This is a genomic window from Pseudomonas sp. KD5, assembly GCF_012932895.1.
GTDB lineage: Bacteria > Pseudomonadota > Gammaproteobacteria > Pseudomonadales > Pseudomonadaceae > Aquipseudomonas.
Genome location: NZ_JDWJ01000002.1, coordinates 401,493 through 459,163, shown reverse-complemented (window position 1 = coordinate 459,163; position 57,671 = coordinate 401,493). Strand labels below are relative to the sequence as shown.

General features: G+C 60.7%; 42 protein-coding genes (2 of these 42 cut by a window edge). 33 read left to right on the top strand and 9 right to left on the bottom strand.

Features of this window, described 5'->3' with window-relative positions; all coding sequences use genetic code 11:
- The 3 genes from AF70_RS05740 to AF70_RS05730 form a co-directional block, all read right to left on the bottom strand.
- Nucleotides 1–1,714: the 5' portion of an efflux RND transporter permease subunit gene (locus tag AF70_RS05740; RefSeq protein WP_028940543.1), read on the bottom strand. It extends 1,466 nt beyond the left edge of the window; the window shows 1,714 of its 3,180 coding nt (coding positions 1–1,714); its start codon is at nt 1,712–1,714; its stop codon lies beyond the left edge, outside the window.
- 15 nt (nt 1,715–1,729) lie between these two features.
- Nucleotides 1,730–2,983: a multidrug efflux RND transporter periplasmic adaptor subunit MexE gene (gene mexE / locus AF70_RS05735; RefSeq protein ID WP_019579045.1), complete on the bottom strand. Its 1,254-nt coding sequence runs from the start codon at nt 2,981–2,983 to the stop codon at nt 1,730–1,732.
- A gap of 319 nt (nt 2,984–3,302) precedes the next feature.
- Nucleotides 3,303–4,220 carry a LysR family transcriptional regulator gene (locus AF70_RS05730; protein WP_019649901.1) on the bottom strand — a complete coding sequence of 306 codons (918 nt, stop codon included), beginning with the start codon at nt 4,218–4,220 and terminating at the stop codon, nt 3,303–3,305.
- A 268-nt stretch (nt 4,221–4,488) separates the two neighbouring features.
- Here AF70_RS05730 and AF70_RS05725 point away from each other — a divergent pair, with 268 nt between their 5' ends.
- The 4 genes from AF70_RS05725 to pgm all read left to right on the top strand — a co-directional run bounded on the left by AF70_RS05725 (nt 4,489) and on the right by pgm (nt 10,814).
- Nucleotides 4,489–5,511, top strand: coding sequence for a zinc-dependent alcohol dehydrogenase family protein (locus tag AF70_RS05725; RefSeq protein WP_019579026.1), 1,023 nt, complete (start codon nt 4,489–4,491; stop codon nt 5,509–5,511).
- A 587-nt stretch (nt 5,512–6,098) separates the two neighbouring features.
- Entirely contained in the window at nt 6,099–7,589 is a 1,491-nt protein-coding gene (locus AF70_RS05720; protein WP_028940544.1) for a hypothetical protein, read from the top strand.
- A gap of 67 nt (nt 7,590–7,656) precedes the next feature.
- Nucleotides 7,657–9,057 carry a PLP-dependent aminotransferase family protein gene (locus AF70_RS05715; protein ID WP_028940545.1) on the top strand — a complete coding sequence of 467 codons (1,401 nt, stop codon included), beginning with the start codon at nt 7,657–7,659 and terminating at the stop codon, nt 9,055–9,057.
- A 110-nt stretch (nt 9,058–9,167) separates the two neighbouring features.
- Complete coding sequence (pgm, locus tag AF70_RS05710; protein WP_019579023.1) at nt 9,168–10,814, top strand: phosphoglucomutase (alpha-D-glucose-1,6-bisphosphate-dependent); 1,647 nt, start codon at nt 9,168–9,170, stop codon at nt 10,812–10,814.
- 245 nt (nt 10,815–11,059) lie between these two features.
- On the opposite strand, the gene AF70_RS05705 is transcribed toward pgm, so the two are convergent.
- Complete coding sequence (locus tag AF70_RS05705) at nt 11,060–11,755, bottom strand: pirin family protein (protein WP_019579022.1); 696 nt, start codon at nt 11,753–11,755, stop codon at nt 11,060–11,062.
- A gap of 280 nt (nt 11,756–12,035) precedes the next feature.
- On the opposite strand from AF70_RS05705, the gene AF70_RS05700 reads away from it, so the two are divergent.
- The 3 genes from AF70_RS05700 (at nt 12,036) to AF70_RS05690 (ending at nt 17,256) form a co-directional block, all read left to right on the top strand.
- Entirely contained in the window at nt 12,036–14,510 is a 2,475-nt protein-coding gene (locus AF70_RS05700; protein WP_028940546.1) for a UvrD-helicase domain-containing protein, read from the top strand.
- A 176-nt stretch (nt 14,511–14,686) separates the two neighbouring features.
- Entirely contained in the window at nt 14,687–16,063 is a 1,377-nt protein-coding gene (locus tag AF70_RS05695; protein ID WP_019579020.1) for a pyridoxal-phosphate dependent enzyme, read from the top strand.
- Nucleotides 16,060–17,256, top strand: coding sequence for a cystathionine gamma-synthase (locus tag AF70_RS05690; protein WP_028940547.1), 1,197 nt, complete (start codon nt 16,060–16,062; stop codon nt 17,254–17,256). The genes AF70_RS05695 and AF70_RS05690 overlap by 4 nt, the downstream gene beginning before the upstream one ends.
- Nucleotides 17,257–17,473: 217 nt before the next feature.
- On the opposite strand, the gene AF70_RS05685 is transcribed toward AF70_RS05690, so the two are convergent.
- Nucleotides 17,474–17,749 (bottom strand): DUF1652 domain-containing protein, encoded by a 276-nt coding sequence (locus tag AF70_RS05685; RefSeq protein ID WP_018926009.1) that lies wholly within the window; start codon nt 17,747–17,749, stop codon nt 17,474–17,476.
- Nucleotides 17,750–18,024: 275 nt separating this feature from the next.
- Between AF70_RS05685 and AF70_RS05680 the strand changes: the two genes are divergently transcribed.
- Genes AF70_RS05680 through AF70_RS05665 form a run of 4 tightly spaced genes read left to right on the top strand, consistent with a single transcriptional unit; the run spans nt 18,025 to nt 21,817 of the window.
- On the top strand, nt 18,025–18,840 hold the full coding sequence (locus tag AF70_RS05680; RefSeq protein ID WP_019579018.1) for an AraC family transcriptional regulator: 816 nt from the start codon (nt 18,025–18,027) through the stop codon (nt 18,838–18,840).
- A gap of 51 nt (nt 18,841–18,891) precedes the next feature.
- Nucleotides 18,892–20,298 carry an FAD-binding oxidoreductase gene (locus AF70_RS05675; RefSeq protein WP_019579017.1) on the top strand — a complete coding sequence of 469 codons (1,407 nt, stop codon included), beginning with the start codon at nt 18,892–18,894 and terminating at the stop codon, nt 20,296–20,298.
- Between the two features lie 32 nt (nt 20,299–20,330).
- Nucleotides 20,331–20,672: a cupin domain-containing protein gene (locus tag AF70_RS05670; protein WP_019579016.1), complete on the top strand. Its 342-nt coding sequence runs from the start codon at nt 20,331–20,333 to the stop codon at nt 20,670–20,672.
- Between the two features lie 59 nt (nt 20,673–20,731).
- A complete protein-coding gene (locus AF70_RS05665) occupies nt 20,732–21,817 on the top strand; it encodes a polyamine ABC transporter substrate-binding protein (RefSeq protein WP_019579015.1) in 1,086 nt (361 codons plus the stop codon).
- Nucleotides 21,818–21,890: 73 nt separating this feature from the next.
- On the opposite strand, the gene AF70_RS05660 is transcribed toward AF70_RS05665, so the two are convergent.
- Nucleotides 21,891–22,922 carry an NAD(P)-dependent alcohol dehydrogenase gene (locus tag AF70_RS05660; RefSeq protein WP_028940548.1) on the bottom strand — a complete coding sequence of 344 codons (1,032 nt, stop codon included), beginning with the start codon at nt 22,920–22,922 and terminating at the stop codon, nt 21,891–21,893.
- A 513-nt stretch (nt 22,923–23,435) separates the two neighbouring features.
- Here AF70_RS05660 and AF70_RS05655 point away from each other — a divergent pair.
- From AF70_RS05655 to AF70_RS05610, 10 genes are all read left to right on the top strand, one after another.
- On the top strand, nt 23,436–24,884 hold the full coding sequence (locus AF70_RS05655; protein ID WP_018926004.1) for a serralysin family metalloprotease: 1,449 nt from the start codon (nt 23,436–23,438) through the stop codon (nt 24,882–24,884).
- Nucleotides 24,885–24,949: 65 nt separating this feature from the next.
- Nucleotides 24,950–25,372, top strand: a complete 423-nt coding sequence (locus tag AF70_RS05650) for an AprI/Inh family metalloprotease inhibitor (protein ID WP_019579013.1) — start codon at nt 24,950–24,952, stop codon at nt 25,370–25,372.
- Between the two features lie 212 nt (nt 25,373–25,584).
- A complete protein-coding gene (locus AF70_RS05645) occupies nt 25,585–27,372 on the top strand; it encodes a type I secretion system permease/ATPase (protein ID WP_028940549.1) in 1,788 nt (595 codons plus the stop codon).
- Entirely contained in the window at nt 27,369–28,718 is a 1,350-nt protein-coding gene (locus tag AF70_RS05640) for an HlyD family type I secretion periplasmic adaptor subunit (RefSeq protein ID WP_028940550.1), read from the top strand. The genes AF70_RS05645 and AF70_RS05640 overlap by 4 nt, the downstream gene beginning before the upstream one ends.
- Before the next feature lie 2 nt (nt 28,719–28,720).
- The gene (locus tag AF70_RS05635) at nt 28,721–30,091 is read left to right on the top strand and encodes a TolC family outer membrane protein (protein WP_026331659.1); all 1,371 of its coding nucleotides are present in this window, start codon (nt 28,721–28,723) and stop codon (nt 30,089–30,091) included.
- Nucleotides 30,092–30,312: 221 nt separating this feature from the next.
- Complete coding sequence (locus AF70_RS05630) at nt 30,313–33,270, top strand: autotransporter serine protease (RefSeq protein WP_028940551.1); 2,958 nt, start codon at nt 30,313–30,315, stop codon at nt 33,268–33,270.
- A 247-nt stretch (nt 33,271–33,517) separates the two neighbouring features.
- Nucleotides 33,518–36,565 carry an autotransporter serine protease gene (locus AF70_RS05625; protein ID WP_028940552.1) on the top strand — a complete coding sequence of 1,016 codons (3,048 nt, stop codon included), beginning with the start codon at nt 33,518–33,520 and terminating at the stop codon, nt 36,563–36,565.
- A 23-nt stretch (nt 36,566–36,588) separates the two neighbouring features.
- Nucleotides 36,589–38,277 (top strand): polyurethanase, encoded by a 1,689-nt coding sequence (locus AF70_RS05620; RefSeq protein ID WP_028940553.1) that lies wholly within the window; start codon nt 36,589–36,591, stop codon nt 38,275–38,277.
- A 104-nt stretch (nt 38,278–38,381) separates the two neighbouring features.
- On the top strand, nt 38,382–40,235 hold the full coding sequence (locus AF70_RS05615; RefSeq protein ID WP_028940554.1) for a polyurethanase: 1,854 nt from the start codon (nt 38,382–38,384) through the stop codon (nt 40,233–40,235).
- A gap of 258 nt (nt 40,236–40,493) precedes the next feature.
- On the top strand, nt 40,494–40,859 hold the full coding sequence (locus tag AF70_RS05610; RefSeq protein WP_028940555.1) for a hypothetical protein: 366 nt from the start codon (nt 40,494–40,496) through the stop codon (nt 40,857–40,859).
- 258 nt (nt 40,860–41,117) lie between these two features.
- Here AF70_RS05610 and AF70_RS05605 read toward each other — a convergent pair whose 3' ends face one another.
- A complete protein-coding gene (locus tag AF70_RS05605) occupies nt 41,118–42,044 on the bottom strand; it encodes a glyoxylate/hydroxypyruvate reductase A (protein ID WP_028940556.1) in 927 nt (308 codons plus the stop codon).
- Nucleotides 42,045–42,316: 272 nt separating this feature from the next.
- Here AF70_RS05605 and gabT point away from each other — a divergent pair, with 272 nt between their 5' ends.
- The 6 genes from gabT to AF70_RS05575 all read left to right on the top strand — a co-directional run bounded on the left by gabT (nt 42,317) and on the right by AF70_RS05575 (nt 48,659).
- A complete protein-coding gene (gene gabT / locus AF70_RS05600; protein WP_028940557.1) occupies nt 42,317–43,609 on the top strand; it encodes a 4-aminobutyrate--2-oxoglutarate transaminase in 1,293 nt (430 codons plus the stop codon).
- 96 nt (nt 43,610–43,705) lie between these two features.
- Nucleotides 43,706–44,362 (top strand): 2-haloalkanoic acid dehalogenase, encoded by a 657-nt coding sequence (locus AF70_RS05595; protein WP_028940558.1) that lies wholly within the window; start codon nt 43,706–43,708, stop codon nt 44,360–44,362.
- 45 nt (nt 44,363–44,407) lie between these two features.
- Entirely contained in the window at nt 44,408–44,896 is a 489-nt protein-coding gene (locus tag AF70_RS05590) for an Lrp/AsnC family transcriptional regulator (protein ID WP_003174918.1), read from the top strand.
- A 323-nt stretch (nt 44,897–45,219) separates the two neighbouring features.
- On the top strand, nt 45,220–45,993 hold the full coding sequence (locus AF70_RS05585) for a DUF4198 domain-containing protein (RefSeq protein WP_231380576.1): 774 nt from the start codon (nt 45,220–45,222) through the stop codon (nt 45,991–45,993).
- Nucleotides 45,994–46,032: 39 nt separating this feature from the next.
- Complete coding sequence (locus tag AF70_RS05580) at nt 46,033–47,238, top strand: DUF1624 domain-containing protein (RefSeq protein WP_028940559.1); 1,206 nt, start codon at nt 46,033–46,035, stop codon at nt 47,236–47,238.
- A 77-nt stretch (nt 47,239–47,315) separates the two neighbouring features.
- Entirely contained in the window at nt 47,316–48,659 is a 1,344-nt protein-coding gene (locus AF70_RS05575) for an OprD family porin (protein WP_028940560.1), read from the top strand.
- 95 nt (nt 48,660–48,754) lie between these two features.
- Here AF70_RS05575 and AF70_RS05570 read toward each other — a convergent pair whose 3' ends face one another.
- Together AF70_RS05570 and AF70_RS05565 are read right to left on the bottom strand one after the other, a co-directional pair.
- Nucleotides 48,755–49,468, bottom strand: coding sequence for a cupin domain-containing protein (locus AF70_RS05570; protein WP_028940561.1), 714 nt, complete (start codon nt 49,466–49,468; stop codon nt 48,755–48,757).
- A 69-nt stretch (nt 49,469–49,537) separates the two neighbouring features.
- Entirely contained in the window at nt 49,538–50,395 is an 858-nt protein-coding gene (locus AF70_RS05565) for a GNAT family N-acetyltransferase (RefSeq protein ID WP_028940562.1), read from the bottom strand.
- A 241-nt stretch (nt 50,396–50,636) separates the two neighbouring features.
- On the opposite strand from AF70_RS05565, the gene AF70_RS05560 reads away from it, so the two are divergent.
- From AF70_RS05560 to AF70_RS05535, 6 genes are all read left to right on the top strand, one after another.
- Nucleotides 50,637–52,109 carry an aldehyde dehydrogenase gene (locus AF70_RS05560; RefSeq protein ID WP_028940563.1) on the top strand — a complete coding sequence of 491 codons (1,473 nt, stop codon included), beginning with the start codon at nt 50,637–50,639 and terminating at the stop codon, nt 52,107–52,109.
- 521 nt (nt 52,110–52,630) lie between these two features.
- Entirely contained in the window at nt 52,631–53,299 is a 669-nt protein-coding gene (locus AF70_RS05555; protein ID WP_028940564.1) for a haloacid dehalogenase type II, read from the top strand.
- Between the two features lie 42 nt (nt 53,300–53,341).
- Nucleotides 53,342–54,616: an FAD-binding oxidoreductase gene (locus tag AF70_RS05550; RefSeq protein WP_028940565.1), complete on the top strand. Its 1,275-nt coding sequence runs from the start codon at nt 53,342–53,344 to the stop codon at nt 54,614–54,616.
- Nucleotides 54,617–54,710: 94 nt separating this feature from the next.
- Nucleotides 54,711–56,348 carry an ABC transporter substrate-binding protein gene (locus AF70_RS05545; protein WP_028940566.1) on the top strand — a complete coding sequence of 546 codons (1,638 nt, stop codon included), beginning with the start codon at nt 54,711–54,713 and terminating at the stop codon, nt 56,346–56,348.
- Between the two features lie 47 nt (nt 56,349–56,395).
- Nucleotides 56,396–57,352, top strand: a complete 957-nt coding sequence (locus AF70_RS05540; protein WP_018925984.1) for an ABC transporter permease — start codon at nt 56,396–56,398, stop codon at nt 57,350–57,352.
- Nucleotides 57,349–57,671, top strand: partial view of an ABC transporter permease gene (locus AF70_RS05535; RefSeq protein WP_019578991.1) — the start only. 553 nt of this gene lie beyond the right edge of the window; 323 of the gene's 876 nt are visible here — the first part of the coding sequence; it begins with the start codon at nt 57,349–57,351; the stop codon falls past the right edge of the window. Before AF70_RS05540 ends, AF70_RS05535 begins: the two co-directional genes overlap by 4 nt.

Below are 57,671 nucleotides of genomic sequence, written 5' to 3'. Positions count from 1 at the left end.
AACCGGTCGGCGTGTTGGAGAAACCGAAGAAGGTCAGCACCATCAAGCCTGCGTACAGCAGCAGGGCGATACCGCTGCTGCGGATAACCCGGCCCACGGTGCCGACATAGCCATGGCTGGCCTTGTCAAAGAAGCGGTTGAACGGACGGAACAGCCAGCCACCGAAGATCTTGTCCAGCACCTTGGAGAAACGGTCCTTCGGCGCGTCATGACTTTTGAGCAACACGGCGGCCAGTGCTGGCGACAAGGTCAGCGAGTTGAAAGCCGAGATCACGGTCGAAATCGCAATCGTCAGGGCGAATTGTTTGTAGAACTGACCGGTCAAGCCGGAGATGAACGCGGCCGGGATAAACACCGCACACAGCACCAGCGCCGTCGCGATGATCGGACCGGTCACTTCACGCATCGCACGCTTGGTGGCTTCTACCGGAGTGAGTCCGAGCCCGATGTTTCGCTCGACGTTCTCCACCACCACAATCGCATCGTCGACCACGATACCGATGGCCAATACCAGTCCGAACAGCGACAGGGCGTTCAACGAGAAGCCGAACAGGTGCATCACGGCAAACGTACCGATCAGCGAAACCGGCACCGCCACCAACGGGATGATCGAAGCGCGCCAGGTTTGCAGGAACAGGATCACCACCAGCACAACCAGGATCAGCGCTTCGAAGAGGGTGTGAACCACCGCCTCGATGGAGCCGCGCACGAAGATCGTCGGGTCATAGACGATGCTGAAGTCCATGCCTTCCGGGAAGTTCTTCTTCAGCTCGGCCATTTTCGCCCGAACGTCGTTGGAGATCTGGATCGCGTTGGAGCCTGGGCGCTGGAAGATCGGGATCGCCACCGCCGGCTGGTTGTTCAGCAAGGAGCGCAGGGCGTATTGGCTGGAGCCGAGTTCGACGCGAGCGATGTCTTTGAGGCGAGTGATTTCACCATTTTCGCCAGAGCGAATGATGATGTTCTCGAACTCTTCCTCGGACACCAGACGGCCTTGAGTGTTGACCGACAACTGGAATGCCGTGGCATTCGGCGCAGGCGGAGCACCCAGGGCACCGGCCGCCACTTGACGGTTCTGTTCACGAATCGCGGTGACCACATCGGTGGCGGTCAGGTTGCGCGAAGCGGTCTTGTTCGGATCGAGCCACACCCGCAGCGAGTAATCGCCCATACCGAACAGCTGCACATCACCGACACCGCCCAGACGCGCCAGCTCATCCTTGATGTTGAGCAAGGCGTAGTTGGACAGGTAGAGCATGTCGTAGCGTTTGTCCGGCGAGGTCAAGTGCACAACCATGGTTAGGTCGGGCGACGCCTTGTCGACGGTGATACCGATGCGCGTCACTTCCTCGGGAAGTTTCGGCTCGGAACGCGTCACGCGGTTCTGCACCTGCACCTGCGCGTTGTCCAGGTCGGTGCCCAGGGCGAAGGTGATGGTCAGGGTGATCTTGCCGTCAGCGGTGGATTGCGAGGACATGTACAGCATGTTCTCGACGCCGGTGATGGCTTGCTCCAGAGGAGCAGCCACAGTTTCACCGATGACTTTAGGGTTGGCGCCCGGGAAGTTGGCACGGACCACCACGGTGGGTGGCACCACTTCCGGGTATTCGCTGATCGGCAACTGGAACAACGAGATGGCGCCGGCGATCAGGATCAGCAGCGACAGTACCGCTGCGAAGATCGGCCGTGAAATGAAGAATTGGGAGAAATTCATCGGAGTAATTGCCCCTTAACCGCGTGGAGTCGCAGCAGCCAGCTTCACAACCGTTCCCGGCGCGACCTTGGCAGGTGCGACTTGGGGCAGGTTGCTGGCTTCCAGCGCTTGTCGTTGTTGAGCGAGAGCCGCGAGGGTTTCCTTGCTGGCCATCGGGATCACTTCAGGGCTGACCGGCGAACCAGGGCGAACCCGTTGCAAACCCTTGACGATGATGGTGTCGTCTTTGTTCAGGCCGCTGCGCACGATGCGCAAACCTTCGATTTTCGGACCCAGCTCGACGGGGCGATAAGCCGTTTTGTTGTCGGCATCCATCACCAGCACGAACTTTTTACCCAGGTCGGTACCGACCGCTTCGTCGTTGATCAACACCGCGGAGTAGGTGCCGCTGCCCACCAGTTTCAGGCGTGCATAAAGACCCGGGGTGTAGCTGCCGTCGCTGTTGTCGAACACCGCACGACCGCGGATGGTGCCGGTCTTCGGGTTGACCTGGTTGTCGACGAAGTTCATCTGGCCCTGGTGCGGGTTACCGTCTTCATTGGACAGGCCCATGTAAACCGGGGTGGTGGCGCCGCGTTGACCCTGGCGGGCGAGCTGGTTGTACTTGAGGAATACACGCTCGTCGGCGTCGAAGTAGGCGTAGACCTTGTCGGTGGACACCACGCTGGTCAGGGCGGTGGTGTCGGCGGTCACCAGGTTGCCGGCGGTGATTTCCGCACGGCTGACACGACCGCTGATTGGGGACGTCACGCGGGTGAAGCTCAGGTTCAGTTTGGCCAGGTCCAGTTGCGCCTGGAGTGCACCGACGGCGGCGCGAGCCTCTTGAGCGGCACTGGTGCGCGAGTCGGCGAGTTCGGCGGAAATCGCGTTGCTGGTGCGCAGGCGTTCACCGCGCTGGGCTTCGTTTTCACTGCGGGTAGCCGTGGCGCGAGCTTGCGCCACCAGGGCCTCGAGGCGGCGGACCTCAGCCTGGAACGGACGCGGGTCGATCTGGAACAACAGATCGCCTTTCTTGACCAATGCGCCTTCGGTGAAGGTTACGTCATCGATCTGGCCGGAGACCCGTGGACGAATCTCTACCGTTTCCGGCGCTTCCAGGCGCCCGGTGAATTCGTCCCACTCGTTGACCGGTTGCTCCAGTACCTTGGCCACGCTGACTTTGGCCGCGGGCATGGTGGCGGCAGCGTCCGGAGTCTTGCCGCAGGCGCTCATCACCATCACGGCCAACAGGGCCAAGGGGAAGCGCAAATGTTTGAGTGACTGTTCCATGGATGCATCCGCCAATGTATTGAGATGGGCGGATAATGCTTGGCGGGGCGGTATCAAACGAATCGAACGAGGCAAAGGTAACTATCATTCGGAATGATATAAGCCAGAAGCAAGCCCTCTAGCATGCACCTTTCGTTAGCGGGCTATCAAATGAAATGATGACAATTGTGTGTTGCGTGGAGTGCAAAGGTCTGGCTTGAAGCTGTGTCGCGACCATCGCGAGCAGGCTCGCTCCACAGGAGATTTCATTAACACCACGAATCCCTGTGGGAGCGGGCTTGCCCGCGAAGAGGTCATCAGCCTCGATACAAAATCCGGATCAAGCCAGGCTATCCGGATCCCCAAAGAACATCTGAATCCGCGACCGTAACCACCGCTCACCCGGATCATTATCCTGCGACCCGCGCCAGGCCATGTGCAATTCAAAGCTGCGCACCGGCAACGGCGGATCTTCCGCCCGAACACCACCGGCGGCGGTCAACGCTTCGGCGGTGTAGTCCGGGACGGTGGCCACGATGTCGGTGCCGCTGATCAGTGTGCTCAGCCCGTTGAACTGCGGCACCGCCAACACCACGTGCCGTTTGCGCCCCAGCTTCTCCAGCTCTTCATCTATAAAGCCGCTCAGGTCGCCCGCGAACGACACCAGCGCGTGGGGGCGGGCGCAGAAGTCATCCAGGCTCAACGGCCCCGGCACGGTGTCGGCCCGCAACAGTTTCGGCATGCTGCGGCGCAATACCTTGCGCTTGGCATTGGCCGGCAGGTCGGCGGTGTAGCTGACGCCAATGGAAATTTCGCCCGAGGCCAACAGGTTCGGCATCAATATGTAGTTGGCCCGACGCACCACCAGCACGATGCCTGGTGCCTCGGCGCGCAGCCGCTTGAGCAGCATCGGCAGCAACGCGAATTCGACATCGTCCGACAGGCCGATGCGGAACACCGCGGTGCTGGTGGCCGGATCGAATTCCGCCGCGCGACTGACTGCGGTGGAAATCGAGTCCAGGGCCGGCGAGAGCAGGGCGAAGATTTCCACCGCTCGGGCGGAAGGTTCCATGCTGCGGCCGGTGCGCACGAACAACGGGTCATCGAACAGCCCGCGCAGGCGCGAGAGCGCCGCACTGATGGCCGGCTGGCCGAGGAACAATTTCTCCGCAGCGCGGGTCACACTGCGCTCGTGCATCAGTGTTTCGAAAACGATCAACAGGTTCAGGTCGACACGACGCAGGTCATTACGATTCATCTGGAGTCCTGGCAGATTCAGCAAACTTGACGTGAGCGACCATATGAGAACAATGGCCGGCGTGAATCTTACGGGGAAAGACTGGTACTCTGCACAGGGTAATTCAGTTTTCCCTGAAAGGCTGCTTCGGTTTTTACGGCATTGGATGATGTCGCCGTCGCTGCGGAATCAATGACAGGCATGTCGACTATTAATAGCCACTGATGGTCTCGGGTAGAAAGCCCAGATAGAGTTCAGGGCATTAGAGGTTACTTTGACGAGGTTTGCGATGTCCCGCACGATCCGTTTTCACAAGTTTGGTCCAGCCGAGGTGCTCAAATGCGAAGAGCATGCGGCCGCTCTGCCTGCACCGGGCGAAGTGCAGGTGCGTGTCGAGGCGATTGGCATCAGCTGGTACGACATTCTCTGGCGCCAGAACCTGGCTTCCTCCCATGCTCGCCTGCCTTCAGGCCTGGGTCATGAAATGGCCGGCGTGGTCACGGCGCTCGGCGAGGGTGTCGATGACCTGGCTGTCGGTGACAAGGTCGCCAGTTTCCCGGCCGAAAGCCCCAACGACTATCCGGTCTACGGCGAACAGATCGTTCTGCCGCGCACGGCGTTGACCCGCTACCCGGATGTGCTCAGTCCGGTCGAAGCCAGCGTGCATTACACGCCGCTACTGGTCGCCTACTTTGGCTACACCGATCTGGCGCGCGTCAAACCCGGGCAATTCGCTCTGGTGACCGACGCCAGTCACTGCGCCGGGCCGTCGTTCGTGCAACTGGGCAAAGCCCTCGGCGTGCGAGTGATCGCTGCGACCAAAACTGCGGATGAGCGTGAATACCTGCTGTCGCTGGGTGCCGAAAAAGTCATCGTCACCGAAGAAGAAGATCTGCTGATGCGGATCAACAAAATTACCGACAACCGTGGCGTCGATGTGGTTTTCGATGGCCTGGGTGGCCCGCAGATGTCGCTGCTCGGCGATGTGCTCGCGCCTCGCGGTAGCCTGGTGCTCTATGGTCTGCAAGGTGGTAACCAGACGCCATTTCCGGCCTGTGCGGCGTTCCAGAAGAACATTCAGTTCTTCGTGCACTGCATCGGCAACTTCACTGGCAAGCCGGAGCTGGGCATCCTCCAGGATCAGGCCGCACTGCAACGGGCCCTGCGCGACATCAACCAGTTGACAGCAGACCATGTGCTGCTGCCGCTCAAGACTCGGGTATTCCCGTTTTCCCAGTTTGTCGAAGCGCACCGCTACATGGACGAATGCCCATGCCGCGAACGGGTCGCCCTTGAGGTCGAACCTGCCTGAGCTTTTCGTACGAGCCTCTTTGTATAAGCCCCTCTGGAAAGGTCCGTGCAAACACGGACTTTTCCGCTGTCAAAACCTCCAAAATGAGACGCCCATCGATCCTTCGGTGGGGCGGTTCAGCAACTGAACTGGTTTTTGCTCTCGATCTGTATCTTCTAATCATTATGTAAGCCCTGATAATTGAACGATTATTTCATCTCAAGGAAAGAGTCATGGCTGGGTATCAGGTTGAAACTTTTCAACGCGCATCGGCAATACATGCTCAACAAATAATTCGACGCCGCTCGGCGGCCATACATTTATTGGCAACTTCTTTCTTTATTTCTTGTATTACATGTCTGTGGGATGTTGTCGGAAATTTCCTAGGAAATCGCTCGGGGCCAAAAAGCACCCGTCCTGCCGGGCGTTGCGGCGGTCCAGTCCTGATTGAGGTTCCCGAGACATGCAACCATTTCAAATAATTACACAATGCTTAAGTGCTAGCATTTGATAACAAACCCGGCACCCCATTCATGACAGGCAATCCGTCGCGCAGTGCATGTAATTGTTTGCGTGGCGTTGAACTTATGAGTAACAGGTAAACAATGATGACCCATACCCATGAACAGGCAATGAATTATGTTTATCAACAAGTACTGCAGCGCTTGCTGAGCTTTTTCTCTCGCGCGGAGCGCACGGCATTGCAACTGATGATTCAGCGCCTGGTGGTGTCGGCTGGAGGTATGGAGCGTATCGGCGATTACAAGGTGTTGGCGATCCAGTCCGGGTCCCGTGACAGCTGCTACACACTGGCGCTGCTGCGCGCCGCGCAACTGAGTATCGCCAGTCGGGCACCGGCGACGTTTCAGTTGCGAGTGGCCACTTTGCGCTTGAATGGTACGGCTTCGACAGCACTGGAAAACATCCATCGCAGCAGCAGTGCATTGTTTCTCTACGACGATCCCCGGGTCGAAATGTTGATGGTCGATAATCGTGAGGTCCTGCCGTTCAATCACTTGGCGCCAATCTCCGAAGCCGGCCGTGAGTCGAATCGGCTTAACCTGCTGATGGTCGGGCACCGTCGCGCCTGGAACGGGCCGCTTGAGTTGTGGGACGACGGGTACCTGGCCACGGGTGAGTTTTATGGACAAATTGCCCGCTGGGACAACGGCGTCGATGTCATGATCAGCAGCGATTCCCCCCGTCGGCAGGCGCAGTTTATCGAGGGTTTGAACCGCGCTGCAGCCAAGGCTGGGCTTGCACCGACGAGCCGCCATGAAACGGGCTACGAGGGATTGTTCGCGCGGCTCGATGAACTGGGCAGCGACTGCTATCGCGAGTTTTATCCCGACTTTTCTCAGGCTGCGTGGCGTCCTGCCGAGCGCTTTGAGGTCTGCCGTCGCACGACCTTCATGGACATTCACGACATGCTGGTCAGCAATCTGGAAGAGCGCTGGCCGCTGCTCACTGACTTCCTCGGGTTTCAACCTGACGAACTGACGGCTCAGCTCAGTGATAACGACTATGTCAGCCTGTCGATATCCGCGCACCTTCGCGGCTTGCAAGCGCGCTTTGTACACGGTCGCACCTACGAAGAGAGTGTCAGCGAATACCTGCAGCAGGCGTTGGTGATGATGCGCCGTAAACAATTGCCCGAGCGTTTTTGCGAGCAGGCAATGGGGACCTTCGGCAATCCGCTGACCATGGCCGATCAGCGCGGATTGGCGACGGCCGAGGCACAAAGGAACCTCGGTTTGAGTGAAGCCCAACTGGTATGCCTGCTGTTCGCCCCGTTCGTCGATAACGGCGCGGCCCTGGAGCATTTTCTTCGTCAATGCCATCCTGGGATGTTGGTGGCGCTGCCGGAATTGCACCGGGCGATGCAGGGCGGTCCGGCACCCGAGCAGGTTCTGCAGTGGATGGTTGATGTCAGCGGGTTGTCGGTCAGCCTGATCGGTACGCTTTACCGCATGGGGCCGGTGGTTCGGGACGAGGGTAGGGTGCCAGGCACGGAAAGCGGCCACGCGGGCGTGCAAGTCGAAGGCATGGACCCTGAGAATGAAACAGCAGTGACTGGCGAATGGTCGATGGGCCAGTGAACGCTCCTGGTTTGGCGGACGCATCGAGAGTGCGTCATGACGTTCGTAGCGTGTTCGGTCATCACCCATGAAAGGATCACGAGATTCCGATTTCGCGTACCAGGCGGTGTACCGCTACCTGAACAATCTGATCAATGAGCCGGGCAGCGACGTGCGAGTGCGCCTGCCCTCATTGCGGCAGTTGGCGGATCGTTTGAGTGTGTCGATTTCGACCATTCAATACGCCTATTCGCTGCTGGAGAAGGAAGGACGCATCTATTCGGTTGCCAAGTCAGGTTATTACGCACTGCCGGTGCCCTCTATCGGCCTGCCCGGCAGCGGCAAAGACCTGCTCGAAACGGTCTATGTCAACGCCAGGCGCCCCGGCATGCTGGTGTTGAGCGCCGATGAACCGGCGTTGTTACAACCCCTGGACAGCCCGTTGTTGTTGCTGGAGAGAGAATTGCTGCGCCAGTATCCGCGCCAGCCGCAACCGTCTTCACAACCCTGCGGCGAGTTGGAACTGCGCACGGCCCTTGCCGCACGCTACACCACTTCACCGACGCGCTGCTGGCATGCCGATGATGTCTATATCGGCGCAGATATGCGCGGCGTACTTGAAATATTGATCGCCGTTCTTGAGCTCAAAGATTCGGTGGTGGTGGTCGAGTCGCCGTGCGATTGGGTGATTCTGCGCTTGTTCCAGGACGCAGACGTGCAGGTTGTCGAGCTGCCGCTGCAAGCCTGTGGTGGCCTGGATCTCGAACAGCTGAGAGAACTGCTCGAGACCGGGCGGGTGCGACTGATGATGCTTTCATCTGGACTGAACATGCCGCGCGGGAGCGTGGCGCCTGACGACAACCGGCAGTCCACTGCGCAACTGCTGGAACGGCATGGCTGTTGGGTGTTGGAAAACGATTGTTACGGCGAGCTCGAATTCGAACCGAGCGGCTTGCGGTTTCGCGACCTGGTGGACCCTGATCGGCTGATCGTGTTTTCCACTTTCGAGAAAATCATTGGCTCGGAGGCACCCTTTGGTTACCTGCTCTCGCGACAACTGCGTGCCGAACTGCAACGGCACTTTCTGCTGCGGGCATTCCGTTTGTCGCTGATTCGTCAGAAAGCCATCGCACGGCTGTACAGCAACGGACGTATCGATCAACACCTGCTGGTGTTGCGTCGACTGCTCAAGGAGCGCATGGTGCTGATGACCCAACTGCTCCAGGAGCGTCTGCCGGAATCGCTGCATTTCGTCGAGCCCCAGGGCGGGGCGACGGTGTGGATTCGCTCGTTGCGCCGGGTCAATGTACATCGAGTGTTCCAGAGACTGCTCAAGCAGCAAGTGGTCATCGCACCGGGGGAGTTGTTCAGTCTGCAGGGCCTGCACGCGCAACACTTGCGCCTGAGTCATACGTTCGGTGGCGACCACGAGCTCGTCGCTGCACTGGGGTTGCTTGGAGATGCCTTGCGTCTGGAGTCGATCGATTGAGCCGAGGCGCCAGAGCTCCTCGGAACCTGACATTCGATAACGTCGCGCGACAGCCAAACTGTCAGTAAACTGCGTTCCTATCCCGAACTACTCTCTCTCAGAGGTTTTGCATGACACTCAGTCCTTTTGCGGGCAAACCGGCACCGGCAGAACTGTTGGTCGACATCCCGCGACTGGTAACGGCCTATTACACCGGCCAGCCCGATGCAGCCATTTCTACCCAGCGCGTCGCCTTCGGCACGTCCGGACACCGAGGTAGCTCGTTCGACTTGAGTTTCAACGAATGGCACGTCCTGGCCATCAGCCAGGCGATCTGCCTGTACCGCGAAGCCCAGGGCATCGATGGCCCGCTGTTCGTCGGGATCGACACCCACGCGCTGTCCACGCCGGCCGGTGCCAGCGCCCTGGAAGTGCTGGCAGCGAACGGTGTGACGGTGATGATCGCCGAAGGCGACGAGTACACTCCGACGCCGGCCATTTCCCATGCGATTCTTTGCTACAACCGCGGGCGCACTTCAGGCCTGGCGGACGGCATCGTCATCACGCCGTCCCACAACCCGCCGCAAAGCGGTGGCTACAAGTACAACCCAACCAACGGCGGCCCGGCCGATACCCACATCACCAAGTGGATCGAAGCCAAGGCCAACGAGTTGCTGGCAGCCAAACTCGCCGGCGTCAAACGCATCAGCTACGAGCAGGCCCTGAAGGCCAGCACTACCCATCGTCATGATTACCTCAACACCTATGTCGCTGACCTGATCAACGTGATCGACTTCGACGCCATCCGCGATGCGAAGCTGCGTCTGGGTGTCGATCCGCTGGGCGGAGCAGGGGTGCGCTACTGGTCGGCAATTGCCGAGCACTACCGCCTGGACCTGGAAGTGGTAAATAAACAGGTTGATGCAACGTTCCGTTTCATGACCGTTGACTGGGACGGGCAGATCCGCATGGACCCATCTTCCAGCCACGCGATGCAAGGCCTGATCGGCCTGAAAGAGCGTTTCGACGTGGCGTTTGCCTGCGACCCGGATCACGACCGCCATGGCATCGTGACCCCGTCCGGTGGTTTGCTGGCGCCGAACAACTACCTCGCGGTGTCGATCGACTACCTGTTCCAGAACCGTCCACAGTGGCGCGCCGATGCGGCCGTGGGTAAGACCGTGGTCAGCAGCGGCTTGATCGATCGCGTCGCCAAACGTCTGGGCCGTCGTCTGTACGAAGTGCCGGTCGGCTTCAAATGGTTTGCCGACGGTCTGTTTGACGGCTCCCTGGGTTTTGGCGGTGAAGAAAGTGCCGGTGCGTCGTTCCTGCGTAAGGACGGCGGTGTCTGGAGTACCGACAAAGACGGTTTGATTCCGGCGCTGCTGGCCGCTGAAATGACCGCTCGCACGGGCCGTGATCCAAGCCAGGCCTATCGCGCGTTGACCGATGAACTGGGTGAGCCGTTCTCGGTACGCGTTGACGCCAAGGCCAACCCTGAACAGAAAGCTCTGCTGAGCAAATTGTCGCCGGAGCAGGTCACCTCGACTCAACTGGCGGGCGAAGCGATCCAGAGCATCCTCAGCCATGCACCGGGCAACGACCAGGCCATCGGCGGCCTGAAAGTCATGACCGAGAACGGCTGGTTCGCGGCTCGGCCGTCGGGCACCGAGGACATCTACAAGATTTACGCAGAAAGCTTTGTCAGTGACGACCACCTGAAACAACTGGTGGCCGAGGCTCAGACACTGGTAGATGGCGCAATTTCTGCGAAGTGATTGAAAGTCCTGTGGTGAGGGAGCTTGCCTGTGGCGAGGGGGCTTGCCCCCGTTCGGCTGCGAAGCAGTCGTAAACCATTGCATGCGGTGTACCTGATGCACCGCGCTTGCTGGTTTTGGGGCTGCTTCGCAACCCAACGGGGGCAAGCCCCCTCGCCACGGTAAATCCCCTCACCAAAATGGCTACACATAAAAAAGGGGCGACCATTAACGGTCGCCCCTTTTTTTGTCGCGCATTTACCTTATCAAGCCAAATCCACCAACACGATTTCACTGTCCTCAATCGCAGTCACCCGCAACACTTGCTCATCGGCTATCGCAACCCCGTCTCGAGCTTGTGCGCGCAAGCCATTGACTTCAATCGCTCCTGTCGCTGGCACCAGATAAGCGCGACGGCCACTGTCCAGACGATATTCAGCCGTTTCCCCGGCTTTCAGGTTGGCCGCCACCAGACGTGCATCGGCGCGAATCCGCAGGCTTTGATCGTCGCCGGCCTTGCCACTGGCCAGGGTCACGAAGCCTTCGCGCTGGCCTTTGGGGAAGGGCTTGGCGCCCCACGACGGTGCCAGACCGGTTTCGTTGGGGATGATCCAGATCTGAAAGATCCGGGTCTCGGTCGCTTCCAGGTTGTACTCACTGTGGGCGATCCCGGTGCCGGCGCTCATGACCTGCACATCACCGGCTTCGGTACGGCCCTTGTTGCCCAGGTTGTCCTGGTGGGTAATCGCGCCTTCACGAACGTAGGTGATGATTTCCATGTCCCGGTGCGGGTGTTGCGGGAACCCGGTGCCGGGGGCAATCACATCATCGTTCCACACCCGCAGGTTGCCCCAGTTCATGCGTTTGGGGTCGTAGTACTCGGCGAACGAAAAGTGGTGATGGGCATCCAGCCAGCCATGGTGCGCGCCGCCCAGGGAGTTGAAAGGTCTGAGTTCAAGCATGATCGTCTCCTGAAAAAGGTTCGTCATGGGGCAGAACGTCTGAGCCACAAACGAGAACCGGTGGTTGATGGTCAGTATCATCCATCAGGTACCCATCGATAAAAAGCGTAAAAAATGCCTCAATACAATCGAATTATTTGATATCGAATAATCTCGAATTTTTCTCATCCAGCCTTCACTTCATCGCATAAGCCAATGACCTGTAAGCATTTCACTAGAACTCAACGGCAAATGCAGACACCATAGCCCTCGACAGCCTCACACACTGGAGTCCGCCTGCGTGCCGCAACACACACCCGATCTTCCGCCCGAACTTCGTCCCTTGGCCGAGATGCCTTTGCTCAAACGTCTGGCCGCCCGGTTCTTTGGCCACGGCCTGACCCGCTTGCGCGCGCAACACCGTGCGTCCTGGCTGCACGGGCAAGCCGACGGTTTTCGCAGCGGTCACAGCGCCGGTGTGGAATACGGGCATAAGGAAGGCAAGCTCGAGGGGCTGGAAGAAGGCCGGCAAGTGCTACTGATCCGTGACTCGCGCTCGACCGAGCATCGACCGCCCAACGTCGATGACAACCTGTTCGACGATTGGCGCCTGCCATTGAGCGCCGAGCTGAAGAAGCGCATGAAGGCCGACGTGGCGCGACTGTTGCCTGCGCATGCCCAGCCGAGCGCTGCTCAATGGAAAATGATTTTCAGTGACACACCGTCGACTTCGGTGATCGCCGGGGCGGGTGCGGGCAAGTCGACCACCCTGGTGCTGCGAATTCTGCTGCTCAGCCATTACCTGGGGTTTGAGCTGAGCTCGATGACCGTGGTGACCTTCACCCGCGAGTCGCGCAAGGACTTCATCAATAAGCTGATCGAACTGTTTGCCGTGTGGGGTCGGGCACTCAGCTTCAAAGAAGCGCGGGACCTGGTGCGCACTTTTCATTCGCGGATCCTGCCAATGGTACGCAGCCTGCCGGGTTTCGAACGGCTACAAGCCTTCGAAAACCTCAGCTTTCGCGCGCAGGGCGCCGATGAGGAGGTCGACAGCAACCCCTTCGACCTGCGAATCAACGATGCCCAGCGCCAGCAACTCAACGCCTGCTATCATAGCCTGCATACCCGCGATGAGCGTTTCCGCGAGTTGATCAAGCCGTTGTCTCGTCACGCCTTGCAGCTCAAGGAACTGGAACGTGATCACCCGGACGTGCAAAAGCGCATGGCGGTGACTGAACTGGCGGCCAAGCGCGATGAAGAGCTGTGCGACACCATCGAGGACCTGTGGTTTCGCGCCGGTGCCTGGCCGATCAAGGGCATCGAGCCGAATCGTCAGACCTTCGACATCAACGGTTCGACCTTCCATTGCCACGGTTATATTCCGGCGCTGGATGCCTGGGTGGTGCTGGGTTTCGATCCTCGGGAAAATCCGCAGGTCAGCCGCCCGAATGCCAAGCTGACCGTGCGTGCGGAATGGGCTGTAAAGCGCACCTTGTTTCAAGCTTTCTGTCGTAAGCCATTGATATGGATGGATAGTTACGAATCTTCAAAACGTGTTTTGGCGTCGCTTGCCGGTGACGCCAGCGCCGGGCCGGGCTTCGATTACAAGGTCAAGGGCGAGCTTGCTTCCGCGCCGTTGCTGGACTGTTTTGTCGCGGCAGCCGGGTTTATCGAAAACCTCGGCCTGGATGTGCCCAATGCCGTGGGCCAGATGAGTTTCGCCAAGGATGACCCGGACCGATTCTTCTTCGAGGCCTTGAGCCTGTTCTGGCGAGCGCTGGAAGATCATCTGCTGGATCAATCGCCACCTGTGATGACCTACAACCGGATGTTTGCCCTGTTCAGCGAGCATTCACCGGAGAATCTCAAGTTGCTCAGCGATGAACTGCTCAGGCCGATGTCGCACTTGATGATCGATGAGTTCCAGGACGTGTCGCCGCAGATCGTTTCCTGGATTCGCGCCAGCCTGGCCGAGATCCGCAGTCGTGGCCCGGCCATGCACGTAGGGCGCGGGGCGCAACGTTCGTCATTGCTGTGTGTGGGGGACGACTGGCAATCGATCTACGGCTGGCGTGGCAGTTCGCCGAGCTACTTCATGGAGTTCAACAAGGAGTTCCCGTCACCGAGCACGACCAAGGTGATGCTCAGCGACAATTACCGCAGCCATCAGCACATCATCGACGCGGCGGAACATATCGTCCGTGCGGCACCGGCAATCGCCGGCAAGAAAGCCAAGGCCAGCGGTGAACCCAAGGCCTTGCTGCCGGTGAATGTGCTTGATCGGGATGACCAGGGCATGGCCCAGCGTTTGATCGAACACTACAGAAAAGGCGATTCGATCTTGATGCTTTATCGAAAAAGCAGCGATAAGTCATTGATTGAAGAGCATATTCAGTCGGTAGTTAATGTGGATTCTAGCTTGCCGTACGACGCACGGCGGCTCAAGCAACTGACCTATCACAGCGCCAAGGGCCTGCAAGCTGATGCGGTATTCCTGCTGGGCGATTGCCAGCATCTGACCAGTTCGCCTTACAAGAACCAGGTCTATCGCATGGCCGGGCTCGGCAAGGCCGGCGACAGCGAACCCTACGACAGCGCGCAGAAAGACGAGATCCTGCGTCTGGCCTACGTGGGCATCACTCGCGCGGTGAGTCATTGCTACTGGTATGTCGATGGCCAGGATACCCAGGCGGCGAACATGCCCAAGGCCTCCGACCGGATCGGCAAGGGCAAGGCGTTTTTTGCCGATCACCGTCAGGGAAAAGTGCCTGCATGAAACCGGGAACTCTCAGGTAGCGGCGTTCAGGCGACGACGTTACCGACTGGCTACGAAAAGTTGCGGGGCGCGCAATCCCGGCCTATGGTCCAAGCGAGGCTTTGCTGGCGACTGGCGCGCGATGCTCGCCGCGGGTCGCTGTCCATCCAGTGCGGATTCCGCTGCGAGGTGACGACATGCCGAACAACTCCCGTCCCGCCGTGCTCGAACTGATCGGCAATACGCCGCTGGTGCGTGTCAGCCGCTTCGATACCGGCCCATGCACGCTGTTTCTCAAACTCGAATCGCAGAACCCCGGTGGATCGATCAAGGATCGCATCGGCCTGGCGATGATCGACGCCGCCGAGCGCGATGGTCGCCTGCGCCCCGGCGGCACCATCGTCGAGGCCACGGCCGGCAACACCGGTCTGGGGCTGGCACTGGTTGGCCGCGCCAAGGGTTACCGGGTGGTGCTGGTGGTGCCGGACAAAATGTCCACCGAGAAGGTCCTGCACCTCAAGGCGATGGGCGCCGAAGTGCACATCACCCGCTCCGACGTCGGCAAGGGCCATCCCGATTATTACCAGGATGTCGCGGCGCGATTGACCAAGGATATTCCCGACGCGTTCTTCGCCGATCAATTCAACAACCCGGCCAACCCGCTGGCCCACGAGTGCAGCACCGCGCCGGAGATCTGGGCGCAGACTCAGCATGATGTGGATGCCATTGTCGTCGGCGTCGGTTCGGCCGGCACGCTGACCGGGCTGACTCGTTTCTTTCAGCGCGTACAACCGAATCTGGAAATGGTGCTGGCCGACCCGGTCGGCTCGGTGATGGCCGAGTACAGCCGCAGCGGGATCCTCGGTACGCCGGGCTCTTGGGCGGTGGAGGGTATCGGCGAAGACTTCATTCCATCGATTGCCGACCTTTCCAGCGTGCGCAAGGCCTATTCGATCAGCGACGAGGAAAGCTTCGATCATGCCCGCCAACTGCTGCGCGCCGAAGGCATTCTCGGCGGCTCTTCGACTGGCACCTTGCTGGCGGCGGCATTGCGCTATTGCCGCGAGCAAACCGAGCCGAAGCGGGTGGTCAGTTTCGTTTGCGACACCGGCACCCGTTATCTGTCGAAGATCTATAACGACCAGTGGATGAACGATCAGGGCCTGCTGGCGCGCAAACGCTACGGCGATTTGCGTGACCTGATCGCCCGGCGTTTCGAGGATGGCCGGGTGGTCAGCGTGGGGCCGGACGATACCTTGCTCACCGCCTTCCAGCGCATGCGCCTGGCGGATGTGTCGCAACTGCCGGTGCTGGTGGATGGGCAGCGGCTGGTCGGGGTCATCGACGAGTCCGATATTCTGTTTGGCGTGCATGAAGACGCTACGCATTTTCGCATGACTGTGACCAGCGCGATGACCGACAAGCTCGAAACCCTGCCTCCCGGCGCCAGTCTTGCTGAGCTGGAGGCGGTGCTCGACCGTGGGCTGGTGGCGATCATCGCCGACACCTCGGGCTTCCATGGCCTGATTACCCGCGTCGACATGCTCAATCACTTGCGGAGGTCCCTGGCATGAGTCAGCACGATGAAAGCACCGCGCCACGGGGCTTTGCCACCCGTGTGATCCATGCCGGACAAACACCGGACCCGACCACCGGGGCGCTGATGCCGCCGATTTACGCCAACTCCACCTATGCGCAGCAGAGTCCCGGTGTGCACAAGGGCTTCGATTACGGGCGTTCGCACAACCCGACGCGCTTTGCGCTGGAGCGTTGCGTGGCGGACCTTGAGGGCGGCACCCAGGCGTTCGCCTTTGCTTCCGGACTGGCGGCGATCGGCACCGTACTCGAACTACTCGACGCAGGCGCGCACATCGTCTCCGGCAATGATCTGTATGGTGGGACTTTCCGCCTGTTCGAGCGGGTACGCCGGCGCAGCGCCGGGCATCGCTTCAGCTTCGTCGATATGACTGATCTGGCGACCTTCGAAGCCGCGCTGCAGGACGACACGCGGATGGTTTGGGTCGAGACGCCGAGCAATCCTTTGTTAAGCCTGACCGACCTCGCCGCCGTCGCGCGGATCTGTCGCGAGCGAGGCATCATCTGCGTGGCGGACAACACCTTCGCCAGTCCGTGGATCCAGCGTCCTCTGGAATTGGGCTTCGATATCGTGCTGCACTCGACGACCAAGTACCTCAATGGTCATTCCGACGTGATCGGCGGCATTGCAGTGGTCGGGCAGAATGCGGAACTGGCCGAGCGCCTGGGCTTTCTGCAGAACGCAGTGGGGGCGATCGCCGGGCCGTTCGACGCGTTCCTCACCTTGCGCGGGGTGAAGACCCTGGCGCTGCGCATGGAACGTCATTGCAGCAACGCGCTGGAGTTGGCGCAATGGCTGGAGCGTCAGCCGCAAGTGGCACGCGTGTATTATCCGGGCCTGCCATCGCACCCGCAGCACGAATTGGCGCGGCGGCAGATGCGCGGGTTCGGCGGGATGATTTCCGTCGAGCTGAACAGCGACCTGACGGGCGCCAGACGTTTTCTCGAGAGTGTGCGGATCTTTGCCTTGGCCGAGAGCCTGGGCGGGGTGGAAAGCCTGATCGAGCACCCGGCGATCATGACTCACGCCACCATTCCCGCAGAAACACGCGCACAGCTAGGTATCAGCGATGCGCTGGTGCGTTTGTCTGTGGGGGTGGAGGATGTCGAAGACCTGCGCGCCGATCTGGCCCAGGCGCTGATGCAAGTTGCGGCGACGCATTCCTTGTAGCAGCTGCCGAGCAGCGCGAGGCTGCGTTCGGCGGCGAAGCCGTCGTAAAATCATAACTCGCGGTGTATCAGGCAGACGGTGTCAACAGGATTCACGACGGCTTCGCCGCCGAACGCAGCCTCGCAGGCTCGACAGCTGCTACAAGCCGATCGGGCTCGACAGCTGCTACAAAAAGCCCGCTAAATCGACAAGCGGGCTTTTTGTCGGGTGTTGGCTGTCAGGCATAACTCCTGAGAGTCTGCGGAGGAATGAACGCTTCCAGCTCATCCTCGACCGCTTCGATAATCCGCTCTACATCGGCGGCATTCATGACCGTTGCACAAGGAATGCCGGCAATGGCGATCATGGTTTCGCCGCTGGCTCGGTCGAATAGACGAGCAACCATGCTGCCCGGTGCATCCATGGTCGCTTCGAAACCCATGGGATGAAAATGCCAGCGCATCAGCTGGCAGGCATTTGGAAAAGTGACCTTGCTGAATGAACCTTGATTCATGTGTTGCCCACCTTCTTCATCGAGCGCTTCCTTTAGCTCATGTTAGGAGGGAAGAGCCTTCAATGGCTCAACCGGTGACTGTCTTTAAAAGTAGCACCCGGATGTGAAAATCATGTGGAATTTTTCAGACCGTTCAGCGATTGGTTCAGTTTTTTTTGATGCAGGTCATGAGATATCGGCATCTCGGCCAAGGGCCAGCATTGCCGGGCATCCCATTGGTCATTGAAGCCCGGACCGAACTTCGGCAAGCTCGGTTTTTTCTCGTCGAGTCCTCTATGCACGCCGATGATGATGGTCCGTCGCAAACCCAGGCCACGGGCGACACGGTCATGCGTTACCACCTGCGCTGGAAGCACCGGGATCTGGATGGTGTGATGGCGCTTTATCACCCGGACATTCAGTACAACGACTTTTTCCAGAACCGAGTGATGGGGCTGGACGCGTTGCGCGACTACGTGCGTGACAGCATGCCCCGGGATCCGGATGAGGCGCTGGAGCACTCGGACCGTATTCGACTGGATGGCGACACGGCGTTCATTCAATACCGCATCACCCTTCGCGGCGGTGAAGGGCTGGTGTCGTTTCGGACCAGCGAGGCGATCACCGTGCGTGACGGGCTGATCTGGCGGGTCAATGAATACGCCACCCTCGTACACGAACAAGCGTCCGGCAAAGCCCCCCGCAACCTGCGCCCGGCGGTCAGTCGGCTCGGACTGTCACCGCGGCAGCTAAGTTTCATGGCCGACGACCTGCAGCAGTATTTTCAGCGTCAGCAACCATATCTGGATCCCGAGCTCGATCTGCAACGGGTGGCGAAGGAGTGCGGGTACAGCCGCAATCAGATTTCCTACTTGTTGAACCAGGTGCTCGGCCAAAGCTTCTACCGTTACGTCAATCAGGCGCGGTTGCAGCATTTGCTCGCGGCACTGGACAGCGCCACTCCACCACTGCGTATCGATGAGCTGGCCTTTGCCGCAGGCTTCAATTCGCTGTCGGCGTTTTACAGCTGTTTCCGCCAGCACACCGGTCTGTCGCCCAAGGCTTACGCCAAACAAATTTCTTTGCGTGCACGCGCGCAAGACAGCCCCTGAACCCACGCACTAGGATCGACGCCATCGAAGTATTGAGTGGCGGAGTCTGGCATGGCGGCGTGGCGCACGATCAGTTTGTGGATGGATCAACTCGACGAGCCGTTACTGGCGCGCCCGGCGCTGGAAAAGGACCTGGACGTCGACGTGGCCATCATCGGCGCCGGGTACACCGGGCTCTGGACCGCGTACTACCTCAAACGCCTGGCGCCGGGACTGAACATCGCCATTGTCGAAGCCCAAACCGCGGGTTTTGGTGCGTCGGGCCGTAACGGCGGCTGGTTGATGGGCAACCTGCTGGGCGAGGATCGCTTGCTCGCCGGTTTACCGGTCGAACAACGTCGCGCCTCTTACGATCTGCTGCACGGCATCCCCGATGAAGTAGAAATCGTCCTCGAACGAGAAGGCATCGACTGTGATTATCGCAAGGGCGGGGCGCTTTACTGTGCGGCCCGTTACCCGGAACAGGAAGCCAGCCTGCGCGATTATCTGGACGCGCTCTACCGCCAAGGGCTGACCGAGGCCGACTACCGCTGGCTCAACCCCGAGCAATTGGCGCAACAGATCAGAATCGCCAAACCTTATGGCGGTATCTATGCACCGCACGTGGCGACCATTCACCCGGCAAAGTTGGTGCGAGGTCTGGCACGGACGGTGGAGCGCATGGGGGTCAACATCTACGAGAACAGCCCGGTCACCCAATGGCAGTCGGGCAGTCTGCGTACAACCAACGCGCAGGTTCGCAGCCGTTGGATCGTGCCGGCGGTAGAAGGTTACGCGGTCACGTTGCCGCCGCTGGGCCGTTATCAATTGCCCGTGCAGAGTTTACTGGTGGCGACCGAACCGCTGTCCGCCGCGACCTGGGACGACATCGGCCTCAGCCATGGTCAGGCGTTCAGCGAAAGCAGCCGCCAGGTCACCTACGGCCAGCGCACGGCCGACAACCGTCTGGTGTTCGGCGCCCGTGGCGGCTATCAGTTTGCTGGCAAGTTGCGCCATGACTTCGAGCTGAGCGCCAGCGAAGTGCAGTTGCGACGCTACCTGTTCGGTGAACTCTTCCCGCAGCTCAAGAACGTGCGAATCACCCACGCCTGGGGCGGAAACCTGGGGATGTCCCGGCGCTTCAAGCCGCACATGCTCTGCGATCAGGCCAGCGGCATCGCCTTGTCGGGCGGTTATGGCGGGGAGGGCGTCGGTGCCAGCAACCTCGGCGGGCGGACGCTGGCCGATCTGATTCTTCAGCGCGATACCGAGTTGGTGCGCCAGCCGTGGGTGATTGCTCAGGGCGGTCTCGACGCGCTCAAGGCGTGGGAGCCGGAGCCCTGCCGCTGGCTGGGCTACAACGCAATCATCCGCAGCTTCGTTCACGAAGACCAGACCCTGGCCAACCCGTCCACCGCGCCCTGGCGTCGCAAACTGGCCGGCCGGGTTGCCGGGTTCATGGAAGGTTTCATGCACTGAATGGCGTTTTCTCAATCGACAGGTACTCCCCCATGCCAATCACTCACTTCAAGAACACCGCAACCCTGAAGCTGGAAGAGTCAACGCCCGTCGCCGTGCCGCTGGGGATGCCCGTGGCGGTGGCCTCGACCACCAGCGTCGAACGCGACGACGGTGTCGAAACCGGCGTCTGGGAATGCACTCCCGGCCGCTGGCGCCGGCAGATCGTTGCCCAGGAATTCTGTCACTTCATCCAGGGTCGCTGCACCTTCACTCCGGATGACGGTGAAACCCTCTACATAGAAGCCGGCGATGCACTGATGTTGCCAGCCAACAGCCTCGGGATCTGGGACATCCAGGAAACCGTGCGCAAGACCTACGTTTTGATTTTTTGATCTCTGATTGCCTGCCAGTTCTCCAATAAAAAGAAAACAACCCATACAGGAATCGACCCATGATCCGAAAGACACTGACGCTTGCTCCACTTGCGCTCGTCGCGACCCTCAGTCAGGCCGCCGAGACCGTGAAAATCTATAACTGGTCGGACTACATCGCCCCGGACACCACAAAAAACTTCCAGAAAGAAACCGGTATCGCCTTCAGTTACGACGTCTTCGACAGCAACGAAACCCTTGATGGCAAATTGATGACCGGCACATCCGGGTATGACGTGGTATTCCCGTCCAACCACTTCATGGCCCGACAGATTGAGGGCGGGGCCCTGAAGAAACTCGACAAGAGTCAGCTGCCGAACTGGAAAAACCTCAACCCGGTGTTGCTCAAAACGTTACAAGCCAACGACCCGGGCAACGAGCATGGCTTCCCGTATTTATGGGGCAGCACCGGCATCGGCTACAACGTGGCCAAGGTCAAGGCTGTGCTGGGCGACAACGCGCCAGTGGATTCCTGGGACCTGATCTTCAAGCCCGAGAACATGGCAAAACTGCAAAAGTGCGGCGTGGCGATCCTCGACAACGGGCCCGAACTGTTGCCGGCGGCGTTGAATTACCTGGGGCTGCCGCATCACAGCAAGAACCCCGAAGACTATAAAAAGGCCGAGGCGCTGCTGATGAAAGTCCGGCCCTATGTCAGTTATTTCCACTCGTCCAAATACACCAGCGACCTGGCCAACGGCGATATCTGCGTGGCCGTCGGCTTCTCCGGGGACATTCTCCAGGCGGAAAACCGCGCCAAGGAGGCCGGGAATGGTGTGGACATCGGCTATTCGATTCCCAAGGAAGGCGCGGCCATCTGGTTCGACATGGTCGCTATGCCCGCCGACGCCCCGGACGAGAAAGCCGGTTACGCGTTCATGAACTACCTGCTGCGTCCCGACGTCATGGCCGGCATCAGCAACTACGTGCACTACGCCAACGGCAACGAACAGGCCGACCACCTGATCGATCCGGCGATCAAGAACGACACCAAGGTGTATCCGAGCCCGGAAATGATGGGCAAATTGTTTGCCCTTGAGGCGATGCCGTTGAACATTGACCGGGTGCGGACGCGGGTGTGGAACAAGATCAGGACCGGTAGCTGATTGGTCTGCCTGCAACACCTCTCGAGTAGCGATGGCAAAAGGCGCGTGCGGTATTACCCGACGCGCCAGTCTGTCATTTGCTGGCGTCCAGCACGACGCGATAGCGCGCTTTGCCACTGCGCAGGTGATCGATGGCGTCGTTGATCCGGCTCATGGGAAAGTGCTCGACTTGCGGCAAGATCTGATGGCGGGCGCAGAACTCCAGCATGGTTGCTGTGTTACTGGGCGAGCCAACCGGCGAGGCGGACACGCTCTTTTGTTGGGGCAGCAGGTTGAATACGTGCACTGGAATAGCGCCAGGCACGACGCCGACAAAGTGCAGGCGACCCTTGCCGCGTAGCGTGCCGAGCATGGCCGGCCAGTCGAGGTCGGCGTTGGCGGTGACCAGGAGAAAATCCAGGGTGCCGGCAATGGATTTCAGCGCGTTACTGTCGGTAGAGGCGAGCACGTTGTGTGCCCCCAGGCGCCTGGCTTCGTCCTGCTTGTTCAGCGACGAGGTAAAGGCCGTGACTTCGCAACCCCATGCGTTGAGGAAGCGTAGTGCCAGATGACCGAGGCCGCCGATTCCCACGACACCGACCCGGTCGGTGGGCTTGACGTCGAATTCCACGAGCGGGTTGAACACCGTCGAGCCCGCGCAGAACAGCGGTCCGGCCATGGCCGGGTCAAGTCCGTCCGGTATCGCAAGCGCCCAGGCCCAGTGCGAACGCAGGCGATCGGCGAAGCCGCCGTTGCTGCCGACGATGGTGGGTTGGACTGTGCTGCATAGCTGGTGGGAGCCTTCGATACACGAGGAGCAATGCATGCAACTGCCCTTGTACCAACCGATGCCCACCCGTTGTCCCACTTCGAGACCGCGTACCTGTGCGCCCACTCGCACGATACTGCCGACCACTTCGTGGCCAGGGATAAACGGGTAGTGGCTCAGGCCCCATTCGTTATCGATCATCGACTGGTCGGAGTGGCAGACGCCGCAATACTCCACGGCGACTTCCACCTCCTCGGCGCCCAATGGACCGGGGTCGTAGCTATAGCGCTCCAGTGGAGCGCCTGCCGACGTTGCAGCCCAGCCGGTAAAAGTAGTGAGTTCGGTACTGTTGCTCATGGGATACCTCCAGATCAGGAGACAGGGACTTTGGCCGTTCGGATGCGGTGGCCTGGCAAGCCAGAGCGTAATCAGTCTAGCAGGCCGCAATCACGAGCATGGTCTGAGGGCGGTGCCGGGACTAACGGGTCGTCGGAGCTCTGTCGTCGTCCACTGCGGCAACTAACTGGACGTTTAATTTAGTTGATATCAATACACTGGCACTGATACTAGGAAGTCCAAAAAAAGAGAACCAATCAACAAAAAACAACTTACCAATATTTAATATTTAAATATGAAATTGTCGGACAATCCGGCTGAAACCCTGTACTAAAAACAATCTTTCGACAGCGCAAGCAATGTTTGCTGGAGTTCTGCGAAACAGTTCAATTTGACGTCAAAAAAAATGTAGACGTTTGATTTCGAATTGTGTCAGTTTTCATACGCCTTCATTGGGCGAGTGATAGGACGATCTCGCCAGAGATTGTCGTATCGGACAAAAACTGTTCCATTGCTAAACAAGGAAGTGTGTTTATGTCGAAAGTAAAAGACAACGCTATTGATCTTGCCGAACAGGCCTTTGCACCATTGGCTGCCGCCAGTTCTGCCTACAACCAGATCGATAGTTTCAGCCATCAGTATGATCGGGGTGGCAATCTCACGGTCAATGGCAAACCCTCCTTCTCCGTCGACCAGGCTGCTACCCAGCTGCTGCGTGACGGCGCTGCCTACCAGGACAAGGACGGCAGTGGCAAAATCGAACTTACCTACACGTTCCTGACCTCGGCCTCGTCGAGCACCATGAACAAGCATGGCATTACCGGGTTCAGCCAGTTCAATACGCAACAGAAAGCCCAGGCCGTGCTCGCCATGCAATCCTGGGCCGACGTGGCCAACGTCACCTTCACCGAGAAGTCCTCCGGCGGTGATGGTCACATGACCTTCGGCAACTACAGCGGTGGTCAGGATGGCGCAGCGGCATTTGCTTATCTGCCTGGCACGGGCGCCGGTTATGACGGTACGTCGTGGTACCTGACCAACAGCAGCTACACGCCGAACAAGACGCCGGACCTGAACAACTATGGCCGTCAGACCCTGACCCACGAAATCGGTCATACCCTGGGCCTGGCCCACCCTGGCGATTACAACGCCGGTGAAGGTGCGCCGACTTACAATGACGCGACTTACGGGCAAGACACCCGCGGTTACAGCGTCATGAGTTACTGGAGTGAAAGCAATACCGATCAAAACTTCAGCAAGGGCGGTGTGGAAGCTTATTCTTCCGGCCCGCTGATGGACGATATCGCGGCCATCCAGAAACTCTACGGTGCCAACACCACCACCCGTACCGGTGACACCACCTACGGTTTCAACTCCAACGCCGGTCGCGACTTCTTGAGCGCGTCTTCGTCGTCGGACAAAGTCGTGTTCTCGGTGTGGGATGCGGGTGGCAAGGACACCCTGGATTTCTCCGGCTTTACCCAGAACCAGAAGATCAACCTCAATGAAGCCTCGTTCTCCGACGTTGGTGGCCTGGTGGGCAACGTGTCCATCGCCAAAGGCGTCACGATCGAGAACGCGATTGGCGGCTCGGGTAGCGACCTGTTGATCGGTAACAGTGTGTCCAACGAACTGAAGGGCGGTGCCGGCAACGACATCCTCTTCGGCGCGGGCGGTGCAGACAAACTGTGGGGCGGCTCGGGTTCGGACACCTTCGTGTTCGCGGCCAGCAGCGACTCCAAGCCAGGCGCGGTCGACCAGATCCTCGATTTTGTCAGCGGCCTGGACAAGATCGATCTGACCGGCATCACCAAAGGCGCCGGCCTGCATTTCGTGAACTCGTTCACCGGTGCGGCAGGCGATGCAGTGTTGACCACTTCGGGCGGCAACAGCCTGTTGTCGGTGGACTTCTCCGGGCACGGCGTGGCTGATTTCCTGGTCAGCACCGTTGGCCAGGCGGCGTTCTCGGACATCGTGGCCTGATTCAAGGCATAAGAGGGCGGCGCTTTACGCGTCGCTCTCTGCCCCGATCCAGAGTAAAACGCCCTATGACCCAGAACGCTTTTACCTGCAAAACAACCGCGTGGCTGTTAGCGACGCTGATGATGTTTCTTGGAGAAGTAGCCATGGCAAGCAGTCTGAAATTAGCCGACCCGTCGGAGCTCGCCGGCAAATGGCAAGCCATTTTGAATACCGCGCAAGACTCGCCCGAGTCCCAGGCGCTGCAGGACAAACCGTCGAATGTCTGCACGATAGAGCTTAAATCGGACCAGACCCTGGGTGAGGGAGCCGACTGCCTTGGTGCCTGGCTGAACCAGTCGGCGATCGGCTGGTTTCCGGAGCCGGACGGCATTGCCGTGACTGGTAAGGAAGGCTCAAGAATTGTGTTTTTCAGTCGGCAGCGGGAAGGACTTTACAAAAGTAACTTGAAGTCGGGGCTGATTATTACGCTCACGCGCGCAGCGCAATAAGCGAAAAGCGCCGGACCGGCGGCAGGTACTGAATATAAAGACCGTTATTGCAGTTATAAGCAGCAGATCAATAACCAGGACTCTTAAAATTCCACAAAGAGTTGTTATTAATCTGTCAGCGATAACCGGCAAAAGAATGTCTCGGCCCGTGTGCGGACAGTTAATTGGAACCTTGCCAAGTGAGGCGAGGCTTAATACCTCAGGAAAAACCAATGAAGATGGCGAAGAGCCCGGCCACCGCACCGTTATTCAAGGCACTGGGCGACTATAAGAGCATCTTGATCAGCGTCGGCTGCTTTACCGCATTGATCAACGTTCTGATGTTGGTCCCGTCGATTTATATGCTCCAGGTTTATGACCGGGTGCTGTCGTCGCAAAACGAAACCACACTGGCGATGTTGTCGCTGATGGTGGTCGGGTTCTTCGCCTTCATCGGGTTGCTGGAGACCGTGCGCAGTTTCATCGTCATCCGTATCGGCAGCCAACTGGAGCGCCGTTTCAACCTGCGGGTGTATCAAGCCGCCTTCGAGCGCAATCTGTTCAAGGGTGAGGGCAACGCCGGGCAATCCCTTGGCGACCTGACCCATATTCGCCAGTTTGTCACCGGCCCGGCGTTGTTTGCCTTCTTCGATGCGCCGTGGTTTCCGGTCTATCTGTTTGTGATTTTCCTGTTCAACGTCTGGCTCGGCGTATTGGCCACCGCAGGGGCGGTGCTGCTGATCGGGCTGGCCTGCCTCAACGAGGCCATGACCAAAAAACCTTTGGGCGAAGCCGCGGGGTTTTCCCAGAAGTCCAGCCAACTGGCCACCAGTCACCTGCATAACGCCGAAACCATTCAGGCCATGGGCATGCTCGGCGCCTTGCGCAAACGCTGGTTTGGGGTGCACTCGCGTTTTCTCGGCTTGCAGAATCAGGCCAGCGACACTGGCGCGGTCATCAGCTCCCTGAGCAAAACCCTGCGCCTGTGCCTGCAATCCCTGGTCCTGGGGTTGGGCGCCTTGCTGGTGATCAAGGGCGACATGACCGCCGGGATGATGATCGCCGGCTCCATTTTGATGGGCCGGGTGCTGAGCCCCATCGATCAGTTGATTGCCGTGTGGAAACAGTGGAGCGGCGCCAAACTCGCTTACCGCCGCCTCGACGCCTTGTTGCAAGCCTTTCCACCGAGTGACGAGGCCATGGCGCTGCCGGCGCCGAAAGGCCAGATCACGTTCGAGCAAGTCAGCGCCGGCCCGCCAGGGCAACGGGCAGCGACCTTGCACATGGTCAATTTCCACCTCGGTGCCGGCGAAGTGCTGGGCGTACTCGGGGCTTCCGGTTCCGGTAAGTCGACCCTGGCGCGAGTGCTGGTCGGCGTCTGGCCGACGCTGGGCGGCACAGTGCGGCTTGATGGCGCGGACATTCATCGCTGGAACCGCGACGACCTCGGCCCTTACATCGGCTATCTGCCCCAGGACATCGAATTGTTCAGTGGCAGCATCGCCGAAAACATCGCCCGATTCCGTGAGGCAGACCCGCAAAAAGTCGTCGAAGCCGCGCAACAGGCTGGCGTCCATGAATTGATCCTGCGCATGCCCCAAGGCTACGACACCGTGCTCGGCGAAGACGGCAGCGGTTTGTCCGGTGGCCAGAAGCAACGGGTGGCCCTGGCTCGTGCGTTGTACGGCCATCCGAGCCTGGTGGTACTGGATGAACCGAACTCCAACCTCGACACCGTCGGCGAAGCGGCACTGGCCGGCGCCATCGCGCATATGAAGGCCCGGGGCACCAGCGTGATTCTGGTCACCCATCGTTCTTCGGCCCTGGCTCAGGCCGACAAGTTGCTGGTGCTCAACGAAGGTCGCTTGCAAGCCTTCGGCCCAAGCCAGGAAGTGCTCAAGGCGCTTGCCGGCAACCAGTCAGGCGCTCAGGAGCCACAACGTGAAAAAGCCGCGCAGGCATCGGGCGGGCTCAGCATGAGCCGGCAGTATCAGCCCACGACCAGGAATTCGGGTGTATGAGCAGCACACGCATGAACAACGCTAACGAAGCGACGATGGAACACGATTACATTGCCGAACGCCCCGAGCGCGACGCCCGTTTCTTCGCCCGCATGGGCTGGATTCTGGCGATCGTCGGAGCCGGCAGTTTTTTCACTTGGGCGAGCCTCGCGCCGCTCGATCAAGGCATCCCGGTGCAGGGCACCGTGGTGGTCTCGGGCAAGCGCAAAGCCGTGCAATCGATGAGCAACGGCGTGATCAGCCAGATTCTGGTGCGTGAAGGCCAAGTGGTGAAACAGGGCCAGCCGCTGTTCCGTCTCGACCAGACCCAGGTCGCGGCCGACGTGCAATCGCTGCAAGCGCAATACCGCATGGCGTGGGCCAGCCTGGCGCGCTGGCAGAGTGAACGGGACAACCTCAAGCAGGTGAATTTCCCCGCGCAACTGAGCAACGATCCTGACCCACGCCTGGCGCTGGTGCTTGAAGGCCAACGGCAATTGTTCAGCAGCCGCCGCGAAGCGTTTTCTCGTGAACAAGCCGCGTTGCGCGCGAACATCGAAGGCGCCAGCGCGCAACTGGCCGGCATGCGCCGAGCACGCACCGACCTGACGGCACAGGCCAGTTCCCTGCAACAACAGTTGAGCAATCTGCAGCCCTTGGCGGACAGCGGCTACATCCCGCGTAACCGCTTGATGGAGTACCAGCGTCAGCTGTCTCAAGTGCAGCAACAGTTGGCAGAGAACACCGGCGAAAGCGGCCGAGTGGAGCAGGGCATCCTCGAATCCCGGCTGAAGCTGCAACAGCACAGCGAGGAATACCAGAAGGAAGTGCGCAGCCAATTGGCCGATGCGCAGCTCAAAAGCGTGACCCTGGAAGAGCAACTGACTTCCGCCGGCTTCGACCTGCAACACAGTGAAATCATTGCCACCGCCGACGGCATTGCGGTCAACCTTGGGGTTCATACCGAAGGCGCGGTGGTACGCCAGGGCGAAAACCTGTTGGAGATTGTCCCGCAAGGCACCAGCCTGGAAGTGGAAGGGCACTTGCCGATCAACCTGATCGACAAGGTCGGTACGCACTTGCCGGTGGACATTCTGTTCACCGCGTTCAACCAGAGCCGTACCCCGCGAGTACCGGGCGAAGTCAGCCTGATCTCCGCCGACCAAATGGTCGATGAGAAAACCGGTGCGCCGTATTACGTGCTGCGCAGCAGCGTCAGCGATCAGGCCATGGAGAAACTCAACGGCCTGGTGATCAAGCCCGGCATGCCGGCAGAAATGTTCGTGCGCACCGGTGAACGTTCACTCCTCAACTATCTGTTCAAACCGCTGCTCGACCGGGCAGGCTCCGCGTTGACCGAGGAATAAGGATGTTCGGTTGTATGAATAAGCTTTCCCTGCTCGCAGCGACCCTGGCGTTGCTGACGTGCAACAGCGCGATGGCCATGGGGCCGTTCGACATCTATGAGCAAGCGTTACGTAATGATCCAGTGTTCCTCGGTGCCATCAAAGAGCGCGATGCCGGCCTTGAAAACCGCGCCATCGGCCGCGCCGGGCTGTTGCCGAGGCTGGGCTACAACTACAACAAGGGGCGTAACTCCTCCGAGGTCAAATACCTCAACGATCGCGGTAACAGACAAACGGATGATCGCAACTACAGCAGCTACGGCTCGACCCTGACCTTGCAACAGCCATTGCTCGACTACGAGGCTTACGCGGCGTATCGCAAGGGCGTGGCGCAATCGCTGTTCGCCGATGAAAACTTCCGTGGCAAGAGCCAGGAACTGCTGGTTCGCGTGCTGGAGAATTACACCAAGGCACTGTTCGCCCAGGACCAGATCGACATCGCGCGCGCGAAGAAAAAAGCCTTCGAGGAGCAGTTTCAGCAGAACGAGCAGATGTTCCGCCAAGGGGAAGGCACGCGCACCGACATCCTCGAAGCCGAGTCACGTTACGAACTGGCGACTGCCGAGGAAATCGAGGCGCGTGACGAACAGGATGCGGCTCTGCGCGAGCTCGGCGCATTGATTGGCGTGCAGGCCATCGATATCGGCGACCTGACGCCGCTGGATCAGAACTTCCAGACCTTCACCCTGCAACCGGCCAATTACGACACCTGGCATGAGATGGCAGTGGCCAACAACCCGAACCTGGCCTCCCAGCGCCAGGCGGTGGAAGTGGCGCGCTACGAGGTCGAACGCAACCGCGCCGGGCACCTGCCGAAAGTCAGCGCCTACGCCTCGATGCGCCAGAACGAATCGGAAAGTGGCAACACCTACAACCAGCGCTATGACACCAACACCATCGGTATTGAAGTCAATGTTCCGCTGTATGCAGGTGGCGGCGTCTCGGCCTCGACCCGGCAGGCCAGCCGCACCATGGAACAGGCCGAGTACGAACTGGACGGCAAGACCCGGGAAACCTTGATCCAGCTGCGCCGCCAGTTCAGCGCCTGCCTGTCGGGGGTCAACAAGCTGCGCGCTTATCAGAAGGCGCTGATCTCAGCCGAAGCGCTGGTGATCTCGACCAAACAAAGCATTCTGGGTGGTGAACGGGTCAACCTCGACGCATTGAATGCCGAACAACAACTATTTACCACCCGCCGGGATCTGGCACAGGCACGCTACGACTACCTGATGGCCTGGACCAAGTTGCATTACTACGCCGGCACCTTGAACGAACAGGATCTGGCCAAGGTGGATGAGGCCTTCGGCCAGGGCCCGGCAATGAAAAAACCGTAACCCTGTGGCGAGGGGGCTTGCCCCCGTTGGACGGCGAAGTCGTCCCAAAACCGGAATCGGTGATTCAACAGATATGCCGCAGCTGTCGGACTCAAGACTGCTACGCAGCCGAACGGAGGCAAGCCCCCTCGCCACAGAGGACCTGAGTAAACGACGCAATATCACCCCCTGAACCGGGGCCTAGAACTCTAAAAACGCCAAGAAAGCGAGATTTCATGCACATGGACGTACAGATCAAGCCGATGTCGGTCGGCACGCTGCTGCTCTTGATTTCATCAGCGCCGGGTTCGGCCCAGGCGCAGTACCTGGAAACCGGCACCCTCGGCGACCCGGCCAGTTGGCGTTCGGCGGAGTTCCAGCGCGATTGGGGCCTGGGGCGGATGCAGGCCGATCAAGCCTATGCCGCCGGCATCACCGGCAAGGGCGTGAAAATCGGCGCGCTGGATTCGGGTTTCGATTCCAGCCATCCCGAATTCGCCGCCGACCGTTATCACGCCGTGACGGCCAGCGGCAGCTATGTCGATGGTTCAGCGTTCAACGTCGACGGCACGCTCAACGCTAACAACGACTCCCACGGCACCCACGTCACCGGCACCATGGGTGCGTCCCGCGATGGCAGCGGCACGCACGGTGTGGCGTTCAACGCGCAAATCTACGTCGGCAACACCAACAAGAACGACAGTTTCCTGTTCGGTCCCAACCCCGACCCGCGCTACTTCAAAGCGGTCTATAACGCCCTGGCGGATGCCGGGGTACGCGCGATCAACAACAGCTGGGGCAGCCAGCCACCGGACGTCAGCTACCGGACCCTCGACGATCTGCATGCCGCTTACGCCCAGCACTGGAACCAAGGCACCTGGCTCGACGCCGCTGCCGACGTTTCGCACCGTGGTGTGATCAACGTGTTCAGCGCCGGCAACAGCGGTTACCCGAATGCCAGCGTCCGCTCGGCCCTGCCGTATTTTCAGCCAGACCTGGAAGGGCACTGGCTCGCCGTGTCGGGGCTGGATCAAGGCAACCAGCAGAAATACAACCAGTGCGGGATCGCCAAGTATTGGTGCATCACCACGCCGGGAGCGAAGATCGACAGCACCATTCCCGGTGGCGGTTACGCGATCAAATCCGGCACCTCCATGGCCGCGCCGCATGCCACCGGTGCGCTGGCGCTGGTGATGGAGCGCTATCCGTACATGAACAACCAGCAGGCGCTGGAGGTGTTGCTGACCACCGCGACCCAGCTCGACGGTTCGATCACCGACGCGCCGACTACTCGCGTCGGTTGGGGGGTGGCCAACCTCGACCGGGCGATGCGCGGGCCGGGGCAATTGCTCGGCACGTTCGACGCCAGTCTGGGGGCAGGGCAGAGCGATGTCTGGAGCAATGACATTTCAGACAAGGCACTGATTCAACGCCAGGCCGAAGACGCTGCCGAACACAGCGCCTGGCAACAGACGTTGCAGGACAACGGCTGGGCAAACGGTATCCCGGCCGGCGCCAGTCAGCAGGATCAGACCGACTATGCGGTAGGTATGGCCAGAGATTCCGCCGCCGCCAGCCGAGTCTACGAAGGCAGCCTGATCAAGTCCGGTGCCGGACGCTTGATGCTGACCGGCGACAACACGTATCGCGGCCCGACCACGGTCAACGGCGGCTTACTGGCGGTGAACGGTTCACTGACATCGGCGGTGACGGTCAATGCCAGCGGCACCCTCGGCGGTAACGGACGAATCGCTGCCTTGACTGCCAATGCCGGCGGCACCGTGGCGCCCGGTAATTCCATCGGTACGTTGCAAGTCAGTGGCGATGTGACGTTTGCGCCGGGGTCGACCTATGCCGTCGAACTCTCGCCGAGCAACAGCGACCAGATTATTGCCAACGGCGTGGCCACGGTCAGCGGCGCCACCGTCAGCCTGTCGCTGGAAAACAGCCCGACCTTGCTCAGCACCCAACAAGTGCAAAGCCTGCTGGGGCATCAGTACAACATCCTGCAAGCGGCGGGCGGAATTCAAGGCCAGTTCGGTGCGGTGCTGCCCAACTATGTGTTCATCGGCGGCAGTCTCGATTACGCAGCGACCGGCATTCAGCTGAGCCTTGAGCGTAATGCAACGACCTTCACCAGCGTCGGCCAGACCCAGAATCAGCGTTCCGTTGCGACTGCGGTGGAAGGGCTTGGCGCGGGCAATGCGGTATACGAAAGCCTGCTGCTGTCGCCGACCGCGAGCTCGGCGCAACAGGCGTTCCGGCAATTGTCGGGGGAAATCTACCCGGCGCTGGGCTCGGTGTTAATCAATGACAGTCGCTATTTGCGCGATGCGGTGGGTGAGCGTCTCAATGAAGCCAACGGTTCGCGCAGCAATGGCTGGATCAAAGCCTTGGGCGCCTGGGGCAAGACCGATGAACGCCACGACACCGCCGTCTACACCACGTCGATTGGTGGTTTGCTCGCCGGTGTCGATGGCGCTGTGGATGACGAAATCCGTGTCGGCCTGGTCGCCGGCTATAGCGACAGCTCCGTCAATATGGGCTCTGGAACTCACTCGTCAGCGCAGGTCGACAGCTATCACCTGGGCGCCTATGCCGGCCACGAAATGGGTGCCTGGCGCCTGAGTACCGGCGGTACCTACAGCTGGCATCGGGCCGACATCAAACGTGACCTGCAATACGCTGACGTCAGCGCCAAACAGAAAGCCAAGGTCGATGCCGGGACCACTCAGGTGTTCGGTGAAGCGGCCTATCGCCTGAACCTGCAACCCCTGGCTTTGGAACCGTTCGCCAACCTCGCTTACGTGCACCTCGACACCGAGGGTTTCACCGAGAAAGGCGACGCCGCCGCGCTCAAAAACAGTGGCGACCGGCGTGACGCGGTGCTCGGCACGCTGGGCGTTCGCGCGCTGAAAACCCTGACGTTGTCCGGCCAACAACAGCTGGACCTGAGCGGCAGCCTCGGTTGGCAGCACAACCTGAGCAACACCGATTCCGAAGAACACCTGGCGTTTGCCAGCGGTGGCGCACCGTTCGCGGTGGAGAGCTCGCCGCTGGTTCGTGATGCGGCGCTGGTGGGCGCCCATGCCAGCCTGGTCTTGAGTCGGGACATTCGGTTGAACCTCGATTACACCGGCCAACTGGCCAGCCGCGAGAAGAGCCATGGAGTTGGGTTCAGTCTCAATTGGCAGTTTTAGTAGTGCGCCTGTAGCAGCTGCCGAACAGCGCGAGGCTGCGTTCGGCTGCGAATCAGTCGTGAAGTCAGCTATCGCGGTGTGTCAGGAAAACCTTGCAGGCAGGGTTTGCGACGGCTGCGCCGCCGAACGCAGCCTCGCGCTGCTCGGCAGCTGCTACAGATCGGGTTGATGCGTGGTGTATCAGCAGGACAAGACACGCCTTTGAAGGCCCAAGGATTTTTGCAACACAACTAAGGACGGTAGCTTGATGGATAACAAGTACAACAAACTTGCCTTGCTCTGTGCACTGGCAACCCTGGGCACCGCACACGCGGCGCCCTACGTGGAAAACGGCAGGGTCGGTGACCCGAACAGTTGGCGCAGCGAGGAGTTCAACGCCGATTGGGGGCTGGGGGCGATCAACGCTCAGGAGGCCTATGCGGCCGGTTACACCGGCAAAGGGGTGAAACTGGGGATCTTCGACCAGCCGGTCTACGCCTTGCACCCGGAGTTTTCCGGAGCCAACAAGGTAATAACCCTGGTCACCAGCGGCATCCGCGAGTACACCGATCCGTACATTCCGGTCAAAGCCGGGGACGCCTTTCTCTATGACGGTTCGCCCTCTGTAGGTTCCAACGGCAAACTCGGCGCCCACGGCACACACGTTGGCGGGATCGCCGCGGGCAGTCGCGATGGCGGGCCGATGCACGGCGTCGCCTTTGGTGCGCAAATCATCAGCGCCGACAACGGCGACCCAGGCCCGGAAGACGGCATCATCCGTGGCAACGACGGCGCGGTGTACAAGGCCGGTTGGGACGCCCTGATCGCCAGCGGCGCGCGGATCATCAACAACAGCTGGGGCATCGGCATCACCGACCGCTTCGACCTCGGCGGACGGGACCCGGCGTACCCGCACTTCACCGTGCAAGACGCGCAGCTGCAATTCAACGAAATCCAGACCTTGCTCGGGACCAAACCCGGCGGTGCCTACGACGGCGCCATCGCGGCGGCCCGCAGCGGCATCGTCACGATCTTCGCCGCCGGCAACGACTACAACCTCAACAACCCGGACGCCATCGCCGGCCTCGGTTACTTCGTCCCCCAGATCGCGCCGAACTGGATGACCGTCGCCGCGTTGCAAAAGAACCCGGACATCAACAGTCCCGACCTCTACACCATCAGCACCTTCTCGTCGCGCTGCGGCTACACCGCGAGTTTCTGCGTGTCGGCACCGGGCAGCCGCATCTATAGCTCGATCATCAGCGGCACCAACGCCGCTGACCTGACCACCGGCTACGCCAACTACAACGGCACCTCGATGGCGGCGCCGCATGTTGCCGGCTCGGTGGCGGTGTTGATGGAACGCTTCCCGTACATGACCGGCGCGCAAGTTGCCAGCGTGCTGCGCACCACCGCCACCGACCTCGGCGCACCCGGCGTCGACGCACTGTACGGCTGGGGCATGATCAACCTGCGCAAAGGCATCGATGGCCCGGCGATGTTCGTCACCGAGCAGGACATTCCCGAAGAGTTCCGCATCGATGGCGCCTACGGCTCCAGTCAGTTTGTCGCGGACTTGCCGGGTATTGGCGCGATCATCGACGCTGGCAAACCCACCGAGCGTGTGTGCAATGACGTGCATTGCGGGCTCGACTATTGGCGCAACGACATTTCCGGCCATGGCGGCCTGACCAAACAGGGCATCGGCACGCTGGTGCTGACCGGCGCCAACACCTACACCGGCCCGACCCTGGTCAATCAGGGCCGATTGGCGATCAACGGTTCGCTGCTGTCGGCCGTCACTGTCAATGACAGCGGCATCCTCGGCGGTAATGGCAGCATCGCGGCGCTGACCGCAAAAAGCGGCGGCACTGTGGCCCCCGGCAACTCCATCGGCACCTTGCAGGTGGCGGGCGACGTGACCTTCGAACCTGGTTCGACCTACGCCGTAGAACTGTCGCCCACCAGCAGCGACCAGATCATCGCCGGCGGCAAGGCGATCATTGAGGGCGCCACGGTCAGCCTGTCGCTGGAAAACAGCCCGACGCTGTTGACCACCGGCGAGGCGAAAACCCTGCTCGGCACTCAGTACAACATTCTGCAAGCGGCCGGTGGAATCGAAGGGCGCTTCGGTGCGGTAGTGCCGGACTACCTGTTCCTCGGCGGCACTCTCGATTATTCGGCGGGCGGCATTCAACTGGCCGTCGTTCGCAACGCAACGTCGTTCACCAGTGCCGGCCAAACCCCGAACCAACGCGCGGTGGCCGCTGCCGCCGAGCAACTGGGCGCAGGCAATCCGCTGTACGAAACCCTGCTGCTGTCGCCGACCGCCGCTGTCGCGCAACAGGCGTTCCAACAGCTGTCTGGCGAGATTCATCCGGCGATCGGCACGCTGCTGATTAACGACAGCCACTACCTGCGCGATGCCGTCGGCGAACGTCTGCGCGAGCGTGATCTGTTCGACGCCGGGGCACCAACCGATGACCGCAGCAACGCCTGGCTCAAAGTGCTCGGCGCCTGGGGCAAGAGCGATGGCGGGCATGACAACGCCAGTTCCAACAGCTCCATCGGCGGGCTGCTGGCCGGTGTCGATGGCTTGATCACTGAAGATACGCGCTTGGGTTTCGTCACTGGTTATAGCGACAGCTCATTGAGCATGGGCGATGGCACGCATTCGCAAGCCGAGGTCGACAGCTATCACTTGGGTGCCTACCTGGGCCATGAAATCGACGCGCTGCGCCTGAGTGTCGGCGGTGCTTACAGCTGGCATCGCATCGACGTCAAACGCGACCTGCAATTCGGAGACGTCAGCGGCAAGCAGAAATCCAAGCGCGATGCGACCACCGCGCAACTGTTCACCGAAGCGGCCTATCGCCTGGACTTGCAACCGCTGGCGCTGGAGCCGTTCGTCAACCTGGCCTACGTGCACCTGAACAGCGACAGCTTCAGCGAAAAAGGTGACGCCGCCGCACTCAAGGGCGGTGAAAACAACCGCGATGCAGTGCTCTCGACCCTGGGCCTGCGGGCGAGCAAAGCCATTGCGCTGTCCGACCAGCATCAGTTGGAACTGTCCGGCACGCTCGGCTGGCAGCACAACCTGAGCAGCACCCGTTCCGAAGACCACCTGGCCTTCGTCAACGGCAACACCGCGTTCAGCGTGCAAAGCGTGTCGATGGACCGCGATGCCGCGGTGGTCGGCGCTCGTGCCGGACTGGCGCTGGGCCGCGATACCCGTTTGAACCTGGATTACAACGGGCTGCTCGGCTCCCGGGAAAAAGACCACGGTGTGGGCCTGACCCTGGACTGGCAGTTCTGATTTGACGCAAAGGAAGCCACAACATGGGACTGTTTGATTACAAAAATGCTGACGGCAAGACGTTTTACAGCGACGCGATCGCGCTGACGCTCTACGCGTACACGCCCACCGGCCAGCCGTTGCCGGCAACCGCTTGGGCGCCGATTGGCGCGGCAGCCTTGGGCTATCAGGGCAAGGTCGGGCCTCAAGGCACCTTCTATGGCGAGAAAGACGGCTTCACCAGCGCCGAAGCCGAAATCCTCGGTAAATACGACGGGGCAGGGCAGCTGATCGGTCTCGGCATTGCCTTCCGTGGCACCGGCGGCCTGGGCTACAGCGACACCTTCGGCGACATGAAAAACAATCTGCTGGCCGCCGTCGGACCGGTGGATTACGCGAGCAACTACGCGAAAAACGCCTTCGACACCTTGCTCAAAAATGTCGCTGCGTTTGCCATCGCCCACGGCCTGAGCGCCAAGGACGTACTGGTCAGCGGGCACAGCCTTGGCGGGCTGGGGGTCAACAGCCTGGCGGAGTTGAGCGGCAATAACTGGGGCGGTTTCTTCAAGGACGCCAACTACATCGCCTTCGCCTCGCCGACTCAAAGCGCCACTGGCAACAACGTGCTGAACATCGGTTACGAGAACGACCCGGTGTTTCGCGTGCTCGACGGCACCACTTTCAGCAGTGGCTCGCTGGGCAAGCACGACGGTCATCAGGATTCGGCGACCAACAACATCGTCAACTTCAATGACCAGTACGCGTCCACCGCGCAGAACCTGGTGCCGTTCAGCATCCTCAACCCGCTGAACTGGTCGGCCCATGGCTCGTTGGGCTATGCCGACGGCTTGAACCGGGTGATCGACTCGCGCTTCTACGACCTCACTGACAAGGATTCGACACTGATCGTGTCCAACCTGTCGGAGTCGTCCCGAGGCACTACCTGGGTCGAGGACCTGGGCCGCAGCGGCGAGCCCCACACCGGCAGCACCTTCATCATCGGCACCGACAGTAATGACTGGCTCAAGGGCGGCACCGGCAATGACTTCATCGAAGGTCGAGACGGTAACGACCGGTTCCGCGATGACGGCGGCTACAACCTGCTGCTGGGCGGCAAGGGCAGCAACACCTTCGAGCTGCAAAAGCCGTTGCAGAACTTCAGCTTTGCCAACGACGGCGACGGCACTCTGTATGTGCGCGACGCTTACGCCGGCATCAGCATGACCCGCGACATCGGCGCGCTGGTGAGCAAGGAATCGGGCTCGTGGTGGGGCAGCAAGGAGGTGACCTACAACGTCACCGCCAATGGCTTGCTCAATGGCACGGAACTGACCCACTACAACCACTCGCTCAACGGTGATGCCTACAGCAACACGCTGGTGGCCAGCGTCGACGGTGACTGGCTGTTCGGCAACGCCGGCAACGACCTGCTGCGCAGCGACAAAAGCCACGTGACCTTCGTCGGCGGCACGGGCAATGACGTGATGCATGCCTCGGGCGGCGGCAACACCTTTTTGTTCAGCGGCGCCTTCGGCTTTGACGCGATCAATGGCTATCAGGGCAGCGACAAACTGGTGTTCATCGGCGTCCAGGGCGCGGGGCAGGGCTATGACTACACCCAGCACGCTTCACAGGCCGGCAACGACACGGTGCTGAAGATTGGCGATTACGCCGTGACGCTGGTGGGGGTGGGACTGGATAACCTGTCGGCTTCGGGATTTGTATTTGCCTGAAAAAACCGAATGAAAGCATTGCACTAAAGACACTGGGGCGCCCCATAGCGGGGCGTCCCGGCTGTAGCTGTCTCTGATAAATCCAACAAAGAGAGGCAATACCAATGGGTGTGTATGACTACAAAAACTTCGGCGCAGCAGACTCCAAGGCGTTGTTCAGCGATGCCATGGCGATCACGCTGTATTCCTATCACAACCTCGACAACGGTTTCGCCACCGGGTACCAGCAAAACGGCTTCGGCCTGGGCTTGCCGGCAACCCTGGTGACCGCGCTGATCGGCGGCACCGATTCCCAGGGCGTCATCCCCGGTATTCCCTGGAACCCCGATTCGGAAAAGGCCGCACTCGAAGCCGTGCAAAAGGCCGGCTGGACACCAATCACCGCCGCGCAACTGGGCTATGACGGCAAGACCGACGCTCGCGGAACCTTCTTCGGCGAGAAGGCCGGTTACACCAGTGCGCAAGTGGAGATCCTCGGCAAGTACGACGCCCAGGGCCATCTCACGGAAATCGGCATCGCCTTTCGCGGCACCAGCGGTCCACGGGAAATCCAGATCGGCGATTCCATCGGTGATGTGATCAACGATTTGCTGGCGGCGATCGGCCCCAAGGATTACGCGAAAAACTATGCGGGCGAAGCCTTCGGCAATTTGCTCGGCAAAGTCGCGGCGTTTGCCCAGGCCAACGGGCTGTCAGGCAGCGATGTATTGGTCAGCGGTCACAGCCTCGGCGGGTTGGCGGTCAACAGCCTGGCGGACTTGAGCAGCGAAAAGTGGTCCGGGTTCTACCAGGATTCCAACTACATCGCCTACGCCTCGCCGACCCAAAGCAGCAGCGATAAAGTGCTGAACATCGGTTATGAAAACGACCCGGTGTTCCGCGCCCTCGATGGCTCGTCGGCCAACCTGGCCACGGTAGGCGTGCATGACGCTCCCAAGGATTCGGCGACCGATAACATCGTCAGCTTCAACGACCACTACGCCTCGACGGCATGGAATGTGTTGCCGTATTCCATCCTTAACATTCCTACCTGGATCTCGCACTTACCCACCGGTTACGGCGACGGCATGACCCGGGTGCTGGAGTCCAAGTTCTACGACCTGACCAGCAAGGACTCGACGATCATCGTCGCCAACCTCTCGGACCCGGCGCGAGCCAACACCTGGGTCCAGGACTTGAACCGCAACGCCGAAACCCACAAAGGCAGCACCTTCATCATCGGCAGCGACGGCAATGACCTGATCCAGGGCGGCAAGGGCAATGATTATCTGGAAGGCCGCGACGGTAACGACACCTTCCGCGACGGCGGTGGCTACAACATTCTGTTGGGCGGCAAGGGCAGCAACGTGCTGGACCTGCAGCAGTCGGTGAAGAACTTTGTCTTCGCCAATGACGGTGCCGGCAACCTGTACGTGCGCGACGCCAATGGCGGTATCAGCATCACCCGCGACATCGGCAGCATCGTTACCAAGGAGCCGGGGTTTCTCTGGGGCCTGTTCAAGGATGACGTGACCCACAGCGTCACCGCCAATGGTCTCACTGTTGGCAACAACGTTACGCAGTACGCCTCCAGCGTGAAGGGCACCACCGGCGCCGACACCCTCAAGGCGCACGCCACGGGCGACTGGTTGTTTGGCCTGGACGGCAACGACCACTTGATCGGCAGCGCCGGCAACGATGTGTTTGTCGGCGGGGCGGGTAATGACCTGATCGAGTCGGGCGGCGGGATTGATACTTTCCTGTTCAGCGGCGCGTTTGGCCAGGACCGGGTGGTGGGTTATCAGGCCAACGACAAACTGGTGTTCCTCGGGGTTCAGGGCGTTGCGCCAAACGACGACTTCCGCGCCCATGCCACGGCGGTGGGGCAGGATACGCTGCTGACGTTTGGCAGTGATTCGGTGACCCTGGTGGGTGTCGGGCTGGACAGTTTGTCCAGTAGCGCGATTGTGATCGCCTGAGGGTGAGGCGGCGCCGGTAAGGGCCTCTTCGCGAGCAAGCTTCGCGCCTACAGGGGAAATACATTCCAATGCAGGAGCGAAGCTTGCCCGCGATGAACGATAACGCGGTAATCCTGCCTGTCCCCGTGACTCACTGGCCACTCCCGGACTCCAATACCTGCACCAACAGGAACTGGCACTAAAGCTTCAGCCCGTACACGCGTTATTCCTATGACGTCGGTGCTGCATGCCGCTATTGAGTACAGGAGATTTAGTAACGTGAGTAACAGCAAGAGGTACACCTTCGGTCTGGCGCTGGCCTTGTTATCGGCAGCCGCCGCCGCAGAACTGCCTCAGAGCTCGATTCTGACCCGTTACGGGGTCACTTCCGATCAGTTGCCGAAACCGGCAGCTACCGAAACCGCCAAGCCCGTCGAAGAAAAAAGCCGCTTCCAGCTCCAGCCGGAACAGCCCTGGGTGACCGTGCGCCTGGGTGACGGCAAACAACCGGAGAAGACCGGCAACATCAGCATCGACCGTTCGATGCAACAGGAACAGGAGCGCTGTCAGCGAATGCAGGAACAACTGCTCCGGCGTGGCGGGCAATACATTTCCTGTGATAACAGTATTCCAGGAACCCACTAAACCTATTAATGCCGGACAATTAAGCCGTAATGCGATCTGTAGCAGCTGTCGAGCTTGCGAGGCTGCGTTCGGCTGCAGAGCAGTCGTAAAACCAGACATTGCGGTGCATCAGGCAGACCGCGTTAGCCGGATTCACGACTGCTTCGCAGCCGAACGCAGCCTCGCAAGCTCGACAGCTGCTACGGCGAACGCACAAAGAGTACGTTGCGGCTGAACTGACCGGCATTAGCCCCTGAGCGCCCGTTACTGCATGGGCGCTCAATACCCCTGCGCACGATCGATCTCGCCGAGCATCGGCTCCCCCCGTTGATGCCGGCGGATGTTCTCCAGCAACACCCCGAACGCGCTTTCCGGCTGGGTCATCGCGGCGATGTGTGGCGTCAGCAGAATCTGCGGGTGGTGCCAGAACGGATGATCCGCCGGTGCCGGTTCCTGCAGCAGCACATCAAGTACCGCGCCGCTCAAATGCCCGCTGCCCAGCGCTTCCAACAGATCCTCTTCGATCAAATGTCCGCCACGGCCCATATTGATCAGCGCCGCGCCCTTGGGCAGTTGCTCAAACAGGTTGCGATCAAGAATGCCCTGGGTCTGTTCGGTCAGCGGCAATACACACAACAGAATGTCGCACTGGCTGAGGAACGCCGGCAGTTGCGCGTTGCCGGCATAGCAATCGACCCCCGGAATGTGATGGGCACTGCGCGCCCAGCCAGACAAGGCAAAGCCCAGCGGTTGCAAGGTCGCCAGAATCTGCTGCGCCTGGGCGCCGAGCCCCATGACCCCGACCCGACGTTTGGCCGCCGGTTGCAGCAAGTGCGCCTGCCAGCAGCGGGCTATTTGTTGCTGGCGATAGCGCAGCATGTCGCGGTGCAGGCTGAGTACGGCAAAAGTCGCGTATTCGCACATGCCACGGGTGATGCCCGGATCCAGCAGGCGCACCACCGGCAAGCTCGCTGGCAGGCGTCCGAGGTCGAGTTGATCGACGCCGGCGGACAGGGCAAACAGCACTTGCAGATTCGGCAGCATAACGTCGAGATCGTCAGGTGCCTGCCACGCGGCCAGGTATTGAATGTCCTTCGGGTCGCCGATGTCCGGCCAGGCGCGCCATTCGATATCCGGGGCGTGTTCGGCAAACAGCGCTTGCCACTGTTTGCCGCGCACAGGGTCAGCTTTATACAGCAGGGCCATGGGCATTTCCTGAAAGGTGAAGGGGCTGCCCATCATCGCGCAATACCAGCGCAGGATCTGTCGAAAGCAGTGGCTTTAACGGGGTGTGTGATCTTGTATCGACCCGGCATCGGCAGATTCGGCGGGCTGAAGGAATCTGCCGTTTGGCGGGGTGAAAACAGTCGATCCGAATTTCTCAGGGGGCAAGTTCGGCGTAGTTCGTTTCGCGCAAGCCTTAACCTGAACACCATCGCAACCACTTCCCGGTTGCCGGACTCACGATGGGAAATGCCATGAATAGCAAAGTCGACGAAACCCCTCATTTGCTCCGTCAGCGCGATCAATTCGTGCCACGTGGCCTGGTTACCGCGCACCCGTTGGTGATCGATCGGGCCCAGGGTTCAGAATTGTGGGACGTGGACGGCAAGCGCTACCTGGACTTTGTCGGCGGTATCGGTGTGCTTAACATCGGTCACAATCACCCGAAGGTGGTCGCGGCGGTGCAGGCGCAGTTGCAAAAAATCTCCCACGCCTGTTTTCAGGTGGTGGCCTATAAGCCTTATCTCGACCTGGCCCAGCGCCTGTGCGAAATGATCGGCGGCCAGGACGCTTATAAAGCGGCGTTCTTCACCTCCGGCGCCGAAGCGGTGGAAAACGCGGTGAAGATTGCCCGCGCCCACACCAACCGCTCGGCGGTGATCGCCTTTCGTGGCGGGTTCCATGGCCGGACTTTGCTCGGCACCACGCTGACTGGCATGAGCCAGCCGTATAAACAGAACTTCGGGCCGTTCGCGCCGGAGGTCTTCCACACCCCGTATCCGAATGCCTATCGCGGTGTCACCAGCGACATGGCGCTCAAGGCGCTGGACGAGTTGTTGGCGACCCAAGTGGCGCCTGAGCGGGTCGCGGCGATCATCATCGAACCGGTGCAGGGCGATGGCGGTTTCCTTGCGGCACCGGCGGAGTTTCTTCAGGCCCTGCGCGCGCTGACTGAAAAGCACGGCATCGTGCTGATCCTCGATGAGATCCAGACCGGTTTCGGGCGTACCGGCAAGTGGTTCGGTTTCCAGCACGCCGGGATTCAGCCGGATCTGGTCACCGTGGCCAAGAGCCTGGCCGGCGGTTTGCCGCTGTCCGGTGTGGTCGGCAAAGCCGAGATCATGGACGCGCCATTGCCCGGCGGCCTCGGCGGTACTTACGGCGGTAACGCGCTGTCGTGCGCGGCGGCGCTGGCGGTGATCGAAGCCTACGAGCAAGAGCAGTTGCTGGCCCGTGGCGAAGCGTTGGGCGAGCGTCTGCGTCAGGGACTGTTGCGCTTGCAGGCCCGTTACCCGCGGATCGGCGACGTGCGCGGCAGCGGCTTCATGCTGGCGATCGAGCTGATCAAGGATGACGAGGCACGGACCGCGGATGCCGACCTCAACCAACGACTGATCGACGAAGCCCGGGCCGGTGGCCTGTTGGTAATCAAGTGCGGCGTGCAACGCAACGTGTTGCGCTTCCTCGCACCGCTGGTGACCAGCGAAGCACAGATCGATGAAGCGTTGCAGATTCTCGACGCGGCACTGGCACGAGTCTTGAACTGAGCTCACGCCAGCTCACGGGCGCTGCCACATGGCATCGCCCGTGAGCATTTATGGAGCATGGATTGATGGAATGCATCATCGGAGGCTTTACACACCATGGGGCTGACTGATTATCGAGCGTTGCTGATCGATTGCGATGAAGTGCTGGTGGATCGCGATTCCGGAGTCTGGGCGGCGTTGCAGCCGTTGCTCGACAGTCGTGGCGGACATCCGGACAAGGCACAAGTGCTGGCTGAATTCAGCGCGGTAGTGCAGGCGCTGTACCCGCGTTTCGGCGAGTTGGGCTTCAGTGGTTTGCTGTGTTTCGCCCACCGTCAATTGGCCGAGCGCTGGGAGTTGAAAGCCAGTTGGGAGGAGGGCATGAGCTTCGCCCGGTCCGTCGTCGGCTGGTCGTTGTTCGAGGATGCACCCGGCGCCATGCTGTACTTGCGCAAATTCTATCGCCTGTTGGTGCATGGCGACCGTGACGCCGAAGATCGCGGCCTGCTGTGTGAACGCCTGGGGATCATGCCCGACGATTTTATATCCCTGGCAAGCGACCCATTGCAGGATCATGACTGGCTGGCGGCCAATGACCTTGATGCCAACGCCATCCTCCAGGTAACCCGGCCTGGTGCCCGACAACCGGGGGCGGGCGCAGTCTGCCTGATCTGTCGCGGCCGGGCCAGACACCCGTCGCCGTGCGCGGCGGATTACTGCATCAACAGCATGGCGGATCTGGTGGCTCAGCATCAGCTGTCTTTACGGCGCTGATTTTGCTAGAAGATTGTCTTACAAACGGCAGTCAAGAGGTACGCAATGGAAGGTTTAGTAAAACTGGACCGAATCGACATCAGCATCCTGGTTGAGCTGCAAAAGGACGGGCGTATGACCAACGTCAGCCTGGCGGATGCCGTGGGCCTGTCGGCCAGCCCCTGCCTGCAACGGGTCAAGCGGCTGGAGTCGGCCGGGTATATTTCCAGCTACAAGGCTCACCTGAACCTGGCCAAGATCACCGACTCGGTCACGGTGTTCACCGAAATCACCTTGAGCGACCACAAGCGCGAGGACTTCGCCAAGTTCGAGTCCAATATCCGTCTGGTCGACGAAGTGCTCGAATGCCACCTGATCAGCGGCGGCTACGATTACCTGGTGCGCTTCATGACCCGCAGCATTCAGCATTATCAGGAAGTGGTCGAAAGCCTGTTGGACAAGAACATCGGCATCTCCAAATACTTCAGCTACATCGTCATCAAGTCACCCGTGCTCAAGGACGGCGTGCCGCTGCGCAAATTATTGCGCCACTGAAGCTGACTCCGCGTACCCCATTCCCTTGCAGCCTGCCGCGCCTTCATAAGAGGCGCGCGACGGGCTGACACCGCTCCCACAGGTTTCTCATGCACCTGGATCGGACATTCGAGCCGCACAACCGCTTAATGCGCTTCATGCTGGCGCAGTCCGCATAAATCGCTGTTTAGGCGGCGAAAACAGTCTTCGTTTGCGTTACGGGCGATGAATTCGGAACAAAGCCTAAAATTGCCTGCGTTGTAATGCGTTCAGAGAGGGGGCAGGTCGTTGCAGGGCTGCAACGATCCGTGGAACAACACCAATCGGAGCGCAAAAAAATGCGAATGAGCCACGCAAAAAAAGCACTGTTGGGTTACGGCGTCTTCATGCTGGCAAGCAGCACCGAGGCGCATCAAATCTGGTACGAGCAGCCACCGGGGCAACCCCTGGCGTTGTACTACGGGGAATATGACAAGAACATGCTGGAAGTCACTCCGGGCGGGATGGACCGGTTCAGGCAACTCAAGGGCTGGTCGATCAGCGACAGGTCCCAGCCGTTGCGCCTGACCTTGCAGCGCCAGGCGTTTGCGGTGGCGCATCAAGCCAACGCGGATGATTCGCTGCTGGCCGAGGATGGGCACTACCCGATCTTCGACCTCCACGAAGGCGATAAAACCCTCAAGGCTTACTGGACGCCCGCCACCCGTTGGGTCGGCGATCTGCGCGCCCGCACCCCGGAATTGACCCTGGACATCGTGCCCACCGGCGTCGCCGATGCGGGCAAGGCGCAGTTCCAGGTGTTTTATGCGCACAAGCCCCTGGTCAATCAGGACGTGGTGCTGGAAACCGGCTCCGGGGAAGTGTTCACCCAGCGCACCGACGCGGCTGGCAAGGTCAGTTTCGAACTGCCCTGGCAGGGCACCTATGTGGTGGCCGTCGAATACAAGGATCACACCGCCGGGCAGCGCACCAATCCTCAGGGTCAGGCTGAGCCCTATGACGTGAAGAGCTTCAGTTCAACACTGTCGTTCTATCGAAAGGAAGGTCAGGTACCCTTGCCGCGGGCGCCGTCGCAGCTGCCGGCATCGGAAGTTGCCAGGCTGAAGAAACAGGGCTGAGCCAGCGGTAGTCCACTGACCAAGACATGAGTGACTGATATGACCCTATCTACAAGCGTGGCAGGGCAGGCGGGAAGTGTTTCCCCTGCGCTGGCCACCAGCGTTGCCAAAACCAACACCCGGATGTTGGCCATCGATGCCTTGCGCGGCTTCGTCATGCTGTTGATGCTCATCGACCATGTGCGCGAAACCTTTCTGCTGCACCGTCAGGTCACCGACCCGATCGATGCGCTGAGCGTGACCCCGGACCTGTTCTTCACCCGCCTGCTGAGCACCCTTTGCGCCCCGGTGTTCATCTTCCTCACCGGGTTGTCGGCCTGGCTCTACAGCCAGAAACACACGGCCAGTGAAACCTCGGTGTTCCTGCTCAAACGCGGGCTGTTCCTGGTGTTTCTGGAGCTCACGTTCGTGTGCTTTGCCTGGAACGCCGAGTTCCCGCCCAAGACGCTGTGGCTGCAAGTGATCTGGTGCATCGGCATCTGCATGATCGTGCTTGCCGGGTTGCTGCACTTTAAACGCGGTTGGCTGATCGTGCTCGGAGTGGCGATCGTCGCCGGGCACAACTTGCTCGATGGCGTGACCGTGGGGCCGGAGTCGCCGTTCTTCGTGCCGTGGTCGATCCTGCATCAGCGGGTATTCATCGACATCACCGAGTTCACCCGGGCTCGCACCACGTACCCGGTGTTGCCGTGGATCGGCGTAATCCTGCTGGGTTGGGCCATCGGGCCGTGGTTCGGCAAGGACATGGAACCGGCCGCGCGGATTTCCCGCTTGCTCAAAGTCGGCGTCGGCCTGTTGGCGGCGTTCGTGTTCATCCGTTACCTGAACGTTTACGGAGAGAAACCCTGGGTGCAGACCGGTGATTCGCTGCGCACCTTCATGAGTTTCATGAGCGCGAAGAAGTACCCGCCGTCACTGATGTTCCTGATGCCGACCCTCGGCCTGGGGCTGATTCTTCTGGCGTTGTTCGAGAAGGCCCAGCATCGCTGGTCCACCGCGACCCTGGCGGTCTACGGTGGCGCGCCGATGTTCTTCTACTTGTTGCACCTGTATGTGCTCAAGGCCATGTACCTGGTGGCGGTTGCCATCTGGGGCGCCAATCAGGGCACCTATTACGGCTTCGATAACCTGCCCACGGTCTGGCTGTGGAGCGTGATTCTCGGGGTGCTGCTGTTCTTCCCGACACGCTGGTTCGCCAACCTCAAGCAGCGCCGTCGCGATATCGCGATTCTCAAATACCTCTGAGCCGCTCTTCGGTGTCCCCCCATCGGGCGGGACACCTTACGACCCGCTGCGCACGACCGATTTTCCAGGAGAAAACTGTGAAGACGTTAACCACGCACGCCCTGCTTTTGGCCTTGGGAGGGGAAACCCTGCTCGCCCAGGCATCGGAACAAGACAACGCCAACGGTTTTTTGCAGGACAGCCAGTGGAGCCTGCTCAATCGCAGCCTCTATGACCGCCGCGATTATCAACACGGCTCACTGAGTAGCGGCGCCCGCAACGCCTATAAACCCAGGGCCCAGCGCAGCGATCTGGCGGAGGAGTGGGCTTACGGTCTGATGGCCGATGTGGCCTCGGGTTTCACCACCGGTACCGTGGGTTTCGGGCTGGACGCGCACCTGTATTCCGGCTGGCAACTGGACAGTGGCGGCGGACGCGCCGGCAAGGCGCGGGTGCTGGGCGTGGACAACGAAGGCCACCCCAAGGATGAATTCAGCCGAGGCGGCGCCGTGGCCAAGCTGCGTTTTTCCTCCACCGAATTGCGCTACGGCGAGCAACGGGTGAAAACCCCGGTATTCGGTTCATCCGACAGCCGCTTGCTGCCCGAGACCGCCACCGGCTGGCTGCTGACCAGCCGCGAACTGCCCGGCACCACGTTGTACGGCGGGCACTTCAACGAGAGCACCGACCGTAACGCCACCAGTCATGACCAAGGTTTTGTGGTCAATTACTCCAACGGCAAGCAGGGCAACAGCTTCGATTTGATCGGTGGGCGCAACACCTCGGTCAAGGGACTCAATGCCAGCCTGTTCAGCGCGCAGTATGACGATACCTGGCGTCAGCACTATCTGGGCGCGGTGTACACGCAGCCGTTGGCCGCCGGCCAGGACCTGACTTTCGACCTAAACCTGTATCGCACCCAGGACACCGGCAAAGCGTTATCGGGCCGAATCGACAACACCACCTGGAGTTTGCTGTCCACCTACAAAATCGGCGCTCACAGCTTCGGCCTGGGTTATCAGAAGGTCGACGGTGACACGCCCTTCGACTACGTGACCCGAGGCGCGATCTACCTGAGCAACTCGGTGGCCCTGTCCGATTTCAACGCACCCGAAGAAGCTTCCTGGCAGGCCCGTTACGATCTGAATATGGCTGGCTACGGCGTCCCCGGCCTGACCTTAGGTGCGTTGTATGTGCGCGGCAGCGGCATCGACGGCAGTCACATGGACCCCAACGGCGGTTACAAGTGGCTGGGTTACGGGCAGGGTGGCAAGCATTGGGAACGTGATCTGCAGGCCAAATATGTGGTGCAGTCGGGCCCGGCGAAAAACCTCGGGTTTACCCTGCGCCATGCGGTCCATCGGGGCAATTCGGCACAGGCTGAGCTGGATGCCGATCAGATTCGTCTGGCGATTGAATATCCGTTGGGCGGGAAATTCTGAGGCTCACGCCTTGTAGCAGCTGCCTCGCACAGCTCGGCAGCTGCTACGGGATTAGCGTAACCGGGACCGATTACGCTGATTCAAATCGGCCAGCGCTATTTGACGGCGTAAACCTTGCGCACATACCGCGCACTGTTCCAGGCACAAGGTGCCCCTTGTGGCACGAACACGGTGTCACCGGGGTTGACCGTAACGCTGCTCCCGTCAGGCGCCTGCAAAGTCACGCTGCCTTCGAGCAGGTGCATCAGCTCGTTGAGTTTGTGCGCTCGGCCATGGCGGGTGTAAGGCGTCGAATCCCACACGCCGACACGCAGATCAGTGGCGTCATCTTCGAAGGCATTGCGCGAGCGACACTGCGGCGTAGGCCCGATCAGTATCTGCGGTTCCGGTGCCGCCGAAGGGGACAGCATCGCCAGCGGGTCGAGCGCTGTCAGCCCCGGTTTCTGTTCGGCGCTGGGGCTGGTGACAGCACAGAAGGCCCAGCAAGTATCGGGTTGTGCCTGAAACCTGAGCGCCGTGCCGCGACCGATCACGGCGCTGGCACCGATGCCCAGTTCCAGCACCTGTTCCCCGGATTGCAGCACCACATGCCCGGCATGGACCACGATCACTTCGGTGTGCGGGAAGTGCTCGATATCGACGGTTTTGCTGGTGTGAACAAGGCCCGCCGAGACGCCGTCGGACCCAATGTAGGCGATCTGACGACCGTCCATGAACGGATCGATGGAACTCAAGGGCGCTGCCTTGAAAGACGTAGAAACGCGGCTGCCGTCGACGCGGGCCAACAGCACAATGGTGGGTTGAGACATGCGGGTGACGCTCCCTGCAAATGGGGGGTAGAAAGTGATGGAAGGCGCTCGCTTCATCGCGCGCCGGGATCAGCCAATGGCTTGGGTGACGAGGGCAAATTGGCGGACGCCGTTGGCCGCTTGCGGCGGTGTGCCCCGTGCCATTTGCGCCACGGTGTCGACCTGTTTGAGACCGGCCAGCTCCAGCCACTCGCTCAAACCACTGTCCGCTGGAATGTCGATTCGCACGAAAGCGTCCGGCACCTGGGCCAGCAACACCGCGATCAGGTGTTTGGCCTGTTCAAGGTTTTCGGCGATGACCGGGCCGAGGCAACGACCGCGACCGAACGGGCGCAGCAGGGCGAAGGCACGCAACTGACCGTCGCGCTCGATGCCCACCGAATGCTCGGCCACCGCGAACAGCTCCGTGAGCACCGCTTGCCGGTCCAGCCCGCTGCCGGCGTTGGCCAGTGCCAGTTGAGGAGCCCGATCCGCCGCCTGTAACGGGCGGCATTCTTCACCGTCTGCCAGCGGTTCAAGCGCGGGCGCCTGAGCCAGGCCTTGATGCTGCTGAATCCGCCCGAACTCGACAAACCCCTGGCTGGCGTAAAGCGGCGCACCGGCGAGGGTCGCATTGAGCATCGGCGTGCGCGACTGGCAGGCCTCCAGTGCGTGCTCCATCAATCGACGGCCGATGCCCTTGCCCTGATAGTTGTCACTGACAATCACCAGGCCGATGGTGGCGAAGTCGCCCTGCCGGCAGGCGAATGCGGTGCCGATCAGTCGGTCGCCATCGAGCACCACGAAACCTTCGCTGACCCGCTGCAGCATCGCCCAGTCTTCCAGGCGATGGGGCCACTTCAACTCGACAGACAAGGCATGGGCCGAAGGCAAATCAGCAGCGGTCATCGGCCGATAGACATAAGCGGAAGGGTGCGAGGCGGACATGATGAATCTCCGTTTTACAGTGTGCGCGATCAACCGGTTTTCCGGCGCGAGGATGCCTGTATCCCATCTGCGTGAAGGCCTGACAAGGGGGGCGGAAGGATTCGGCAGATTCCTCACCTCAAAGGCCTGCAGACCACACTTACTACTTAATTGCCCCATAAGGTCGGCAGCAAATGCTTGGGCTTTTTTTCTACGATGGAGGCCTGAGTAAACGCCTCGCCGTCCCTTTTTGGAGTGCTCCATGGATAGCTTCGATCCTCGCCTTATCGCTGTGCGCAGCGCTCATTTTATTGCCGGAAAATACCGCGACGCCCAACCGGGGCTGGAGGTGGTTCGCCCTTCAGACGGTCAGGCCTATGCCCAGCTGCCGATCGCCGATGCCGACCTGGTGGATGAGGCGGTCAACGATGCCTGGCAGGCGTTTAACCGCAGCGATTGGGCCAGCCGTCCGCCCCGGGAACGGGCACGGGTCATGCGTCGCTGGGCCGATCTGATTGAAGCCGATGTCGCCGTGCTGGCGCCGCTGGAAGCGGTGGGCTCGACCCGTCCGCATAAAGATGTGATCGCCTGGGACATTCCTTATGTCGCCGAGGGCATTCGTTTCTTTGCCGAACTGGCGGACAAGCACGGCGGCCACGTCGCGGCGACCCAGACCGATCGCCTGGGCATGCAGATCGCCGAACCGTACGGCGTGATCGCCGCCATCGCGCCGTGGAATTTCCCCTTGAGCATGGCTTCGTGGAAAGTCGCGCCGGCGCTGGCTGCCGGCAATGCCGTGGTGCTCAAACCGTCGGAGCTGACGCCGTTTTCCAGCCTGCGCTTTGCCGAACTGGCGGTGCAGGCGGGCATTCCTGCCGGGATTTTCAACGTGGTTCAGGGCGATGGGCGGATTACCGGCGATGCGTTGTGCCGTCATCCACGGGTGGGCAAGGTAACCTTTACCGGCTCCACGGCAACGGGTTCGAGCATCATGTCCACTTGTGCATTGGTGGGGCCGAAACCGGTGACCCTGGAGCTGGGCGGCAAGAGTCCGCAACTGGTGTTTGCCGACGTGCCGGACATCGCGAAAACCGCACGCACCGTGGCGCTGGCCATCACCGGCAATGCCGGGCAGGTGTGCGTGTCTGGTTCGCGGTTATTGATCGAGCGCTCGATCATGGAGCCGTTCGTTGCACACTTGCAGGCGTATTTCGAGGAATTGCGTCCAGGCCCGACCTGGTCATCCGAGAGCACGCTGTCGCCGATTATTTCCCGGTTGCAGGCCAGCCGTATCGACGGCATCGTCCAGCGTTCACGCCAGGCCGGGGCCGAAGTGCTGACTGGCGGTGGCTTGTTCGAAGGGCTGGGCGGTGCCTATTACCAGCCGACTTTGCTGGCCGGCCTGGACAATCAGAACCCGGCGATCTGTGAAGAAATCTTCGGCCCGGTGCTGACGGTGCAGGCGTTCGATGACGAACAGCAGGCACTTAGCCTGGCCGCGCACGCCACCTACGGCCTGGCGGCGGGCGTGCACACCGCCGACATCAACCGCGCCCTGCGCCTGGTCCGGCGGCTGGAGGCGGGCACGGTGTGGGTCAACCGCTACGGACGCAGCAATGACTACATCCTGCCGACCGGTGGCTACAAACGCTCCGGCATCGGCAAGGACCTGGGCCGCGAAGCCTTCGAAGCCAACTTGCGCTTCAAGAGCGTGCTGATCGATATCGTCCAATAACACGGCCCCCGTAGCAGCTGCCGAGCAGCGCGAGGCGGCGTTCGGCGGCGAAGCCGTCGTAAACCCGATTTGCAAGGTTTTCATGACACACCGCAATAGCTGATTTCACGACGGCTTCGCCGCCGAACGCAGCCTCGCAGGCTCGGCAGCTGCTACACCGGGTAGTCATCAAGAGAAGGTTCAAACCGCACCCAAACGGGCGCTTCCTCAGGGAAGCGCCCGTTTTCGTTCAGCCCGGCGCAGGTTCTGCCGTGAATGGGGGCGTTCGTCAGGCTCGCATAGCCATGAAGGTCCATAAGAGCGCATAAATACGGGGTTTGCCCAAGGCTGGAGCGAGCCGCAAAGTCTGCTGAGGGGGCAGGCTAAAACGGTGGTTTGTATCAAGCAGAGGTCGCTTTTAACGCCATCTGCTGATTTCACGGTGTTGTAATGACGGTGTGCTGCAGCGTTGCATCGCCGCTCCCGAAACGCAGCGAATACCTGTCGCGCCATGACCTCAACGAACTTCAGGACCGCACTCAATGAGCTTTCTTCGCCCCAAATTCATTACGTTCGACTGCTACGGTACGCTGACCAATTTCCACATGGGCACGATGACTCGCGAGCTGTTCGCCGATCGCGTGGTGCCCGAGCAGATGGATCAGTTCGTCAAGGATTTTTCCGCCTATCGCCTGGATCAGGTCATGGGTGACTGGCGGCCTTATGATGAAATTCTCAAGACCGCACTGGCACGGGTCTGCAAGCGTTGGGGTGTCGAATACCGTGGCGAAGGCCAGCTGTATTACGACGCCGTGCCGACCTGGGGCCCGCACCCGGACGTGCCGGCCGGCCTGTCGAAAATCGCCGACAAGATTCCCCTGGTGATTTTCTCCAACGCCAGCAACAGCCAGATCATGTCCAACGTCGACAAGCTCGGCGCACCGTTTCACAAGGTCTTCACCGCTGAACAGGCCCAGGCCTACAAGCCGCGCCTGGCGGCGTTCGAGTACATGCTCGACAACCTCAACTGCGGCCCGGAAGACATCTTGCATGTGTCTTCCAGTTTCCGTTACGACCTGATGCCGGCCCACGACATGAAGATCAAGAACAAGGCCTTCGTCGCCCGTGGTCACGAGGTTCCGGGCAATGCGTTCTACGGCTACCAGCAGATCACCGACATCGGTGGACTGGCGGCGCTGGTCGGTCTCTGAGTTGAACGGTAACGGCGCTCTTCACGCAATAAGGGGTTAGACATGGGCAGTGAATCCTACTGGCTCGACACCGCACCGGCCTTTTCCGGTGCTCAGCTCGGCGCATTGCCCGGGCAGGTCGACGTGGCCATCGTCGGTGGCGGTTTCACCGGCCTGGCGGCGGCTCGCGCGCTGGCCTTGAAGGGCGCCAGTGTGGTGGTGCTGGAAGCCGGGAGAGTGATCGGCGAAGCCTCCGGGCGCAACGGCGGCCAGTGCAACACCGGCGTTGCCCAGGACTATGCCGGGCTGAGTGCCAGCCTCGGTGCCGACAAGGCGCGGGCCTATTACCAGGCCTATGAAAGCGCGGTACAGAGCGTTGTGTCCCTGGTGGAGCAGGAGCAGATCGCCTGCGACCTCAAGCGCAACGGCAAGCTCAAACTGGCGGCCAAACCGCTGCACTACGAAGGCCTGGCGCGCACTTGCGAATTGATTCGCAAGGAAGTCGATGCCGAGGTCGAGTTGCTGAACGCCGAACAGACCCGCGCCGAAGTGAGTTCGGCCCAGTTCCATGGCGGCTTGCTGCAGCGCAACGGCGTGCAGATGCACGTCGGGCGCTTCGGCGTCGGTCTGGCCGAGGCCGCTGCACGTCATGGCGCGCTGATCTATCAAGGTACACCGGTGACGGACTGGAAGGCCCAGGCCGGCGGTTATCGGGTCAACACCGCCAAGGGTTCTTTGCACGCCGGGCAAGTATTGCTGGCGACCGGCGCTTGTCAGCACGGTGGCCTGGGCTGGTATCGGCGGCGGATCGTGCCAGTCGGCAGTTTCGTGATCGCCACTGAGGTGCTGCCGCAGTTCCTCATCGATCAGTTGCTGCCCGGTCGGCGTGCCTATGTCACCAGTCGCATGATCGGTAACTACTTTCGCCTGACCCCGGACAACCGCTTGCTGTTCGGCGGCCGTGCGCGGTTTGCCATGTCCGACAGCGTGTCCGATGCCAAGAGCGGCAAGGTGCTGCAAGCGGCGATGGTGCAGATGTTCCCGCAGTTGGCCAAGGTGAAAATCGATTACTGCTGGGGCGGGCTGGTGGACATGACCTCCGACCGTTTGCCTCGCGCCGGTCAGCATGGCGGGGTTTATCACTCCATGGGCTACAGCGGCCATGGCGTGCAGATGTCGGTGCACATGGGCCAGGTGATGGCCGAGGTGATGGCCGGCAAAGTCGAGGCCAATCCCTGGCGCGAACTCGACTGGCCAGCGATTCCCGGGCATTTCGGCAAGCCGTGGTTCTTGCCGTTCGTAGGCGCTTACTACCGCCTCCAGGACTATTTGCATTGAGTTGATGTTGTGGCGTCACCGTCGTTTGCGTTTCCAGGACGCCCCGGACATCCGTGGGCACTCGAGCCTCATTTTTTCGACAGGTACAACTGATATGACTGACAACAAGATCGACTCGAAACTGATTTCCGGCCAGGACAGCCTGCGGGTATTCGAAGGCCTCAACCGTGGCATGTCGCGGCGCCACGCCTTGCAGATGCTCGGCGTGGCGGGTGTTGCCGCAGCGGGCGCCGGTAGCCTGTTCGGCGCTGCCGGCAAACTGTTCGCCGAAGAAGCGGCAACCCCGGGCAAAGGCAAGCCGGGCGGGCGGATTCGCGTCGCCGGCATGTCCAGCTCCACCGCCGACACCCTGGACCCGGCCAAGGGCGCGCTGTCTACCGACTACGTGCGTCACTTCATGTTCTACAACGGCCTGACCCGTTTCGACAGCCACCTGGTGCCGCAACTGGAACTGGCCGAGCGCATCGATAACACCGATGCGACGCTGTGGATCATCACCCTGCGCAAGGACGTGACCTTCCACAACGGCAAGACCCTGAGCGCCGCCGACGTGGTGTTCTCGCTGTCGCGCCACAAAGACCCGCTGACCGGTTCCAAGGTCATGCCGCTGATGGCGCAGTTCGAAGAGATCAAGGCCACCGGCACCCACGAAGTGCAGATCCGCCTGAGTGCGCCGAACGCCGAGCTGCCGTCGATCCTCGCCGTGTCGCACTTGTTGATCGTTCCCGAAGGCACCACCGACTTCAACCAGGGCATCGGCACCGGGCCGTTCACGGTCAAGGAATTCAAACCGGGCGTGCGCTCGATTGCCGCGCGCAACACCGGCTACTGGAAACCGGGCCTGCCGTACCTCGACGAGATCGAATTCATCGCGATTGCCGACGAACCGTCACGCGTCAACGCGCTGCTGTCGGGCGACGTGCACATGATCAACGAGGTCAACCCACGCTCGACCACACGGATCAAGGCCAGCGCCAAACACCGGGTCGTCGATGCGCCGTCGGGCAACTACACCGACCTGATCATCCGTCAGGACCAGATGCCGGGTAAAAGCGCCGAATTCACTCAGGCGATGAAGTATTTGCTGGACCGTGAGCAAGTGAAATCCGCGGTGTTCCGTGGCTTTGCCGTCGTCGGTAACGACCATCCGATTTCCCCTGGCTCGCGCTACTACAACGCCGACCTGCCGCAGCGGGCCTACGACCCGGAAAAAGCCAAATTCCTGCTGAAGAAGGCCGGCATGGAAAGCATCACCATGCCGCTGGTGGCATCGCCTGCCGCGACCGGTTCGGTGGACATCGCCGTGCTGTTGCAGCAATCGGCGAAACAGGCCGGGCTCAAGCTCGACGTCAATCGCCTGCCCAGCGATGGCTACTGGTCCAACCACTGGATGAAGCACCCGCTGAGCTTCGGCAACATCAACCCTCGGCCGAACGCCGACGTGATGTTCTCGCAGTTCTTCCAGTCCAGCGCGCCATGGAACGAGTCGGGCTGGAAGAACGATCAGTTCGACCAACTGCTGATGCTCGCCCGCGGTGAAACCGACGACGCCAAGCGCAGCAAGATGTACGCCGATATGCAGGCCCTGGTGCATGAACACAGTGGCATCGGCGTGCCGGTGTTCATCAGCAACATCGACGGCGTCGACCAGCGCATCAAGGGCTACGGCAGCAACCCCCTCGGCGGTTTCATGGGCTACATGTTCGCCGAACAGGTCTGGCTCGATGCCTGATCGGCCGCACACGGGCGTAAGCGGGGCTATTGCATGAGGGTAGGGCGATGAACAGCAACACACTGTGGTTGATCGGCCGGCGCCTGGGCGCGGCGATCGTGACTTTGTTGATCGTGTCCATGGTCGTGTTTGCGATCACGGCGGTATTGCCGGGGGACGCGGCGCAACAGGCACTCGGGCAATTCGCCACGCCGGAACAGGTGGCGGCCTTGCGCCTGAAACTGGGGCTGGATCAACCCGGTGTGGTGCGTTACCTGCATTGGTTGATGAACCTGCTGAGCGGCGACATGGGGCAATCGGTGTCCAATGCCTTGCCGGTCAGCGAGCTGATGGCCGGGCGGGTGCCCAACACACTGATGCTGGCGGCCGTCACGGCGCTGGTGTCGGTGCCGGTGGCGCTGATCATCGGCATCGGCTCGGCCATGGGCCGGGGCGGGCGCATGGACAGTGTCCTCAGCTTCATCACCCTGGCCCTGGTCGCCGTGCCGGAGTTTCTGGTGGCGACCCTGGCGGTGCTGATCTTTGCGGTGAACCTGGGCTGGCTGTCGGCGCTGTCCTATGCCAGCGACATCACCTCACCCTGGCAATTCATGCGCACCTACGCCTTGCCGGTGATGACCCTGTGCTGCGTGATTGTCGCGCAAATGGCGCGCATGACCCGGGCGGCGGTGATCGATCAGCTCGACAGCGCCTATGTGGAAATGGCCCGGCTCAAGGGCGTGAGCCCGGTGCGGATCGTGTTGCGCCATGCCTTGCCCAACGCCATCGGGCCGATTGCCAATGCCATCGCCCTGAGCCTGTCGTACCTGCTGGGCGGGGTGGTGATCGTCGAGACGATCTTCAACTACCCCGGCATCGCCAGCCTGATGGTCGATGCCGTGACCAACCGTGACATGGCGCTGGTTCAGGCCTGCACCATGCTGTTTTGTACGGCGTACCTGGGGTTGGTGCTGATTGCCGACCTGTGCGCGATTCTTTCCAATCCGAGGCTGAGAAACCAATGAACGATCTCATGGCGAAATCGGCGCCTGCAGGGCCCGAGCTGGCATTGGGCAAGGTCGCCCATGGACCGTCGTGGCTTGGCCTGGTCGGGGCGGCGATGTGTGTGATCTGGCTGCTGGTGGCGATCTTCGGTCCGTGGCTGGCGCCGCACCCGGTGGGTGAAGTGGTCTCCGATAACGTGTTCGACAGCCTCAGCGTGGCTTACCCGTTGGGCACCGATTACCTGGGCCGCGACATGCTCAGCCGCATTCTCGTCGGCGCGCGGTTCACCGTGGGCCTGGCGCTGATTTCAGCGGTGTTGGCCAGCACGCTGGGGACCGG

Excerpts from the sequence above, each read along its gene's own strand:
- mexE (WP_019579045.1), bottom strand. The coding sequence starts at position 2,983 with ATGGAACAGTCACTCAAACATTTGCGCTTCCCCTTGGCCCTGTTGGCC.
- AF70_RS05730 (WP_019649901.1), bottom strand. The coding sequence starts at position 4,220 with ATGAATCGTAATGACCTGCGTCGTGTCGACCTGAACCTGTTGATCGTT.
- AF70_RS05725 (WP_019579026.1), top strand. The coding sequence starts at position 4,489 with ATGTCCCGCACGATCCGTTTTCACAAGTTTGGTCCAGCCGAGGTGCTC.
- AF70_RS05720 (WP_028940544.1), top strand. The coding sequence starts at position 6,099 with ATGACCCATACCCATGAACAGGCAATGAATTATGTTTATCAACAAGTA.
- AF70_RS05715 (WP_028940545.1), top strand. The coding sequence starts at position 7,657 with ATGAAAGGATCACGAGATTCCGATTTCGCGTACCAGGCGGTGTACCGC.
- pgm (WP_019579023.1), top strand. The coding sequence starts at position 9,168 with ATGACACTCAGTCCTTTTGCGGGCAAACCGGCACCGGCAGAACTGTTG.
- AF70_RS05705 (WP_019579022.1), bottom strand. The coding sequence starts at position 11,755 with ATGCTTGAACTCAGACCTTTCAACTCCCTGGGCGGCGCGCACCATGGC.
- AF70_RS05695 (WP_019579020.1), top strand. The coding sequence starts at position 14,687 with ATGCCGAACAACTCCCGTCCCGCCGTGCTCGAACTGATCGGCAATACG.
- AF70_RS05690 (WP_028940547.1), top strand. The coding sequence starts at position 16,060 with ATGAGTCAGCACGATGAAAGCACCGCGCCACGGGGCTTTGCCACCCGT.
- AF70_RS05685 (WP_018926009.1), bottom strand. The coding sequence starts at position 17,749 with ATGAATCAAGGTTCATTCAGCAAGGTCACTTTTCCAAATGCCTGCCAG.
- AF70_RS05680 (WP_019579018.1), top strand. The coding sequence starts at position 18,025 with ATGCACGCCGATGATGATGGTCCGTCGCAAACCCAGGCCACGGGCGAC.
- AF70_RS05675 (WP_019579017.1), top strand. The coding sequence starts at position 18,892 with ATGGCGGCGTGGCGCACGATCAGTTTGTGGATGGATCAACTCGACGAG.
- AF70_RS05670 (WP_019579016.1), top strand. The coding sequence starts at position 20,331 with ATGCCAATCACTCACTTCAAGAACACCGCAACCCTGAAGCTGGAAGAG.
- AF70_RS05665 (WP_019579015.1), top strand. The coding sequence starts at position 20,732 with ATGATCCGAAAGACACTGACGCTTGCTCCACTTGCGCTCGTCGCGACC.
- AF70_RS05660 (WP_028940548.1), bottom strand. The coding sequence starts at position 22,922 with ATGAGCAACAGTACCGAACTCACTACTTTTACCGGCTGGGCTGCAACG.
- AF70_RS05655 (WP_018926004.1), top strand. The coding sequence starts at position 23,436 with ATGTCGAAAGTAAAAGACAACGCTATTGATCTTGCCGAACAGGCCTTT.
- AF70_RS05650 (WP_019579013.1), top strand. The coding sequence starts at position 24,950 with ATGACCCAGAACGCTTTTACCTGCAAAACAACCGCGTGGCTGTTAGCG.
- AF70_RS05645 (WP_028940549.1), top strand. The coding sequence starts at position 25,585 with ATGAAGATGGCGAAGAGCCCGGCCACCGCACCGTTATTCAAGGCACTG.
- AF70_RS05640 (WP_028940550.1), top strand. The coding sequence starts at position 27,369 with ATGAGCAGCACACGCATGAACAACGCTAACGAAGCGACGATGGAACAC.
- AF70_RS05635 (WP_026331659.1), top strand. The coding sequence starts at position 28,721 with ATGTTCGGTTGTATGAATAAGCTTTCCCTGCTCGCAGCGACCCTGGCG.
- AF70_RS05630 (WP_028940551.1), top strand. The coding sequence starts at position 30,313 with ATGGACGTACAGATCAAGCCGATGTCGGTCGGCACGCTGCTGCTCTTG.
- AF70_RS05625 (WP_028940552.1), top strand. The coding sequence starts at position 33,518 with ATGGATAACAAGTACAACAAACTTGCCTTGCTCTGTGCACTGGCAACC.
- AF70_RS05620 (WP_028940553.1), top strand. The coding sequence starts at position 36,589 with ATGGGACTGTTTGATTACAAAAATGCTGACGGCAAGACGTTTTACAGC.
- AF70_RS05615 (WP_028940554.1), top strand. The coding sequence starts at position 38,382 with ATGGGTGTGTATGACTACAAAAACTTCGGCGCAGCAGACTCCAAGGCG.
- AF70_RS05605 (WP_028940556.1), bottom strand. The coding sequence starts at position 42,044 with ATGGCCCTGCTGTATAAAGCTGACCCTGTGCGCGGCAAACAGTGGCAA.
- gabT (WP_028940557.1), top strand. The coding sequence starts at position 42,317 with ATGAATAGCAAAGTCGACGAAACCCCTCATTTGCTCCGTCAGCGCGAT.
- AF70_RS05595 (WP_028940558.1), top strand. The coding sequence starts at position 43,706 with ATGGGGCTGACTGATTATCGAGCGTTGCTGATCGATTGCGATGAAGTG.
- AF70_RS05590 (WP_003174918.1), top strand. The coding sequence starts at position 44,408 with ATGGAAGGTTTAGTAAAACTGGACCGAATCGACATCAGCATCCTGGTT.
- AF70_RS05585 (WP_231380576.1), top strand. The coding sequence starts at position 45,220 with ATGAGCCACGCAAAAAAAGCACTGTTGGGTTACGGCGTCTTCATGCTG.
- AF70_RS05580 (WP_028940559.1), top strand. The coding sequence starts at position 46,033 with ATGACCCTATCTACAAGCGTGGCAGGGCAGGCGGGAAGTGTTTCCCCT.
- AF70_RS05570 (WP_028940561.1), bottom strand. The coding sequence starts at position 49,468 with ATGTCTCAACCCACCATTGTGCTGTTGGCCCGCGTCGACGGCAGCCGC.
- AF70_RS05565 (WP_028940562.1), bottom strand. The coding sequence starts at position 50,395 with ATGTCCGCCTCGCACCCTTCCGCTTATGTCTATCGGCCGATGACCGCT.
- AF70_RS05560 (WP_028940563.1), top strand. The coding sequence starts at position 50,637 with ATGGATAGCTTCGATCCTCGCCTTATCGCTGTGCGCAGCGCTCATTTT.
- AF70_RS05555 (WP_028940564.1), top strand. The coding sequence starts at position 52,631 with ATGAGCTTTCTTCGCCCCAAATTCATTACGTTCGACTGCTACGGTACG.
- AF70_RS05550 (WP_028940565.1), top strand. The coding sequence starts at position 53,342 with ATGGGCAGTGAATCCTACTGGCTCGACACCGCACCGGCCTTTTCCGGT.
- AF70_RS05545 (WP_028940566.1), top strand. The coding sequence starts at position 54,711 with ATGACTGACAACAAGATCGACTCGAAACTGATTTCCGGCCAGGACAGC.
- AF70_RS05540 (WP_018925984.1), top strand. The coding sequence starts at position 56,396 with ATGAACAGCAACACACTGTGGTTGATCGGCCGGCGCCTGGGCGCGGCG.